This is a genomic window from Blautia sp. MSK17_66 (assembly GCF_020538025.1).
Classification (GTDB): domain Bacteria; phylum Bacillota; class Clostridia; order Lachnospirales; family Lachnospiraceae; genus Blautia_A.
In genome coordinates, this window is record NZ_JAJBNQ010000015.1 from 1 (window position 1) to 57,671 (window position 57,671).

51 protein-coding genes, 5 tRNA genes and 1 riboswitch (1 of these 57 running past the window's edge) are annotated in these 57,671 nt (G+C 43.4%); of the genes, 44 read left to right on the top strand and 12 right to left on the bottom strand.

Annotated elements, in window-relative coordinates; translation table 11 throughout:
• Nucleotides 1-201: 201 nt before the first annotated feature.
• Genes LIR34_RS09200 through LIR34_RS09210 form a run of 3 tightly spaced genes read right to left on the bottom strand, consistent with a single transcriptional unit; the run spans nucleotide 202 to nucleotide 3,537 of the window.
• The gene (locus tag LIR34_RS09200) at nucleotides 202-1,563 is read right to left on the bottom strand and encodes an MATE family efflux transporter (protein ID WP_334297687.1); all 1,362 of its coding nucleotides are present in this window, start codon (nucleotides 1,561-1,563) and stop codon (nucleotides 202-204) included.
• A gap of 38 nt (nucleotides 1,564-1,601) precedes the next feature.
• Nucleotides 1,602-2,585: an RluA family pseudouridine synthase gene (locus LIR34_RS09205; RefSeq protein ID WP_173902586.1), complete on the bottom strand. Its 984-nt coding sequence runs from the start codon at nucleotides 2,583-2,585 to the stop codon at nucleotides 1,602-1,604.
• Between the two features lie 40 nt (nucleotides 2,586-2,625).
• On the bottom strand, nucleotides 2,626-3,537 hold the full coding sequence (locus LIR34_RS09210) for a LysR family transcriptional regulator (protein WP_161285257.1): 912 nt from the start codon (nucleotides 3,535-3,537) through the stop codon (nucleotides 2,626-2,628).
• A gap of 210 nt (nucleotides 3,538-3,747) precedes the next feature.
• Between LIR34_RS09210 and LIR34_RS09215 the strand changes: the two genes are divergently transcribed.
• The 3 genes from LIR34_RS09215 (at nucleotide 3,748) to LIR34_RS09225 (ending at nucleotide 6,764) form a co-directional block, all read left to right on the top strand.
• Nucleotides 3,748-4,632 (top strand): 4Fe-4S dicluster domain-containing protein, encoded by an 885-nt coding sequence (locus tag LIR34_RS09215; RefSeq protein WP_161285256.1) that lies wholly within the window; start codon nucleotides 3,748-3,750, stop codon nucleotides 4,630-4,632.
• A 65-nt stretch (nucleotides 4,633-4,697) separates the two neighbouring features.
• Complete coding sequence (locus LIR34_RS09220; protein WP_173902587.1) at nucleotides 4,698-6,056, top strand: M20 family metallopeptidase; 1,359 nt, start codon at nucleotides 4,698-4,700, stop codon at nucleotides 6,054-6,056.
• Between the two features lie 87 nt (nucleotides 6,057-6,143).
• Entirely contained in the window at nucleotides 6,144-6,764 is a 621-nt protein-coding gene (locus LIR34_RS09225; RefSeq protein WP_161285254.1) for a methylated-DNA--[protein]-cysteine S-methyltransferase, read from the top strand.
• A gap of 52 nt (nucleotides 6,765-6,816) precedes the next feature.
• Here LIR34_RS09225 and LIR34_RS09230 read toward each other — a convergent pair.
• Nucleotides 6,817-6,887: transfer RNA gene (locus LIR34_RS09230), tRNA-Trp, on the bottom strand.
• Nucleotides 6,888-6,958: 71 nt separating this feature from the next.
• Nucleotides 6,959-7,046, bottom strand: a tRNA-Ser gene (locus tag LIR34_RS09235).
• 199 nt (nucleotides 7,047-7,245) lie between these two features.
• On the opposite strand from LIR34_RS09235, the gene LIR34_RS09240 reads away from it, so the two are divergent.
• The 3 genes from LIR34_RS09240 (at nucleotide 7,246) to LIR34_RS09250 (ending at nucleotide 8,474) form a co-directional block, all read left to right on the top strand.
• Complete coding sequence (locus LIR34_RS09240) at nucleotides 7,246-8,178, top strand: serine O-acetyltransferase (RefSeq protein WP_161285253.1); 933 nt, start codon at nucleotides 7,246-7,248, stop codon at nucleotides 8,176-8,178.
• Between the two features lie 147 nt (nucleotides 8,179-8,325).
• Nucleotides 8,326-8,396, top strand: a tRNA-Gly gene (locus LIR34_RS09245).
• Between the two features lie 5 nt (nucleotides 8,397-8,401).
• Nucleotides 8,402-8,474, top strand: a tRNA-Gly gene (locus LIR34_RS09250).
• Nucleotides 8,475-8,516: 42 nt separating this feature from the next.
• Here LIR34_RS09250 and LIR34_RS09255 read toward each other — a convergent pair.
• On the bottom strand, nucleotides 8,517-8,735 hold the full coding sequence (locus LIR34_RS09255) for a DUF378 domain-containing protein (RefSeq protein ID WP_161285252.1): 219 nt from the start codon (nucleotides 8,733-8,735) through the stop codon (nucleotides 8,517-8,519).
• Nucleotides 8,736-8,829: 94 nt separating this feature from the next.
• Nucleotides 8,830-9,936 (bottom strand): DUF5067 domain-containing protein, encoded by a 1,107-nt coding sequence (locus LIR34_RS09260; protein WP_173902588.1) that lies wholly within the window; start codon nucleotides 9,934-9,936, stop codon nucleotides 8,830-8,832.
• Nucleotides 9,937-10,068: 132 nt separating this feature from the next.
• Here LIR34_RS09260 and LIR34_RS09265 point away from each other — a divergent pair, with 132 nt between their 5' ends.
• From LIR34_RS09265 to LIR34_RS09280, 4 genes are read left to right on the top strand one after another with little or no spacing between them, the layout of a single operon-like run.
• A complete protein-coding gene (locus LIR34_RS09265; RefSeq protein ID WP_173902589.1) occupies nucleotides 10,069-10,998 on the top strand; it encodes an alpha/beta fold hydrolase in 930 nt (309 codons plus the stop codon).
• Between the two features lie 58 nt (nucleotides 10,999-11,056).
• Nucleotides 11,057-11,200: a hypothetical protein gene (locus tag LIR34_RS09270; RefSeq protein ID WP_173902590.1), complete on the top strand. Its 144-nt coding sequence runs from the start codon at nucleotides 11,057-11,059 to the stop codon at nucleotides 11,198-11,200.
• Between the two features lie 60 nt (nucleotides 11,201-11,260).
• Entirely contained in the window at nucleotides 11,261-12,853 is a 1,593-nt protein-coding gene (malQ, locus tag LIR34_RS09275) for a 4-alpha-glucanotransferase (RefSeq protein ID WP_161285248.1), read from the top strand.
• The gene (locus LIR34_RS09280) at nucleotides 12,853-13,317 is read left to right on the top strand and encodes a hypothetical protein (RefSeq protein ID WP_173902591.1); all 465 of its coding nucleotides are present in this window, start codon (nucleotides 12,853-12,855) and stop codon (nucleotides 13,315-13,317) included. The genes malQ and LIR34_RS09280 overlap by 1 nt, the downstream gene beginning before the upstream one ends.
• Nucleotides 13,318-13,353: 36 nt before the next feature.
• On the opposite strand, the gene LIR34_RS09285 is transcribed toward LIR34_RS09280, so the two are convergent.
• Nucleotides 13,354-13,896 (bottom strand): VanZ family protein, encoded by a 543-nt coding sequence (locus LIR34_RS09285; RefSeq protein ID WP_173902592.1) that lies wholly within the window; start codon nucleotides 13,894-13,896, stop codon nucleotides 13,354-13,356.
• A 152-nt stretch (nucleotides 13,897-14,048) separates the two neighbouring features.
• Here LIR34_RS09285 and thyA point away from each other — a divergent pair, with 152 nt between their 5' ends.
• A complete protein-coding gene (thyA, locus tag LIR34_RS09290) occupies nucleotides 14,049-14,897 on the top strand; it encodes a thymidylate synthase (RefSeq protein WP_173902630.1) in 849 nt (282 codons plus the stop codon).
• 58 nt (nucleotides 14,898-14,955) lie between these two features.
• Nucleotides 14,956-15,447 carry a dihydrofolate reductase gene (locus LIR34_RS09295; RefSeq protein ID WP_173902593.1) on the top strand — a complete coding sequence of 164 codons (492 nt, stop codon included), beginning with the start codon at nucleotides 14,956-14,958 and terminating at the stop codon, nucleotides 15,445-15,447.
• A gap of 84 nt (nucleotides 15,448-15,531) precedes the next feature.
• Here LIR34_RS09295 and LIR34_RS09300 read toward each other — a convergent pair whose 3' ends face one another.
• Entirely contained in the window at nucleotides 15,532-16,557 is a 1,026-nt protein-coding gene (locus tag LIR34_RS09300; RefSeq protein ID WP_161285243.1) for a branched-chain amino acid aminotransferase, read from the bottom strand.
• 236 nt (nucleotides 16,558-16,793) lie between these two features.
• On the opposite strand from LIR34_RS09300, the gene ispG reads away from it, so the two are divergent.
• Genes ispG through LIR34_RS09325 form a run of 5 tightly spaced genes read left to right on the top strand, consistent with a single transcriptional unit; the run spans nucleotide 16,794 to nucleotide 26,725 of the window.
• On the top strand, nucleotides 16,794-17,849 hold the full coding sequence (ispG, locus tag LIR34_RS09305) for a flavodoxin-dependent (E)-4-hydroxy-3-methylbut-2-enyl-diphosphate synthase (protein ID WP_161285242.1): 1,056 nt from the start codon (nucleotides 16,794-16,796) through the stop codon (nucleotides 17,847-17,849).
• Between the two features lie 16 nt (nucleotides 17,850-17,865).
• A complete protein-coding gene (locus tag LIR34_RS09310; RefSeq protein WP_173902594.1) occupies nucleotides 17,866-22,362 on the top strand; it encodes a PolC-type DNA polymerase III in 4,497 nt (1,498 codons plus the stop codon).
• A 12-nt stretch (nucleotides 22,363-22,374) separates the two neighbouring features.
• Complete coding sequence (locus LIR34_RS09315) at nucleotides 22,375-24,330, top strand: fructose-1,6-bisphosphatase (protein WP_173902595.1); 1,956 nt, start codon at nucleotides 22,375-22,377, stop codon at nucleotides 24,328-24,330.
• Nucleotides 24,331-24,342: 12 nt separating this feature from the next.
• Nucleotides 24,343-25,758, top strand: a complete 1,416-nt coding sequence (locus tag LIR34_RS09320; RefSeq protein ID WP_173902596.1) for an amidophosphoribosyltransferase — start codon at nucleotides 24,343-24,345, stop codon at nucleotides 25,756-25,758.
• 43 nt (nucleotides 25,759-25,801) lie between these two features.
• The gene (locus LIR34_RS09325; protein ID WP_173902597.1) at nucleotides 25,802-26,725 is read left to right on the top strand and encodes a YARHG domain-containing protein; all 924 of its coding nucleotides are present in this window, start codon (nucleotides 25,802-25,804) and stop codon (nucleotides 26,723-26,725) included.
• 103 nt (nucleotides 26,726-26,828) lie between these two features.
• Here LIR34_RS09325 and LIR34_RS09330 read toward each other — a convergent pair whose 3' ends face one another.
• Nucleotides 26,829-27,044, bottom strand: coding sequence for a helix-turn-helix domain-containing protein (locus LIR34_RS09330; RefSeq protein WP_161285237.1), 216 nt, complete (start codon nucleotides 27,042-27,044; stop codon nucleotides 26,829-26,831).
• A 670-nt stretch (nucleotides 27,045-27,714) separates the two neighbouring features.
• On the opposite strand from LIR34_RS09330, the gene LIR34_RS09335 reads away from it, so the two are divergent.
• The 23 genes from LIR34_RS09335 (at nucleotide 27,715) to LIR34_RS09445 (ending at nucleotide 52,651) form a co-directional block, all read left to right on the top strand.
• Nucleotides 27,715-28,662, top strand: a complete 948-nt coding sequence (locus tag LIR34_RS09335) for an L-lactate dehydrogenase (RefSeq protein ID WP_118698730.1) — start codon at nucleotides 27,715-27,717, stop codon at nucleotides 28,660-28,662.
• A gap of 84 nt (nucleotides 28,663-28,746) precedes the next feature.
• Nucleotides 28,747-29,541, top strand: a complete 795-nt coding sequence (locus LIR34_RS09340; protein WP_118698729.1) for a CoB--CoM heterodisulfide reductase iron-sulfur subunit B family protein — start codon at nucleotides 28,747-28,749, stop codon at nucleotides 29,539-29,541.
• The gene (locus tag LIR34_RS09345; RefSeq protein WP_173902598.1) at nucleotides 29,541-29,942 is read left to right on the top strand and encodes a 4Fe-4S dicluster domain-containing protein; all 402 of its coding nucleotides are present in this window, start codon (nucleotides 29,541-29,543) and stop codon (nucleotides 29,940-29,942) included. The genes LIR34_RS09340 and LIR34_RS09345 overlap by 1 nt, the downstream gene beginning before the upstream one ends.
• A gap of 7 nt (nucleotides 29,943-29,949) precedes the next feature.
• Nucleotides 29,950-31,938 (top strand): CoB--CoM heterodisulfide reductase iron-sulfur subunit A family protein, encoded by a 1,989-nt coding sequence (locus tag LIR34_RS09350; RefSeq protein ID WP_173902599.1) that lies wholly within the window; start codon nucleotides 29,950-29,952, stop codon nucleotides 31,936-31,938.
• On the top strand, nucleotides 31,929-32,372 hold the full coding sequence (locus LIR34_RS09355; protein ID WP_117851105.1) for a hydrogenase iron-sulfur subunit: 444 nt from the start codon (nucleotides 31,929-31,931) through the stop codon (nucleotides 32,370-32,372). The genes LIR34_RS09350 and LIR34_RS09355 overlap by 10 nt, the downstream gene beginning before the upstream one ends.
• Nucleotides 32,360-33,334, top strand: a complete 975-nt coding sequence (locus LIR34_RS09360) for a 4Fe-4S dicluster domain-containing protein (protein WP_173902600.1) — start codon at nucleotides 32,360-32,362, stop codon at nucleotides 33,332-33,334. The genes LIR34_RS09355 and LIR34_RS09360 overlap by 13 nt, the downstream gene beginning before the upstream one ends.
• 3 nt (nucleotides 33,335-33,337) lie before the next feature.
• Nucleotides 33,338-34,378 (top strand): 4Fe-4S dicluster domain-containing protein, encoded by a 1,041-nt coding sequence (locus LIR34_RS09365; RefSeq protein ID WP_173902601.1) that lies wholly within the window; start codon nucleotides 33,338-33,340, stop codon nucleotides 34,376-34,378.
• On the top strand, nucleotides 34,378-35,232 hold the full coding sequence (locus LIR34_RS09370) for an FAD/NAD(P)-binding protein (RefSeq protein WP_118698723.1): 855 nt from the start codon (nucleotides 34,378-34,380) through the stop codon (nucleotides 35,230-35,232). The genes LIR34_RS09365 and LIR34_RS09370 overlap by 1 nt, the downstream gene beginning before the upstream one ends.
• Before the next feature lie 38 nt (nucleotides 35,233-35,270).
• On the top strand, nucleotides 35,271-35,945 hold the full coding sequence (locus LIR34_RS09375) for a 2Fe-2S iron-sulfur cluster-binding protein (protein ID WP_161285233.1): 675 nt from the start codon (nucleotides 35,271-35,273) through the stop codon (nucleotides 35,943-35,945).
• A 15-nt stretch (nucleotides 35,946-35,960) separates the two neighbouring features.
• On the top strand, nucleotides 35,961-37,574 hold the full coding sequence (locus LIR34_RS09380; RefSeq protein WP_161285232.1) for an FAD-dependent oxidoreductase: 1,614 nt from the start codon (nucleotides 35,961-35,963) through the stop codon (nucleotides 37,572-37,574).
• Between the two features lie 23 nt (nucleotides 37,575-37,597).
• The gene (locus tag LIR34_RS09385) at nucleotides 37,598-38,440 is read left to right on the top strand and encodes a fumarate hydratase (protein ID WP_173902602.1); all 843 of its coding nucleotides are present in this window, start codon (nucleotides 37,598-37,600) and stop codon (nucleotides 38,438-38,440) included.
• Nucleotides 38,441-38,442: 2 nt separating this feature from the next.
• Nucleotides 38,443-39,009 carry a Fe-S-containing hydro-lyase gene (locus LIR34_RS09390; protein WP_161285231.1) on the top strand — a complete coding sequence of 189 codons (567 nt, stop codon included), beginning with the start codon at nucleotides 38,443-38,445 and terminating at the stop codon, nucleotides 39,007-39,009.
• A 161-nt stretch (nucleotides 39,010-39,170) separates the two neighbouring features.
• Nucleotides 39,171-39,860, top strand: coding sequence for a YoaK family protein (locus LIR34_RS09395; protein WP_173902603.1), 690 nt, complete (start codon nucleotides 39,171-39,173; stop codon nucleotides 39,858-39,860).
• 518 nt (nucleotides 39,861-40,378) lie between these two features.
• Nucleotides 40,379-41,962 (top strand): YifB family Mg chelatase-like AAA ATPase, encoded by a 1,584-nt coding sequence (locus LIR34_RS09400; protein ID WP_330603686.1) that lies wholly within the window; start codon nucleotides 40,379-40,381, stop codon nucleotides 41,960-41,962.
• 35 nt (nucleotides 41,963-41,997) lie between these two features.
• Nucleotides 41,998-42,885, top strand: a complete 888-nt coding sequence (gene dprA / locus LIR34_RS09405; RefSeq protein WP_173902604.1) for a DNA-processing protein DprA — start codon at nucleotides 41,998-42,000, stop codon at nucleotides 42,883-42,885.
• A gap of 69 nt (nucleotides 42,886-42,954) precedes the next feature.
• Nucleotides 42,955-45,027 carry a type I DNA topoisomerase gene (topA, locus tag LIR34_RS09410; RefSeq protein ID WP_161285228.1) on the top strand — a complete coding sequence of 691 codons (2,073 nt, stop codon included), beginning with the start codon at nucleotides 42,955-42,957 and terminating at the stop codon, nucleotides 45,025-45,027.
• Between the two features lie 163 nt (nucleotides 45,028-45,190).
• Nucleotides 45,191-45,976: a GTP-sensing pleiotropic transcriptional regulator CodY gene (gene codY / locus LIR34_RS09415; RefSeq protein WP_161285227.1), complete on the top strand. Its 786-nt coding sequence runs from the start codon at nucleotides 45,191-45,193 to the stop codon at nucleotides 45,974-45,976.
• Between the two features lie 319 nt (nucleotides 45,977-46,295).
• On the top strand, nucleotides 46,296-46,580 hold the full coding sequence (gene groES / locus LIR34_RS09420; RefSeq protein ID WP_173902605.1) for a co-chaperone GroES: 285 nt from the start codon (nucleotides 46,296-46,298) through the stop codon (nucleotides 46,578-46,580).
• A gap of 39 nt (nucleotides 46,581-46,619) precedes the next feature.
• Entirely contained in the window at nucleotides 46,620-48,245 is a 1,626-nt protein-coding gene (gene groL / locus LIR34_RS09425; protein ID WP_161285225.1) for a chaperonin GroEL, read from the top strand.
• Between the two features lie 101 nt (nucleotides 48,246-48,346).
• A complete protein-coding gene (locus LIR34_RS09430; protein WP_173902606.1) occupies nucleotides 48,347-48,850 on the top strand; it encodes a DUF6106 family protein in 504 nt (167 codons plus the stop codon).
• Between the two features lie 70 nt (nucleotides 48,851-48,920).
• Nucleotides 48,921-50,375, top strand: a complete 1,455-nt coding sequence (gene guaB / locus LIR34_RS09435) for an IMP dehydrogenase (protein ID WP_161285223.1) — start codon at nucleotides 48,921-48,923, stop codon at nucleotides 50,373-50,375.
• 191 nt (nucleotides 50,376-50,566) lie between these two features.
• Nucleotides 50,567-50,647: riboswitch (ZMP/ZTP riboswitch) on the top strand.
• An 86-nt stretch (nucleotides 50,648-50,733) separates the two neighbouring features.
• Nucleotides 50,734-51,447, top strand: coding sequence for an IMP cyclohydrolase (locus LIR34_RS09440; protein WP_161285222.1), 714 nt, complete (start codon nucleotides 50,734-50,736; stop codon nucleotides 51,445-51,447).
• Nucleotides 51,448-51,466: 19 nt separating this feature from the next.
• Nucleotides 51,467-52,651, top strand: coding sequence for a phosphoribosylaminoimidazolecarboxamide formyltransferase (locus tag LIR34_RS09445; protein WP_173902607.1), 1,185 nt, complete (start codon nucleotides 51,467-51,469; stop codon nucleotides 52,649-52,651).
• 140 nt (nucleotides 52,652-52,791) lie between these two features.
• Here the strand turns inward: LIR34_RS09445 and LIR34_RS09450 are convergent.
• Nucleotides 52,792-52,864: transfer RNA gene (locus tag LIR34_RS09450), tRNA-Gly, on the bottom strand.
• 445 nt (nucleotides 52,865-53,309) lie between these two features.
• On the opposite strand from LIR34_RS09450, the gene LIR34_RS09455 reads away from it, so the two are divergent.
• Nucleotides 53,310-54,386: a 3D domain-containing protein gene (locus LIR34_RS09455; protein WP_265107718.1), complete on the top strand. Its 1,077-nt coding sequence runs from the start codon at nucleotides 53,310-53,312 to the stop codon at nucleotides 54,384-54,386.
• Nucleotides 54,387-54,448: 62 nt separating this feature from the next.
• Here the strand turns inward: LIR34_RS09455 and LIR34_RS09460 are convergent, their stop codons facing one another.
• The gene (locus LIR34_RS09460; RefSeq protein WP_161285220.1) at nucleotides 54,449-55,633 is read right to left on the bottom strand and encodes an iron-containing alcohol dehydrogenase; all 1,185 of its coding nucleotides are present in this window, start codon (nucleotides 55,631-55,633) and stop codon (nucleotides 54,449-54,451) included.
• A 235-nt stretch (nucleotides 55,634-55,868) separates the two neighbouring features.
• Here LIR34_RS09460 and LIR34_RS09465 point away from each other — a divergent pair, with 235 nt between their 5' ends.
• From LIR34_RS09465 to LIR34_RS09475, 3 genes are all read left to right on the top strand, one after another.
• Nucleotides 55,869-56,771, top strand: a complete 903-nt coding sequence (locus LIR34_RS09465) for an NAD(P)/FAD-dependent oxidoreductase (RefSeq protein WP_173902609.1) — start codon at nucleotides 55,869-55,871, stop codon at nucleotides 56,769-56,771.
• 72 nt (nucleotides 56,772-56,843) lie between these two features.
• A complete protein-coding gene (gene trxA, locus LIR34_RS09470; RefSeq protein WP_173902610.1) occupies nucleotides 56,844-57,146 on the top strand; it encodes a thioredoxin in 303 nt (100 codons plus the stop codon).
• Between the two features lie 24 nt (nucleotides 57,147-57,170).
• Nucleotides 57,171-57,671 carry the start of a B12-binding domain-containing radical SAM protein gene (locus LIR34_RS09475; protein WP_173902611.1) on the top strand. Its footprint extends 1,167 nt past the window's final position, so the window shows 501 of its 1,668 coding nt (coding positions 1-501); its start codon is at nucleotides 57,171-57,173; its stop codon lies beyond the right edge, outside the window.

Below are 57,671 nucleotides of genomic sequence, written 5' to 3' on the forward strand. Positions count from 1 at the left end.
TATGGAGCTGACTGCTACTAATAGGGTGAGGGCTTGACCAACAAGCTTGGTTAAATTGATTCGATTACTTAGTCAACATGTATGTGGTTTTGAAGATACGATATGAAAAACCAGAGCAAAATTTGCTCTGGTTTTTTTATTAAAATTTTCTGTAAACAATGGTTCCCAGAATGACCTGGAAACCATTGTGAAACATTACTTTTATTTGATTTTACGAATATCGATATAATAACTGGCTGCCAGAAGAACAGCAGCTCCTGTCCATGCAGCAATCTCTGCATAAAAAATTCCATTCTGTCCCATAAGTTTTGGGAGAAATAACGCTATACCTACTCGTACAAAAAACTCAACAATACCGCTTATCATAGGAATTATTGTGTTTCCAAGTCCCTGAAGAGCAGATCTGTAAACATAAAGAAAATAAAGAATAAATAAAACACTTGCCATAATCGAAAGATAATGCCATGCAATATTAAGTACCTGTTCCGTCTGTGCTGGATCGCCGGAAATAAAAGCAGTCAGGATACGCTTGCCAAATATAAACATGATTATTGAAATAAAAACAGAAGTAAGAAAAGCAAGTACAGCACTGGCACGAACGCCCCTTTTGATCCGGGTAATTTTTTCGGCTCCAAGATTCTGTCCGACATAAGTCACAATTGCATATCCATAGGAGATAGCAGCCATCTCCAGGATCCCATAAAGCTTATTTGTAGCAGTAAAGCCTGCAACAAAAAGAAAACCATAACCATTAACAACAAACTGTACGACAAGACCACCGACGGAGATGATCACATCCTGAAAAAGAATCGGAGTACCCAGGGTAAGAAGCTTACGGTTGAGTCCAGGTACAGTCTGAAAATCCTCTCTTGTTATATGTACAATATCAATTTTACGGACTGCAAAGAAACAATATATTGCTGAAAAGGCCTGGGCAATAACAGTTGCAAGTGCAGCACCTGCGACGTTCATATGAAATTGTCCGACAAAAATCAGATCCAGAATAATATTGATAATTGCTGCAATTACCATGGCAATCAATGGTGTGCGACTGTTTCCGAGAGAACGAAGGACACTGGCAAAAATATTATAGGCAGCTACAACAGGGATTCCACAGAACACGATCCGCAGATAAAGAAGAGACATTCCTATAATATTATCCGGAGTGTTCAAAAGAGTAAGGATCCAATAAGCTCCTGTCTGACTGATGATAAAAAGAAGTACAGCAGTCATTGCGGTCAGCCTGTAACTATGAGCTACCGTCTGTTTTAGTTTACGCCATTTTTGTGCTCCGTAATCCTGAGCCATAAGAATCGCAAATCCCTGCGTAATGCCGGTAGATACACCAAGAACCATCCACATGATCCATTCTACTGCACCGAGGGCAGCCAAAGCCTGTACACCGGCAATCTGCCCTACAATAACAGTATCTACCATGGTATAAAGCTGCTGACATACATTGCCGAGCATCAGTGGTACTGCAAACAGTAGAATAAGCTTTGATGGAGAGCCGGTGGTCATATCACGAACCTGATCTGACATAAAAAACCTCCAAAATAAAATAATCACTAAAAGTATTTTTACATGAAAAAATACCTCTGTCAAGGTAGAAAAAGTGGATGTAAATAAGATACCAGTTGTTTGAAATCCTCAGGTAATTCTCCGGTCAGTTGGATCTCATTCTGTTCAAATGGCTGTCGGAAGTTTATTTTCCAGGCATGAAGAGCAGTGCGAGTGAATGCAGGCAGTACAGGTGAAGACGTTGTTTCTTTTTTATAATATAAGCTATCGCCCAGAAGTGGATGCCCGAGTGCCTGCATATGGACACGAATCTGATGTGTGCGTCCGCTATCGAGACGGAGAGATATCAATGACCAGTTTACTGTGCTGTAAATCGTACAGTAATGGGTGAGCGCAGGCAGTAGTAAAGAAGCATCTGCCGTACAATTAGCATCAGGATTGAGAACAGCCTGCATTCGCAGCGGATGGTCAGATACTTTTTTTACAGGAAAAGAAATCGTATGCCAGCTATCAGGGGAGTCCTGGGGCAGATAGCCATCCACAACGGCAAGATATTCTTTCTGCAAAATATGTTCTTTACGCTGCACCAAAAGCCGCTGTGCAGCCACCCTGTTTTTGGCAAACAGAACAATGCCCGAGGTCTCCTTGTCGAGCCGTCCGATTGGACGGACACGAACGGAGTCCTTTTTATTCTGGAAATAGGCAGCTACCTGATTGGAAAGGGTATCTGCATAATGTATGCCGGATGGATGAGTAAGTATTCCGGCTGGTTTGCTTACGGCAAGGACATCCTGGTCTTCATACAGAATGTCAAGAGAAGAAAAATCCTCTGAAACAAGCTGGACAAAATCCATTTCGGAAGTTTCCAGGCAGACACGGATCTCGTCACCGGCAAGTACAGGTTCCGTGATGCGGCAGCGGACACCGTTTTTCTGAATGCCATCAGGATAAAATTTGGCACGGCTGATCTGTTTTTTTGTCAGATGTCCCTGAGAACGTAGAAACTGTCCGACGGTAAAAACATCTGAATCCGATGCAACGGTAAGATGAATATATTTTTCCATAAGAAAAGTTCCTTTATCACATAAGTGTGAGATTTGTTTTTTACTCCAGTATTCCCATATTTTCGGGTAGTTTTATGTTTTTATAGGTGTGAAGCAGTTTTTCAAGTGCATAGATCGCAGGAGTCAGAAATTTGTTTTTGTGATAGACAAGCTTGAACTTGCGATTCCATTCTCCATTCTGGTTATAAAAAACACGGATTGTATTATGGTGGATCTCATGTTTCATAAGTCGAAGAGACATGACAGAAAGAACCTGGTCATAAAGCACTGCATTAAGAAGTGTACGGGGACAGTTGGATTCCCAGACTGTCTGGACAGAAATCTGATGTCGGGTGATATATTCCTCAAAGAGCTGTCGAGTTCCGCTTCCCTGCTCACGCATGGCAAAGGATTCTTCGGCAAGATCCTGCACCTGAATATAATTTTTCTGATAAAAAGGATGATCTTTACCTACAGCAAGTACCAGACAGTCATCTATGATCGGGAGAACGCTAAGATCCGAGGAAAGAACCTCACCTTCTACAATTCCCACATCCAGTTCAGAACGAAGAAGCTTTTGTTCAATGTCCTTGGTATTACTCACATAGGAATGAACCCGGACTTCCGGACAGAGTTTTTGAAGCTTCGGAATAAGAAACGGTGTAAGGCAGGTTCCGACCGTGATTGTGGAACCAAGTTTCAAGGTAGAGGACTGCCCCTGGTTTAACATCAGTTCTTCGATCTGCTGAAACTGCCGGATCAGATTTCGTGCCTGTGGAAGCAACAGTCTGCCACGTTCTGTGAGATATAATTTTCTGCCGAGACGTTCAAACAAAAGTCCGTTATAGTGTTTTTCCAGTTCACGGATTGCCTGGCTTATGGTAGGCTGCGATAAATATAAATAAGAAGCAGCGGCGCTCATAGAACCATGGTCAGCTACTGCAACAAAAATAGTCAGATGTCTTATAGTCATTTTGTTTTATTTTGTTTCCTTTTGATATAGATAATACCTATTGTTTCTATAAAATAATATCATTTTTCAAATACATACTCAAGTGGTATATTATGAATGTGAGCCAGCAAAATGAATTTTGACGTAACTGTGAACAATAACATTTTGACTTGTAACTGTGAGGATACTGAACAGTTACGAATAAATAAGAAACAGGATGGGAGATAAGATATGTCAGCATTAACTGTCAGCAAAGAAGATGAAAAAAGAGTAAAAGGAATGGGCTTTTTGAATAACAGAGGAACAGATCTGTTTTCCGCACGTGTACTTACTGTAAATGGCAAGGTAACAGCTGCACAGCATCGCTGTATGGCAGATGCGGCAGAGAAATTTGGAAATGGAAATCTTCTGTATACGACAAGACTTTCTGTGGAGATACAGGGAATTCCTTATGATAAGATTAATGAATTTCAGCAGTTTATTGCAAAAGAAGGTCTGGTGACGGGAGGAACTGGTGCTAAAGTGCGGCCGGTGGTATCCTGCAAGGGAACAACCTGCCAATATGGCCTTCTGGATTCCTATGCACTTTCTGAGGAGATTTATAAGCGCTTTTATGAAGGATACAGAGAGGTTGCACTGCCACATAAATTTAAGATTGCTGTAGGTGGATGTCCGAATAACTGTGTAAAGCCGAATCTGAATGATGTGGGGATTATCGGACAGAGAATTCCGGTGGTTGACACAGATATGTGTAAAGGCTGTAAAAAATGTGCGATAGAGGCGGTATGCCCGAACCATGTGGCAAAAGTTGCAGACGGAAAAATTCAGATTGACGAAGAACAGTGCAGGCATTGTGGACGCTGTATAGGAAAATGTCCTTTCCATACAATTGAAGATGGCACTTATGGATATAAAATCTATATCGGAGGACGCTGGGGCAAAAAAACGGCAAAGGGAAGAGCACTTAACAAAATTTTTACCACAAAAGAAGAAGCTCTCAATGTTATTGAAAAAGCAATTCTATTTTTCAGAGACAATGGTATGAAGGGAGAACGCTTTGCGGAAACGATTGAGAGAATTGGATTTGAAAATGTAGAGAAAGAGTTGATTGAATAAGAAATATCTGCTAGGATAGGGGAAGATAAGTTTTTAGCAAAAACTGAAATAAATGGGAGGCAGTTATGGATATAAAAGAACAGATTCATGAATTATCAGAAGAAATGCTCAATAATCTCGGAAGACTTGTTGCAATTGACTCACAGCTAGGTACTCCGGCAGAGGGAATGCCTTTTGGTGAAGGACCTGCAAAGGCTTTGGAGGAAGGCCTTAAGATTGCTGATGAACTTGGTTTTAAGACCGTAAATCTGGACAATTACTGTGGATATGTAGAGATGGGAGAAGGAGAGGAAATCGTTGGAATTGCCGGACATCTTGATATTGTGCCGGTAGGCGGTGACTGGACATATGATCCTTTTACTCTTACCCGTGATGGAGACCATGTTTATGGACGTGGTACGACAGATGATAAGGGACCGGTCCTGGAGGCACTTTATGCAATGAAACTTCTCCGCGATTCTGGAGTGAAACTGAATAAAAGAGTTCGCCTCATCATGGGCTGCAATGAGGAAACTGGTTCTAAATGTATGGAACATTACAATAAAGTTGCGGAAGAAGTAACCTGTGGATTTACTCCGGATGCAAGTTTTCCGTGTATTCATGGCGAGAAGGGCATGGTAATAATGAAGGCGCATTCAAAGAATACCAGAATTATTTCCATGAATGGCGGATTTGTTTCCAATGCAGTATGTGACACCTGTAATACAGTCATCCCGGCAGAAGAGGGACTGAAGGATAAACTGGAGGCAGTTTTTGCAGAAACCAAACTCCAGGAATATAAAGTGACGGAAGAGAACGGACAGATCAGTATTTATGCAAAGGGAATTCCGGCACATGCAAGTACACCAACGTTGGGAGTTAATGCAGCAGGAGTAATCTGTGAATGTCTTGCAAAAGCCGGATTTGAAGATGATTTTGTGAAATTTTATAATGCACATATAGGTACAGCCTGTGATGGTTCAGGTGTTGGACTTAAATTTGAGGATGAATATGGTGAGCTGACTCTGTGTAATGGAATCGTTAAGACAGAGGATGGACATATTACATGCACGATCGATATCCGTGTTCCGGTTACTCTGAAAGCAGATGAGATCCGTAAGATGTGCGAAGGTCAACTTGAGGATGAGAATGGATGTATTGAACTTCTCGGAATCGGAGATGCACTGTTTTTCCCAAAAGAATCTCCTCTTGTCAATGCACTTTACAAAGCCTATGTGGATGTAACCGGTGACACAGAAAATAAACCAATGGTAATCGGTGGAGGAACCTATGCAAAATCACTTAAGAATATTATTGCATTTGGTCCTGAAATGCCTGGAATCGACTACCGTATCCATGGTGCAGATGAATTTATTCTTGTATCAGGCATGGAACAGGCAGTGCTTGTGTATATAGAAGCAATCAAAAACCTGCTTGCTATCTGACAGCATTAGAATATGATCCCAAATGATACCCGGAGTTTTGCTCCGGGTATTTCGCTTACAAGATTGAGAAAATGGAGATGAGCAGTTATGTTGACACGTGAAGAAGCACTTGAATATGGGATGTCCTTTCAGAATGTATATGAAGACAGACCCTTTCGTGATCCAAACTGGCAGCTGGTGAGAGTGAAGGAAAGCAAAAAAGCATTTCTGTGGATTTATGAGAGAAATGGTTATATTAATCTGAATGTGAAGGTAAGTCCAGAATGGCGCGATTTCTGGCGTGCAGCTTACGATTCCGTCATTGCTGGATACCATCAGAATAAAGAACACTGGAATACGATCATTCTGGATGGAAGCATACCAGATGAAGATATCAGAAGGATGATCGCAGAAAGCTATGATATTATCTCAGACAGCCCGACGAAGCGCATTTATGAAGCAGTCAAAAGGATTCCGAAAGGACATGTGGCAACTTATGGAAAGGTTGCAGAGATGGCCGGTGATGCAAAAATGGCAAGAGCTGTGGGAAATGCTCTTCATAAAAATCCGGATCCGGAGCATATACCCTGTTTTCGTGTCGTAAATGCGAAGGGAGAACTGGCAGGAGAATTTGCTTTTGGGGGAAAGGGTGCACAGGCAAAACTTCTAAAGGCAGATGGCGTGGAAGTGATCGATGGGAAAGTTGATCTGAAAAAATATGGGATCTGAGATAAAAAATAAAGCGTGTAATCCTTATTCAAGGTTTACACGCTTTGTTAAGCAGGGGATGAGAGAATCGAACTCCCACCAAAGGTTTTGGAGACCCCTATCATACCATTTGACCAATCCCCTATATTATTGTAATAATTGCAACTTTATCTGCAACAAAATGAATTATAGCAGATAATATTCTGTTTGTCAAGCGGAGATGGAGGGATTTGAACCCTCGCACCGGTTGCCCGGCCTACCGCATTTCGAGTGCGGACCCTTCAGCCACTTGGGTACATCTCCGGACTCAAAACAAAATGTCCTGACCATGTTCCATTATATAGTCTGAGCAGCGAAAGGTCAATTCTTTTTTGTACAGAAAAAGAATCTTTTATTGACGGAAAAAGAATCCTATAATATGATATAAAGAAAGAAATCCGCAGAGTAGTAATACATCAGGTATTAGCATCTTTGCAGAAATTGCGGAAAGAGGTTTAGATCCATGAACAGAAAAAAAGATGTAATCGTCAGAGCTACAGAAGTTCTGACCCAGAATTATAGAAACGAAGAATTATTTATGCCCCAAAATAACAGGGAGCTTCCAAGCAGGGCAGCAGTAATCGATATGGTCAAGGAACTTCGTTCCATTATTTTTCCAGGATATTTCTGGAATGACTCTGCGGCAAAGATGTTTCCGGAGCATTTTGCGGGATATCGTCTGAATGATCTTTATGACAGACTTAAAGAACAGATAGAAATTGCACTTCTGTATGCGAATCCCCAAATGGAACAGGATGGGGCATCAGAAGAAGCGGATCGTATCTGTGGTGGATTTTTTGAACAGCTTCCTGATGTGCAGCAGCGCCTTTTGAAGGATGTTCAGGCGGGCTTTGATGGAGACCCGGCAGCAAAGAGTAAAGAAGAGATCATTTCTTCTTATCCAGGATTGTTTGCGATTTATGTATATCGTCTGGCACATATTTTATATAAAGAAGAAGTTCCGTATATTCCGAGAATTATGACAGAATATGCACATGGCAAGACTGGCATTGATATTAACCCGGGTGCGACGATCGGAGATTATTTCTTTATCGACCATGGAACCGGTGTTGTCATCGGTGAGACGACAGAGATTGGACGCAATGTGAAGCTTTATCAGGGTGTGACGCTCGGAGCACTTTCCACCAGACAGGGACAGCAGCTTGCAAACATCAAACGTCATCCGACTATTTGTGATAATGTGACAATTTATTCGAATGCTTCTGTACTTGGAGGAGAGACTGTTATTGGTGAGAATACGATCATCGGTGGTAATACATTTATTACAGAATCAATTCCGGCTAATACCAAGGTCAGTGCCAAGAGTCCGGAACTTGTGATCAAGAAGTCCAGAAGTGCTGTTTCCAAAGCAGATGTCTGGGACTGGGAAAATTGAGGATTTATGATATAAAAACAGGAAAAAATATAAAATAAAAAAAATTGAAAAAAGTTAAAAAAACCTGTTGACAAATACTGAGTAATAAGATATACTCAATATCGTTGAAGCGAGCGAAACACAAACGCAACGCAAGCACAGCGATATGCGGGTGTAGTTCAATGGTAGAACACCAGCCTTCCAAGCTGGATACGTGGGTTCGATTCCCATCACCCGCTCTTATGCGATAGTGGCGTAGTTGGTAACGCGCGACCTTGCCAAGGTCGAGACCGCGGGTTCGAGCCCCGTCTATCGCTCTTAAGGACTCTGAGAATTCAGAGCCCTTTTCTTTTTGATCTTCAGCTGACTTTTGTCTGATCTTCAGCTGTCATTCCATAGAAAGAAAACAGATAAAGACCACAGAGTCCTACCAGAGCATAAATGATTCTGGAAATCCAGCTCATGCTTCCAAAAAGGAGGGCCACAAGGTTCAGATTAAAAAATCCGATCAGTCCCCAGTTTAGAGCTCCAATGATAGAAACAGTTAATGCGAAACAGTTCAGAAATTTATTTTCCATAGATGATCATCCTTTCCTTGTTCTTGTGGTTTTAGTATTCCATAAAGTAAAAAAAATATTCGCAGTAGATTTACTGCGAATATTTCATAAAAATTTATTGAACTTTTAAAATCTGAGAAGTAACGGTTCCACCGCCAATAGCATAATTATCGCTCGCCTGAATAGTTACGTCAGATTTATCTTTGAGGGAAAATACCTGACACACATTCACTGTCTGGCCAGGATTTACCTCGGATATGAACTGATCTACAGAAGTATCATCCTCAGCAGGAAGAGTGATTTCCAGTGTCTGTCCATTCTGTATCGCCTGAAGACGAACATCTGTCATAGCACTGGAAGGTGAACTGTTTTTGTTGGTATAATCGTAATAGATCAGGATGCAGGGATTTCCGGCATAATCATTGGTAACACGACAGCTGGTATAATGAATGGCGAATTTGTCAGTAGTCATATCAATAGAACTGTCGGAAGTCGGTGCGGCTGATGAATCAGAAGTTCCGGACTCCGAAAGCGGCTGTGTGATCTCATCCTGCACATTGACAAAGTTAGCAGACATGATCTTAACTGTCTCATCATCCAGAGAGACGATCTTCCATTTGCCGTCAGCCTTGATAAGAGGATAACTGATATCCGTTTCTGTAAACTTATCGGCTACGGAACCTGACTTTTCCTCAAGAAGAGCGGCAAGCTTCTTCTGGGTTTCTTCTGCTGTTGTTGTCTCACCTGAGAATGCGGAAGATGCAATCTGTTGAAAAAATTCAGTGACAGCTTCTTTGTAAATATCGGAACCATCAATATATTTGATATGTGCGGTTACAGTTGCGGTTCCATTCTGGATATTGAATTTCGTCTTACGGATCTCAAAAGTCATCTTCTGATTGATGGCTTTGAAGAAGTTGGTGTAAGCCTCACTTGTGATATCGGCATTGTCCAGGGCAGACATATCATTGCTCTGCAGAAGATTTTTCATACCATCGAAGTTCATCGCCTGAACATTCTCAAGATAGTTTCTGGTTGTGGAGATCGGTTTCTGTCGTTCCATAAAATAGCAGGCCGCTGCACCAGCAACAGCAAGAACGAGTATGATCAGAAAAACGACCAGTCCTGTTTTCTTTTTTTTCTTTCTGGGAACGTTGAGTTCTTCTGCTTCAGAAACAGAAGAGGTATCAACAGTTTCTGGCTTATTTTTATTTTTTCTCATTAGAGCCTCCTTTTTTCTTATTATAGCAGAGGGGAACCTCACTTGACAAGGACAATTACAGGTCATAAAATAACCTTAACATTACAGAGAAAGCAGAGGGGGATTTCTTTTTACGAAGAGGAGGAAGTGCTTATGGTAAAAAAATACGAAGATTTTTTCAGATCGGAGGCAGATGGGCTGGAAATTTCTGCTCTGTGCATCTGTCCGGAACAGAAACCGTACAGAGCAATCATTCAGCTTGTTCATGGAATGTGTGAACATAAGGAACGTTACATACCATTTATGGAATATCTCGCAGAACAGGGATTTGTGACAGTGATCCATGATCACAGAGGACATGGCAAAAGCGTCCGTACCAGAGAGGACCTTGGTTATATGTATGGCAGTGGTGCCAGAGGAATGCTTAAAGACATTGAAAAAGTGAACTGTGATATCCGTAAATATTTTCCGGATCTTCCGCTGATCCTTTTGGGACATAGTATGGGATCGCTGGCTGTGCGGGCCTTTGCAAGTGAGCATGATGACTGCATGGATATGCTGATCGTGTGTGGATCGCCAAGTGAAAACAAGGCAAGGATTCTTGGAGAGATGATTGCTTTGGCAGAGGGAAAGATCCTGGGATATCGTCACAGGAGTCATATCCTGGAAATGCTTTCCTTCGGAGCTTACGTATGGAAATTCAGAAAAGAGGGAAATCCAAATGCCTGGACCTGCTCTGATCCGTCGGTTTATCAGGCATATGCGGATTCGGAATTATGTGGCTTTACTTTTACAGATGATGCCTATCTTGCTTTGTTCGAACTTATGAAAAAAGCATATGATGTACACAAATGGAACTGTAAAAATCCAAGAATGCCGGTTCTTTTTATCAGCGGAGCAGAGGATCCCTGCCTTGGCAATGTGCGTAAATTTGCCAGTGCGGTCCATGCGATGAGACGCGCCGGATATTTGGATGTAAAAGGTAAACTTTATCCGGGAATGCGACATGAGATCCTGAATGAAAAAGAGAAAGAAAAAGTCTGGAGCAATATTGTGACATACATAAAGAAAAAAGGTTTCTGATATCCATGAATAAAAATCTGTTTTTCTGAAACCCTAAAAATAAAAACGGAGATATGATGTGAGGAAAAAACAGGTTTTTATTTTATGTCTGTTGATGCTCTGTCTGGCCATGGAGGGCTGTGGCAGGGAAAGACAACGAGAAGAGGAAGAAGTGTTTGTGAGGAATACAGATACAAACTCTCTTTTTATTTATCTTGACTAAATGGGTATGGTATTGATATAATGTGTTTTGTGAATATTTACCAGATTTGGAGGAGATAAAATGAGAGCAAGCGGCATTTTAATGGGTATATCCAGTATACCGTCAAAATACGGAATCGGGTGTTTTTCGAAGGAAGCCTATGAATTTGTAGATCAGTTGGAGAAAGCAGGACAGCAGTATTGGCAGATACTTCCGTTGGGACCTACTGGATATGGAGATTCTCCTTATCAGTCAGTTTCTACCTTTGCGGGAAATCCTTATTTTATCAGTCTTGAGGATCTGATCGAAGAGAAACTTCTGACCAGAGAGGAATGTGAGTCCTGTGACTGGGGTGGAAGCGAATCTTATGTAGATTATGAAAAGATGTATATGTCAAGGTATAAACTTCTTCGTAAGGCATATGAGAGATCGGATTTTTTGAAGGATAAGGATTATGAGATTTTCCTTAAGGAAGAGAAGAACTGGCTGACAGATTATTGTTTATTCATGGCAATCAAGAATTCCCAGAAGGGAATCTGCTGGATCGACTGGCCGGATGAACTCAAAGACCGTCATTCTAAAGCGGTCAAAGAAGCAGAGAAAGAACTTGAAACAGAGATTAATTTTTATCGTTTTCAGCAGTACTGCTTTACCACTCAGTGGAGAAAGCTTAAGAAATATGCAAACAAAAAGGGCATCAGCATAATTGGTGATGTGCCGATCTATGTAGCGTTAGACAGCTCTGATGCATGGGCGAATCCTGAGATGCTGCAGTTTGATAAGGATCATAATCCGAAATCAGTAGCCGGATGTCCGCCGGATGCATTTTCCGCGACAGGTCAGCTCTGGGGAAATCCACTGTATGATTGGAAGAAATTAAAAGCCTCAGGATATGACTGGTGGGTTCAGCGAATGAAACATTGCCTGGAATTATATGATGTTGTCAGAATCGATCATTTTCGTGGGTTTGATGAATATTATGCGATTCCATATGGAGAAAAAACAGCCCGGAAGGGTGAATGGGAAAAAGGCCCAGGAATGGATCTGTTTAATACACTGAATAAGAAACTTGAGAATCTGCATGTGATCGCAGAGGATCTGGGATTTTTGACAGAAAGTGTTCTGGAAATGCTCAAAGAAAGCGGATATCCGGGAATGAAGGTATTGCAGTTTGCGTTTGATGGAAGTGAAGACAGTGCATATCTTCCGTATAAATATGAACATAACTGCGTGGTCTATACCGGAACCCATGACAATGAGACAACTAAGGGATGGCTGGAAGGCCTTCAGGGACATGACAGAGATTTTGTAAGAGAGTATATTAACTGCTATGAAGCCCCGGTAAATGACTGTGTATGGGGACTGATCCGTATTGCACTTGCAAGTGTGGCAGATCTGGCAGTGATCCCGATCCAGGATTATCTGTGCCTGGGCAATGAAGCACGTATGAATGCCCCGGCAACTCTGGGTGACAACTGGAAGTGGAGACTGACCAGAGGACAGATTTCAGACATGACTCTGTACCATATGAGAGAAGTTACGAGAATCTATGGCCGTCTTTACAGAGAGCCGGTTGCTGAAGAACCGGAAGAAGAGACAGAAATAGAAGAGACAGAAATAGAAGAGCAGATCGATAAGAGTAGTAACTGTAAGACAGGCGAGAGGAGATTATAATGGAAGAAAATAATAAACAACAGCCGGAACAGGATATGCAGGAATCTGTGAATGAGGAAACAAAGGAACAGGGAACTCCGCTTCGCAGTTCCATCATTATGCTTCTGGCAGGAGTTTATCTTTTGTATACAGGGTATAAGCTGTGTCAGGATGTACTGAATGGTACGAACGGCAGCAGTTGGGGATTCTTTGCGGCAGGAGTTGGTTTCCTGATCGTCGGAGTTGTGATGCTGGTTGTTGGATGCAGAGATCTTATAAAGAGAGAGAAGGCAAAACAGGCAGCAGAGGCTGCAAAACCGGAACAGAAGCCGGAAGAAGTACCTGAGCAGAAGAAAACTATGAGTATTGCAGAAAGAGCTCATCTGGCAGATGGACTTGATGAAGAGAATACGGAAGAAAATTCTGAGGAAACTGCAGAAAGCACAGTGTTCGATAAAGAATCTGATCATGAAGATCAGGAATAAACAAATCCGTTACATAAAAAAGAAATGCCGCAGATTTCAATATCTGCGGCGTTTTTTACGCGTGGTTACTTTTTTAACTTTCCTTCTTTTGGGGGCATCAGGATTATGTAATGTTGACCAGCAGAACAACTGGACAAGTATGATTCCGATAAAAGCTCCGCTGCTGTCGATGCAGACGTCGCGAACGGAAGGACCGCGCCCTGCAACAAAGGACTGATGGTATTCATCCAGCCCTGCGAATCCGACACAGATAATTCCGGCGAGCAGAAACAGCCAGAATCCTCTCACACGATAGACATAAAGCGGAAAAGAAACTGCAATAGCCAGAAGGAAATATTCTGTCATATGAGCGGCTTTTCGTACATAAAAATGGATCTGATCGGCTTCATAGTACAATTCGTCGTAACTTTTTTCCTGGTGTAAAACCTCACTTTTGATCTCAACGATCTTGTAACTGATCTTATAGCTTAATTCCCCGGACACCTCCCCGGTCTGGGCTGAAAATGAAAAGATCAGATACATCATAAGAAGCGCCGGCAAAAAAGATAAGGGTTTCAGTAATGTAATCAATATTTTCATGGCATTAATATAGCATGGGCGTTTTGAAATGTAAAGCAAAATGGTGACAAGGACTTGAGGGATATGCTATACTGGTTATCAGAATGGCGAAGAAAACACAAGATGCTGTCAGACAGTGCGAGAATTTTGGCGGCATGAAGGGAGAAGAGCAAATGAGTTTAGCAGATGTTACATTTATCAATATGTGCAGGGATGTGATAGAGAATGGAACCAGCACAGAAGGCGAGAAGGTTCGCCCGGTATGGGAGGATGGAACTCCGGCATATACGATCAAGAGATTTGGCGTTGTCAACCGTTATGATCTGCGCAAAGAATTTCCGGCATTGACACTACGCAAAACGGCTCTCAAGAGTGCTATGGATGAAATCCTCTGGATCTGGCAGAAAAAATCCAACAATATCCATGATCTTCACAGTCATATATGGGACAGCTGGGCAGATGAGAATGGATCGATCGGTAAGGCTTATGGTTATCAGATGCAGGTGAAGCATCAGTACAGAGAAGGAATGATGGATCAGGTGGATCGAGTGCTGTATGATCTTAAGAATAATCCATACAGTCGTCGTATCATGACAAATATTTATGTACATCAGGATCTTCATGAGATGAATCTTTATCCGTGTGCTTATTCCATGACATTTAATGTGACGAAGGAACCAGGAAAGGATAAGCTGACCCTGAATGCAGTTCTGAATCAGCGTTCACAGGATATTCTGGCAGCAAATAACTGGAATGTATGTCAGTATTCCATTCTTTTGATGATGTTTGCACAGGCCTGCGATATGGAAGCCGGTGAACTGGTTCATGTGATCGCGGATTGTCATATTTATGACCGTCATGTACCGGTTATCAAAGAACTGATCAGTCGTACACCATATCCGGCACCGATTGTCAGACTGAATCCGGAGATTAAGAATTTCTATGATTTTACAACGGACGATCTGATCGTAGAAAATTATCAGACCTGGCCTCAGATCAAAAATATTCCGATCGCGATCTGATTTTTCGGAGAAAGCTGATCTGGAAGTATACTATATAAATAAAGAAGGGAACTCAGATATGAATATTATTGTAGCAGCAGATAAGAACTGGGCAATTGGCAAGGACAACAAGCTTCTGGTAAGCATCCCGGCTGACATGAAGATGTTTCGTCAGGAAACAACCGGCAAAGTCGTTGTTATGGGGCGTAAGACTCTGGAAAGCTTTCCAAACGGGCTTCCGCTTAAGAACAGAACAAATATTGTTCTTACCGGAAACAAAGATTACAAGGTAAAGGATGCAGTTATCGTTCATACGATAGAAGAACTTCTGGAAGAAATCAAAAAATACCCGGCTGAACAGGTATACTGTATCGGTGGTGACAGTGTTTATAAACAGCTTCTTCCATATTGTGATACTGCACATGTGACCAAGATTGATTTTGGCTATGAGGCAGACAGCTATTTCCCGAATCTTGATGAGATGCCGGATTGGAAGGTGACTGCAGAGAGCGAGGAGCAGACGTATTTTGATCTGGAATACACATTTGTGAAGTATGAGAGAGTTAAATAACTTAAAGCTGCTGTGAACGGAGCAAACAGTAACAATAAAACAAGGTGTGGAGCTGATTCCACACCTTGTATGCTATGATAAAAATTATTCGATAACTTTGATCCATCCTTCAGGAGCTTCGATGCGTCCCATCTGGATACCGGTCAGAGTTTCGTACAGTTTTTTGGTTGTCGGTCCCATTTCTTCCATTCCGCTTGGGAAACAGATTTCTTTGCCATGGTCAACGATCTTGCCTACAGGGGAGATAACTGCAGCAGTTCCGCAGAGTCCGCATTCTGCAAAATCTTTGACTTCATCCAGGTATACCTCACGTTCTTCAACCTTGAGTCCCAGATAATGTTCTGCAACGTAGATCAGAGAACGACGGGTGATGGATGGAAGAATGCTGCTGGACTTTGGAGTTACAACAGTGCCGTCTTTGGTCACGAAGATGAAGTTGGCACCACCGGTCTCTTCAACCTTTGTTCTGGTTGCAGAGTCAAGGTACATATTTTCATCATATCCCTGGCGATGTGCATCCATGATCGCATGGAGACTCATTGCATAATTAAGGCCGGCTTTGATGTGTCCTGTTCCATGCGGTGCGGCACGGTCGAAATCTGTGACACGGATAGTGATTGGTTTTGCACCGCCTTTAAAGTATGGTCCTACCGGTGTGGTAAGGATACGGAACTGATATTCGTCAGCAGGTTTTACGCCGATTACAGGGTTGCTTCCAAACATATACGGACGTACATACAGGGTAGCTCCTGATCCGTATGGCGGTACATAAGCTTCGTTTGCCTTGATGGTTTTGACAACAGCATCCACAAAACGATCCTCAGGGAATACCGGCATTTCCAGTCTCTTTGCGGAGTTTGCAAGACGTTCTGCGTTGAGATCCGGGCGGAAAGTAACGATATGTCCGTCCTCGGTTGTGTAAGCCTTCATACCTTCGAATACAGTCTGTGCATACTGAAATACGCAGGCACATTCATTCAGTACTACGTTAGGGTCTGTAGTCAGTTCACCCTCATCCCATTTGCCGTCTTTGAATTTAGAAACAAAACGATAATCTGTTGGGATATAACCGAAACCAATGTTGCCCCAGTCAATGTTCTTTTTTTCCATAATATATATTCCTCCATTCGTATGGCTGTCTTTTCCATACATTTTAGCACTTTATTGTGGTGACTTCAATGAAAACTTGTATTTTATAGGCCAGTTCGTTATAATATGAAGCAGAGAAGGAGCACTCGCTTACAGGGCGGCTCTGTTTTTTTGGAAATCCTGGTAATAACAAAAGGGATGGACAGTTGTAGATCAGGTGTATAAGAAAGTCGATACTATAAAATGGAGGGAAACTTATGTACAGGGATCATACCAAAGTAGTACAGATCGGAAACAGAAAGATTGGAGGAGGCAATCCGGTTCTTATCCAGTCTATGACAAACACAAAGACAGAAGATGTGGAGGCAACAGTAAAGCAGATTCTTGAGCTGGAGGCAGCAGGCTGCGAGATCATTCGCTGTGCGGTGCCTACAATGGAGGCCGCACAGGCACTGAAGGAAATCAAGAAACAGATTCATATTCCACTGGTAGCAGATATTCATTTTGATTATCGACTGGCGATCGCTGCGATGGAGAATGGCGCGGACAAGATTCGTATCAATCCGGGAAATATTGGAAGCAGGGAAAGGATCCAGGCGGTGGTCGATGTGGCCAGGGAACGTAATATTCCGATCCGTGTCGGTGTCAACAGTGGCTCCCTTGAGAAAGAACTTGTTGAGAAATATCATGGAGTTACTGCAGAAGGACTTGTGGAGAGTGCGCTGGATAAGGTTCGTATTATAGAAGAGATGGGATATGATAATCTTGTCATCAGTATTAAATCCTCAGATGTTATGATGTGTGCGAGAGCACATGAGCTGATCGCCAGTAAAACAGATCATCCGCTGCATGTAGGAATCACAGAGGCGGGAACCCTGTATTCAGGAAATATTAAATCAGCAGTTGGTCTTGGTATTATTCTGTATCAGGGGATTGGTGACACGATTCGTGTTTCCCTTACAGGAGCACCGCTTGAAGAGATCAAATCAGCAAAAAGAATCCTCAAGACTCTGGGACTGCGTAAAGGCGGCATTGAAGTTGTGTCCTGTCCGACCTGCGGACGTACCCGTATTGATCTGATCGGTCTTGCAAATAAGGTAGAGGCAATGGTGCAGGATATTCCGTTGGATATCAAGGTTGCGGTTATGGGCTGTGTGGTCAATGGACCGGGAGAAGCAAAGGAAGCAGACATCGGAATTGCCGGTGGAGTTGGAGTAGGACTTCTGATCAAAAAAGGAGAGATCGTTAAGAAAGTACCGGAGGATGAGCTTTTGGATACGCTGAGAAACGAATTGCTTCACTGGGAGGCATAAGAAAGAGGCATCAGACATGGAAAAAGAATTCTTTGACGTGTTCCCGGTTCTGAAGCTGAAAGATCAGCTGAAGGAATGGCTGGAAATGGTCACAGTTTCCAAGGTAACCTGCAATCACGCAAAGACCAGATTGTGGGTCTATATCCAGAGCGAGCGGTGGATCCATAAGAAATTTATTTTTGCACTGGAAGATCAGATTGAACGGCAGTGTTTTCCGGGAATAGAAATGCAGGTAACAGTGATCGAGAGATTTCATCTGTCGAAACAGTATTCTCCGGCGAATTTTCTTGAGGTTTACCGTGCCAGTATGGAACTGGAACTAAAAAATTATAATATGCTGGAATACAATCTTTTTAAGCGTGCGCAGATCAGCTTTCCATCAGAAGAGGAAATGAACCTGCTTCTTCCCGATTCTGTGATCGCCCGTGAAAAAAGTGAGATTCTGGTGGAATATCTTCATAAGGTGTTCTGCGAACGCTGCGGAATGAATCTTAAGATCCAGCTGGATTTTCAGGAAATGCAGGAGAGCAAATATCGTAAGAATGCGGCACTTCAGATCCGGCAGGAGGTTGCGAATGTCCTGAAGCATGCAAAACTGACACCGGAGACTGCTGAATCTTCAAAAGATACAGCAGGAGAGGCTGCACAGGGAAAATCCGATGTTTCCGGAATCAAAGACAAAGACAGTAAAAAATCCGGACAGGAGCAGAAAACCAAATCTTTTGAGAAGAAAAAGGGACAGCAGAACGATTATCGAGGAGGCTTCCGTAAGGACAGCAATCCGGATGTCGTATACGGAAGAGACTTTGAGGGAGAAACGATTCCATTGGAGTCGATCACCGGTGAGATGGGAGAGGTTATGATCCGCTGTCGCATCGAGGAGGTAGAGGCACGAGAGATTCGTAATGAAAAGACAATTCTGATTCTTACAGTGACCGATTTTACGGACTCCATTGTGATCAAGATGTTCCTTCGGAATGAGCAGGTCCCGGAAGTGACGGAAACTGTCAAAAAAGGAGCTTTCCTGAAATTTAAGGGAGTTACTACGATCGACCGTTTTGACAGTGAACTGACCATAGGATCAATCTCAGGAATCAAGAAGATTGCCGATTTCAGAAGCATGAGAATGGACACAAGCCCACAGAAGAGAGTGGAACTTCATTGTCACACCAAGATGAGCGATATGGACGGTGTTACCACTGCGAAGGATCTGGTAAAACGTGCCTATGAATGGGGACATAAGGCGATTGCAATCACAGACCATGGTGTGGTACAGGCATTCCCGGAAGCAAATCACTGCTTTGATGCATGGGGAGGTATCGTACCGAAAGATTCAGACTTTAAAGTCCTTTACGGTATGGAAGCCTATCTTGTGGATGACCTCAAAGGGATTGTCACCAACAGCCAGGGACAGTCGATGGATGGGAGCTTTGTCGTATTTGATATAGAAACAACAGGTTTTTCTCCGCTGACCTGCGAAATTATTGAGATTGGTGCAGTACGTGTCGAAAAGGGTGTGATCACGGATCGTTTTTCAACCTTTGTTAATCCGAAAGTTCCAATCCCGTACAGGATAGAACAGCTGACAAGCATCAACGATTCCATGGTCATGGATGCACCGGATATTAAGACCGTTCTGCCACAGTTCCTAAAGTTCTGTGAAGGCGCTGTTATGGTTGCTCACAATGCCGATTTTGACATGAGTTTTATCATTGAAAACTGCAAAAGACAGGGACTGCCCGAGGAATATACCTATGTAGATACTGTCGGAATGGCAAGATTTCTTCTTCCGGCACTGAACCGTTTTAAACTGGATACGGTTGCGAAAGCGGTAGGGGTTTCGCTGGATCATCACCACAGAGCGGTGGACGATGCGGCATGTACGGCAGAAATTTTTGTCCGTTTTGTGGAGATGCTGAGGGAGCGGGACATTTCAGATGTGGATACACTGAATAAACAGGGAAATGTTTCTGTCAATACGATCAAGAAGCTTCCTACGTACCATGCAATCATCCTTGCAAGAAATGAGACTGGAAGAATTAATCTGTACAAGCTGGTCAGCCAGTCACATCTGAAATATTACAGGAGAAGACCGAGAGTTCCAAAGAGTCTTTTTCTGGAGCACAGAGAGGGACTTCTGATAGGAAGTGCCTGCGAGGCCGGGGAGCTTTACCAGGCATTGCTTCGAAATGCACCGGAAGCGGAAATCGCCAGACTGGTCAATTTTTATGATTATCTGGAAATCCAGCCGCTTGGAAATAATGCATTTATGCTTGCAGATGAAAAAAACGACCGCGTAAATTCCAATGAGGATCTGATCGAGCTGAATAAGAAAATCGTCAAACTTGGAGATCAGTTCCGAAAGCCGGTTGTTGCGACCTGTGACGTGCATTTTATGGATCCGGAGGATGAGATTTACCGCCGTATCATCATGGCAGGGAATGGATTTTCGGATGCAGACAACCAGGCTCCTCTTTATCTTCGAACGACAGAGGAGATGCTGGAAGAATTTTCCTATCTGGGCAGTGAGAAGGCAGAGGAAGTTGTTATTACAAATACCAATAAGATTGCAGATATGATAGAGAAAATTTCTCCGATCCATCCGGATAAATATCCGCCTGTTATTGAAAACTCAGATCAGGACCTCAAAGACATCTGTTTTAACAAGGCACATGAAATGTATGGAGAAAATCTTCCGGCGATCGTGGAGGAGAGGCTGAACAGAGAACTGAACTCTATTATTTCCAACGGTTATGCCGTTATGTATATCATCGCACAGAAACTGGTGTGGAAATCCAATGAAGATGGTTATCTGGTAGGCTCCCGTGGTTCGGTAGGATCTTCTCTGGCTGCAACAATGTCCGGTATCACGGAAGTTAATCCGCTGCCGCCGCATTATCTGTGTCCGGAGTGCAAATACAGTGATTTTGATTCGCCGGAGGTGAAGAAGTTTGGCGGTATGGCGGGATGCGATATGCCGGATAAGATCTGTCCGAAGTGCGGCGCCAGGATGAACAAAGAGGGATTTGATATTCCGTTTGAAACCTTCCTTGGATTCAAAGGTGATAAGGAGCCGGATATCGACCTGAACTTTTCGGGAGAATATCAGGCAAATGCACATCGCTATACAGAGGTTATCTTTGGAAAGGGACAGACATTTAAAGCAGGGACGATCGGTACGCTGGCAGAGAAGACTGCGTTCGGTTATGTGAAGAATTATTATGAAGAACGAGGTCAGCACAAGCGTTATTGTGAGATCAACCGAATTGTGAAAGGCTGTACGGGAATTCGAAGAACGACCGGTCAGCATCCGGGAGGAATCATTGTTCTTCCGGTGGGTGAGGAGATTGAGAAATTCACACCGGTACAGCATCCGGCAAACGATGAAAACAGTGATATCATCACAACACATTTTGATTACCATTCCATTGACGGAAACCTTCTGAAACTTGATATTCTCGGACACGATGATCCGACAATGATCCGTATGCTGGAGGATCTTACAGGCTTAAGTGCCCGTGATGTACCTCTTGACAGCAAGGAAGTTATGTCACTTTTTGCTGGTACGGATGCATTGGGGATCAAGCCGGAGAATATCGGAGGATGTAAACTGGGATGTCTTGGAATTCCTGAATTCGGTACGGATTTTGCCATGCAGATGCTTATTGATACAAAGCCGCAGTATTTCTCGGATCTTGTCCGAATCGCAGGTCTGTCCCATGGTACGGACGTGTGGCTCGGCAACGCACAGACACTGATCGAAGAAGGTAAGGCAACGATTTCTACAGCAATCTGTACGCGAGATGATATTATGATCTATCTTATCAGCATGGGAGTGGAGAGCAGTCTTGCATTTACCATTATGGAGAGTGTCCGTAAGGGAAAGGGACTTCGTGATGAATGGGAAGCTACTATGAGGGAACACAAGGTTCCTGAGTGGTACATCTGGTCCTGTAAAAAGATCAAGTATATGTTTCCAAAGGCACATGCGGCGGCCTATGTTATGATGGCATGGAGGATCGCCTGGTTTAAGGTATTTAAGCCACTGGCATATTATGCCGCATTTTTCAGTATCCGTGCGACGGCTTTTTCTTATGAGACCATGTGCATGGGCAGGGAACGTCTGGATTATTACCTCGCAGAGATCCGCAAGAAAGGTGATGAGGCTTCCAAAAAGGAACAGGACTCGATCCGTGACATGAGAATTGTACAGGAGATGTATGCAAGAGGAATTGAATTTCTCCCTATTGACCTTTATAAAGCAAAAGCAAATCGTTTTCAGATCATTGACGGCAAACTGATGCCGGCACTGAACTGTATTGACGGAATGGGAGATAAGGCGGCTGAAGCGGTTGTGGATGCTGCAAAAAATGGGAAATTTTTGTCGAAAGATGATTTTCGTGACAGAACCAAAGTAAGTAAGACGGTGATCGATCTGATGGATGATCTGGGGATTTTTGGAGATATTCCGCAGTCCAATCAGTTTTCGCTGTTTGACAGTGCACTTATTTAAAAGGAGAAGAGGATGAAAAAAGAAGAGTTAAGGTATCTGCAGAGACTGGCAGAACTGTATCCGACTATTGGAAAGGCTTCTACAGAGATCATCAACCTGCAGTCAATTTTGAATCTTCCAAAAGGAACCGAACATTTCATGTCGGACATCCATGGGGAATATGAGGCATTTGCCCATGTGCTCCGCAACGGTTCAGGGGCGGTCCGTAAGAAAATTGATGATGTGTTCGGACATACCCTGAGCAATAATGATAAACGTGCTTTGGCTACACTTATTTATTATCCAAAAGAAAAAATGCGTCTTGTCAAAAAGACAGAAGAAGATATGCAAAACTGGTACAAAATCACATTGTATCGACTGATCGAGGTCTGCAAAACCACCGCTTCCAAATATACCCGGTCTAAAGTCCGCAAGGCATTGCCGGCAGATTATGCCTATGTGATAGAGGAACTGATCACAGAAAAAGCAGAGGTGCTGGATAAAGAAGCGTATTATGATTCCATCGTGGACACGATCATAGAAATCGGACGTGCAGAGAATTTTATTATTGCATTGGCAGAACTGATCCAGCGTCTGGTAGTGGATCATCTGCATATTCTGGGGGACATTTTTGACAGGGGACCGGGTCCTCATTTTATCATGGATCGTCTGATGGAATATCATTCTCTGGATATACAGTGGGGCAATCATGATGCAGTCTGGATGGGCGCTGCGGTAGGGCAGAAGGTCTGCATTGCGACGGTTCTCAGAAACAGCATTCGTTATGGGAATATGGATATTCTGGAAGATGCCTATGGAATCAATCTTCTGCCGCTTGCTACGTTTGCACTGGAAGTCTACAAAGATGATCCGTGTGAAGTATTTGAGATGAAGGGAACTTCGAACTATAATGCGGTAGAAAAAGAACTCGGCAGAAAGATGCATAAGGCAATCTCGATCATTCAGTTTAAGCTGGAAGGACAGCTTATCCGTCGCCATAAAGAGTTTCATATGGAAAATCGCTGCCTGCTCCACAGGATTGATCCGGAAAAGGGAACGATCACACTTCCAGACGGCAAAGAATATCCGCTTCTGGATACGAAGTTTCCGACCATCGACTGGAAGAAACCGTATGAACTGACTTCAGGTGAAAAGGATGTGATGGAGCGGCTGGAGGCTGCGTTCCGTAACTGTGAGAAACTGCAGAAGCATATGCGGCTTCTTCTTGATAAGGGTGGACTTTATAAGACCTTTAACGGAAATCTTCTGTTCCATGGCTGCATACCTTTGAATGAGGACGGAAGTCTCAAGGAAGTTCAGATTTATGGTAAAACCTATAAGGGAAAAGAACTCTACGATGTCCTGGAAGCTTATGTAAGAAGAGCTTTCTTTTCAGTAGATGGAGAAGAACAGCGTAAGGGAAGTGATATTCTCTGGTTTATCTGGGCAAGCCCAAATTCACCGCTGTTTGGCAAAGATAAGATGACAACCTTTGAACGGTATTTTATTGCTGATAAAGAAACGCATAAAGAAATCAAAGGGGCTTACTACCATCTTCTGGAAAATGAAGAAGTTGTAGACAGCCTTCTCAGGGAGTTTGGTCTGGATCCTGCGCAGGGACATATTGTTAACGGACATGTTCCGGTGCATCAGGGTGAAGGAGAAAGTCCTGTGAAATGCGGCGGAAAAGTCATCGTTATTGATGGCGGTTTCTGTAAGGCTTATCATAAAGTTACCGGAATTGCAGGATATACGCTGATCTACAATTCCTACGGACTGATCCTCTGTGCGCATGAATCTTTTACATCCACAGAAGATGCTGTTTCCAAAGAAAGTGATATTGTTTCCAATCGTGTATCGGTTCATTATACAACAAAGAGAAGATTGGTAGGTGATACAGATACCGGAAGGGCACTCAAGGAAAGAATCAGTGAACTGGTACAGCTTTTGGAAGCATATCGAAGAGGAATTATTAAAGAGAAAAAATAAGGAGAAACGAACATGGGTGGAATTTTTGGAGTAGCTTCAAAAAACAGCTGCGTGCTGGATCTGTTTTTTGGAATTGATTATCATTCTCATCTGGGAACCAGACGAGGAGGAATGGCAGTTTATGACAAACAGAAGGGCTTTGACCGTGCAATACATAACATAGAAAACTCACCATTCCGTACAAAATTCGACAAAGATGTTTCAGAATTACAGGGAAATCTTGGAATCGGCTGTATTTCGGATAACGAACCACAGCCACTGCTTGTGCGCTCTCATCTTGGAAATTTTGCGATCACGACAGTCGGCAAGATTAATAATATGGAAGAACTGATCGAGCAGAGCTTCAAAAACGGATGTACACATTTTCTTGAAATGAGCGGCGGAAATGTGAATCCTACAGAAATAGTAGCTTCTCTGATCAACAGCAAAAATTCAATAGCAGAGGGAATCCGCTATGCACAGGAAATGATCGATGGATCCATGACCATGCTGCTTCTGACGCCAAACGGCCTGATCGCAGCCAGAGACCGTCTGGGACGAACACCGCTGATCATCGGATGCAAGGAAGATGCACGTTGTGTTTCTTTTGAAAGCCATGCGTATATTAATCTTGGATATGAGGATGAAAAAGCACTGGGACCAGGAGAAATTGTTTTTGTGACTCCGGAGGGCATTGAGACTCTTCAGAAACCAGGAGAAAAGATGCGTATCTGTTCTTTCCTCTGGGTATACTATGGTTATCCGACTTCTACCTATGAAGGTGTTAATGTAGAAGAGATGCGTTATAAATGCGGAGACATGCTGGCACAAAGAGATGCAGGACAGATCAATCCGGATATTGTGGCCGGTGTTCCGGATTCTGGAATTGCTCATGCGATCGGATATGCAAATCGTTCCGGAGTAGCATTTGCACGTCCATTTATCAAATATACACCAACCTGGCCGCGTTCTTTTATGCCTACACAGCAGAGCCAGAGAAATCTGATAGCCAGAATGAAACTTATCCCTGTACATAAGCTTATCAAGGATAAGAGCCTTCTGATGATCGATGATTCCATTGTCCGCGGTACGCAGCTTCGCGAAACAACAGAATTCCTTTATAGCAATGGAGCAAAAGAAGTACATATCCGTCCTGCCTGCCCGCCGCTGCTCTATGGATGTAAATACCTGAATTTCTCTCGTTCCAAGTCAGAGATGGATCTGATCACAAGAAGGATCATTGCAAAGAGAGAGGGCGAAAACGTGGATGCAAAGGTCCTTGCAGATTATGCGGATCCGGATTCCACTAATTACAAAGAAATGCTGGAAGAAATCCGAAAGGAACTGAACTTTACTACTTTGAAATATCACCGTCTGGATGATCTGACAGCATCTATTGATATTGAACCGTGTAAACTTTGTACATACTGTTGGAGCGGAAAAGAATAATCGCGGTCAAAGCTGAAACGGTCGTGAAATTGAGGTGATACAGATGAGAAGAAAACAGAGACTCAGAGTACTTCTGAAGATTTTGATCTCACTTTTTATTATATTTAGTGCAGCAGCACTTCTGCTGGCCGGAATCAGAAAAAGCAGGATTGAAGCAAGGGAAAGACAGGCGGCAATGGAAGCGCTGAAAAATGCGCCGACAAAAACACCGACAATAACGGTTTCTGTGACACCTTCTCCGACACCAAGACCGACGGCAACACCGACTCCTGTACCTACAGTTGTGGCTGCCTTTGATCCGGATAATTTCTGGGATTACTGGTACAGTACAGATGGAACAGCGACGATCAATGTATATGATATAAGCCTGGACAGGATTTCCTTCAGTTTTTATCAGACAGACCGTGCGCAGACCCAGTCTGTTTCAGCTGATATTACTGCAGAAGTTGCAGGAAATGCAGCAGCATTCTCTTTTTCGGATTCTGCGGGAAATCAGGCATCGGGAAATATCGTCTTTGATAACGGACAATTTTATGTAAAAATTGCGACAGGCGAGCCGGTCAGCTCTGTATATCCGAATGTGAACTGCATCATGAGCCGGGAACAGATATATCTTCAGCCGGATCCGACGGCAACGCCTGTGCCGGAGAATACGGAACAGACCAGTACACAGACCGGAGAATACTTTTTCCCGGACAGTGCAGACCGTTATCTGACAGATGAAGAGATCGCTGCCTACAGTGCAGATCATCTGGAACTGGCCAAGAATGAAATTTACGCCCGCCACGGACGACAATTTGTTACAGAGTATATTTCGGACTATTTCAACAGCAAGTCCTGGTATCAGGGAACGGTAGATCCAGAGACCTTTGACGCTCAGCAGGATTCTGTTTTTAACGAATATGAAATGGCAAACATTGCAAAAATAGCAGAGTGGGAAGAAAGAAAATACGGTGAAGAAAATTAAATAAAGAACACCCGTCAGATACACGAAGAGAATGTCAGAAAAATTCTTTTTACGTAATATCCGGCGGGTGTTTTTTCTTTATAGTATTTTATACTATGCAAAACTATCGAATAGGTTCTTTGTTGTCGGTTCGTCCTACAAGATAATCGATGGTAGTATCATAATAATCAGCAAGACGGATCAGCATTTCAATCGGGATCCCGCGGGAACCGGTTTCGTAATGAGAATAGGAACGCTGGCTGATATGAAGGACTTCGCCAAGCTGTTTCTGGGACAGGTCAGAATCAATTCGGAGATCCTGAATACGTTGATATTTCATGAGAACACCTCCTTAGTTTCTATAAGTATAAAGCAGACCGAAATGTGCTGGTGAATTTGGAGCAAAATGGACTCTGTAAGTTGTGCCGGATGCAATGCAGAGGTTGTATTGCCATCCACTACGCAGTCGAGAAGCTGAAGAACATTATAAAATTATACGCTCTTTAATTCTATTAACGCAGCAATAGATTTGGATTCTGAGAAAGCCTCTCCGATAGCTATTTTTTTCCGGAGAGACTTTCAACAAAACAATCGAAAATTATCCTGAAATTTTGTACAATATGTAGAACCACTTAAAAATGATAAAAAAATTCAAAAATATGTTGTTAAAAGATTGTCATTGTGGTATTTTAAATGGAGCGGAGAAAACAATATTTTATGCGGAAACAAAGAGGGAAAAGTCCTTTGTTGAAAAAATTTGTGAAAAAACACAATGTGACATGACTTAACCCAGGAAAACAGAGTGGGATTACGTCCGTGTTCCTGGGTTAGGCCATGTCGCAAGGCAGAAAATAGAGTTTAAACCGCTTTTTTTCTAAATGTGATTGTTAAAAAATAAACAAAAAACAAAGAGCATCACACAGGGAAAACTACTAAATCCCACGGAAAAAACAAACAAATTCCAGGGGAAAGACGGTATAATCCCACAAACCCCATGAAAGGAGTTTATTATGAGCAGCAAAATTACTATTATCGGAGCTGGAAGCGTTGGATCTACAATTGCCTATACACTGGCACATGATGAGATTGCTTCTGAGATTGTTCTGATTGACATCAACAAAGAAAAGGTGGAAGGAGAGGTTATGGACATTGAGCAGGGAACCTGCTTCAGAAGTCCCGTATCTCTGACCGCAGGAGATTATGCAGATGCAAAAGACTCCGACATTGTAATCATCACATCCGGAATTGCCCGTAAACCTGGGCAGACCCGAATTGAACTTACTCAGACAAATGTTAATATTCTGAAGAGCATTACTCCTCAGATTGTAAAAGAAGCTCCAAATGCAAAGTATATCATCGTAAGTAATCCGGTAGATATTATGACTTATGTATTTACCAAGATTTCCGGTCTTTCGGAGAATCAGATCATGGGATCCGGAACCATCCTTGACACAGCCAGACTTCGCTATGGACTTTCCGAGCACTTTAAAGTTGCACAGAGAAATATCCATGCTTATGTATTTGGTGAGCATGGTGACACTTCCTTTATTCCATGGACAAGTGCTTACATTTCCGGTCTGAGCACAGATGAATATTACGAAGAAATGAAAGCGTATGGCAAGGAAATAGAACCATTAGACAAAGAAGCTATGCTGGAATATGTACAGAAATCCGGCGGACAGGTTATTGCAAAGAAAGGTGCGACCTTCTATGCAGTATCTGCAACTGTTTGTCAGCTGGTTGGTCTGATTCTGGCTGCCTCTGATTCTCTTGCAACTGTATCCTCTATGCTTCATGGAGAGTATGGAATCGAAGATGTATGCCTTAGCACCCTTACTCTTGTAGGACCAAATGGAATTCAGGGAAAAGTCCAGATGCGTATGAACAATGAGGAAGTAGCACTTCTTAAGAAGAGTGCAGAAGCATTAAAAGAAGTAATCGCACAGATCGAGCTTTAATAATACCAGCAAAGATACCCCGACTTCTTTTTTAAAAACGATAAGTCGGGTTCCACTTTGCCTGAGCAAGAAAGGAAAAGAAGCATGAAGTACAGTTATTATCCAGGATGTACCCTGAAGAATAAAGCAAAAGATCTGGATGAATATGCCAGAGCTTCTGCAAAAGCACTGGGCTTCGAAATGGAAGAGATCAAAGACTGGCAGTGCTGCGGCGGAGTATATCCCCTTGGCAGCGACGAGATTGCCACCAAGCTTTCTTCCGTCCGTGCTTTAAATGATGCAAAAGAAAAAGGACAGGATCTGATCACAGTCTGTTCAGCCTGTCATCATGTGCTTAAACGTGTGAACGATGACATGAAAAATGTGGAAGATATTTGCACAAGAGCAAACAATTATCTGAAACTGGATGCCCCGTATGAAGGAGAGACAAATGTCCTTCATTATCTGGAGGTTCTTCGTGATGAAGTAGGATTTGATGAAATCAAGAAGAAAGTTGTCAATCCGTTAAAGGGTAAAAAAATCGGTGCTTATTATGGATGCCTTCTTTTAAGACCGGGAAAGATCATGGCATTTGATAATCCGGAAAACCCGACTATCATGGAAGAGTTCATCCGTGCTCTTGGAGCAGAACCGGTTATTTATCCATACCGCAATGAGTGCTGCGGCGGTTATATTTCCCTGAAGGAAAAAGATATGGCACAGAACATGTGTGAAAAGATCATGGACAGTGCAAAAGGGTTCGAAGCAGACATGCTGATCACAGCCTGTCCTCTTTGTATGTATAATCTTAGAAAGAACGGAAATGGTGCTCTTCCTGTTTACTATTTTACAGAACTTCTTGCAGAAGCTCTTGGAGTAAAAGAGGAGGTGGCGAAGTAATGGTTTATACATATGGAAATGCCCAGAATGCAGCTGAAAGAATCAAAGAGATTTCAGGAGTAAATCCCCTGAAATGTATGAAATGCGGTAAATGCTCCGCAACCTGTCCTGCATTTAATGAAATGGATATTAAACCTCACCAGTTTGTAACTTATGTACAGAATGGCGATATAGACGCACTTGCACAGTCCAAATCCTTATGGAAATGTCTTTCCTGTTTTGCCTGTGTAGAGCGCTGTCCAAGAGATGTAAAACCAGGAAAACTGATTGATGCTGCCAGACAGCTGGTTGTCCGTGAACGAGGCCAGAACTACCTGGAGGCAGACGAGATTCCGGAACTGATCGATGAGGAAACACCTCAGCAGCTCCTGGTAAGTGCATTCAGAAGATACAGGAGGTGAGAGAAAAGTGCAGAGAATAGGTGTATTTGTATGTCATTGTGGTACCAACATTGCAGCCACAGTTGATGTAAAAAAAGTAGTGGAAATGGCTGCAAAGGAGCCAGGCGTCGTTCATGCTGAAGACTATCAGTATATGTGTTCTGAAGCTGGACAGGCAAAAATTATCAATGCCATCCATGAAAAAAATCTGACAGGAATCGTTGTATGTTCCTGTTCCCCGCGTATGCATGAAGCTACCTTCCGCAAGGCAGCAGCAAAGGCGGGATTAAACCCATATATGGTAGAGATTGCTAATATTCGTGAGCATTGTTCCTGGATCCACAAGGATATGGAGGAAGCTACCTTAAAGGCAGTGATCCTTGCAAGAGCAGCAATCGCAAAAGTAAATTTAGATGCTCCTCTTCAGCCGGGAGAGAGTCTTGTAACAAAACGTGCACTTGTAATCGGCGGTGGTATCGCAGGAATCCAGTCTGCACTTGATATTGCAGAAGCCGGCTATGAGGTTGATATTGTTGAGAAACTTCCAAGTATTGGCGGAAGAATGTCACAGCTTGATAAGACATTCCCAACACTTGACTGTTCTGCATGTATTCTTACTCCCAAAATGGTAGAGGCTGCAGCACATGAGAGAATCAATATTTATACATATAGTGAAGTTGAAAAGGTAAGCGGATTTGTGGGTGACTTCACAGTTGATATCCGTAAGAAAGCAAGAAGTGTGGATATGAGTAAATGTACCGGCTGCGGTGTTTGCTCTGAGAAATGTCCATCTAAGAAAAATGCAAATGAATTTAACCGCGGACTGAATAACAGAAGTGCTATTTATATTCCGTTTGCCCAGGCAATTCCAAATGTTCCGGTTATTGACCGTGAGAATTGTATTAAATTCAAAACCGGAAAATGCGGTGCCTGTTCCAAGGTTTGTGCAGCAGGTGCAATCGACTATGAGCAGAAGGATGAGATTGTTACACAGAAATACGGCGCAATTGTAGTTGCAACCGGTTTCGATGTAATCCCTCTTGATAAATATGATGAGTATGCATACAGCCAGAGTAAGGATGTTATCACATCCCTTGAGCTTGAGCGTATCATGAATGCGGCAGGACCTACAAAGGGTCATCTTGAGAGACTTTCTGATGGAAAAGCTCCTAAGAATATTGTATTCGTACAGTGTGTCGGAAGTCGTTGCTCTGATGAGAGGGGAAAGAGCTACTGCTCCAAGATCTGTTGTATGTATACTGCAAAGCATGCAATGCTGATCCGCGATAAATATCCGGATACAAATGTAACCGTATTCTATATTGATGTCCGTACTCCGGGTAAGAACTTCGATGAGTTTTATAGAAGAGCTGTTGAAGATTACGGTGTTAATTATGTAAAAGGTCAGGTTGGAAAGGTTATTCCGCAGCCGGATGGAACTCTTATGGTTCAGGCTTCTGATCTCCTTGAAAACAAACAGATTCATATGGAAGCAGACATGGTAGTTCTTGCAGCGGCTATTGAGCCAAATAAGGATGTGAGAAAAATTGCAACCATGCTTACCGCAAGCATTGATACCAACAATTTCCTTACAGAAGCACATGCAAAGCTTCGTCCGGTAGAGTCTCCTACAGCTGGTATTTTCCTTTCCGGTGTATGCCAGGGACCGAAGGATATTCCGGAAACAGTAGCACAGGCTGGTGCAGCAGCAGTAAAGGCAATCGGCCTTCTTGCAAAAGATAAGCTGACAACTAATCCATGTACTGCTCATTCTGACGAGCTTCTTTGCAACGGATGCTCTCAGTGTGCAAATGTGTGTCCATATGGTGCTATTTCCTATGAGGAAAAACAGGTAAATGACCACGGAATCCGTGAAACAAGAAGAATTGCAGTAGTAAACAATGCTCTTTGCCAGGGCTGCGGTGCATGTACCGTAACCTGTCCATCAGGAGCAATGGATCTGCAGGGATTCTCCAACAGACAGATTTTAGCGGAGGTAGATGCAATATGTCGATAGAAGCAAAAGAAGAATTTAGACCCAAGATCGTGGCATTCTGCTGTAACTGGTGCAGCTACGCAGGTGCAGACCTTGCAGGAAGCAGCCGTCTTTCCTACCCGGCTGATGTAAAGATTATTCGTGTGCCATGCTCTTGCCGTGTAAATCCAATGTTCATCCTCCGTGCCTTTGAAAAGGGTGCTGACGGAGTGATCATGTGTGGCTGTCATCCGGGAGACTGTCATTACACAACAGGAAATTATTATGCAAGAAGACGTATGACCCTTCTTTTCTCCATGCTGGATTTCATTGGTGTAGAAAACGGACGTACCCGTGTAGAGTGGGTATCTGCCGCTGAAGGTGTAAAATTCTCCCAGACCATGAATGAGTTTGTGGAAAAAATTTATTCTTTGGGTAAAAACGTCAGATTGGAGGATTTAAGATGCAGGAACTGATCACCCGTGCAAAAGAACTGCTGGCTGATGGAACCGTAGTGCGTGTTCTTGGCTGGAAAGCTGGAGACCTGTCTTACAATCCGGAAGCAGCATATTTTGAAACAGCAGAAAGCCTGGATGAATTTGTTTACAATGGCTTCTGCGGACAGAACTTAAGTAAAATGATGATCGAGGCTTCCAAATTAGAGGGAAAAACCCTTGTCTGTCTGAAGCCTTGTGATACCTATAGCTTTAACCAGCTGATCAAAGAACATCGCGTGGATCGTGAAAAGGCCTATATTATTGGTGTTGGATGCAAAGGAAAGCTGAATGTGGAGAAGCTTCGAGAAATGGGAATCAAGGGAATCAAAAGTATTTCCGGAGCAGAGCTTACAGATGCCTGTGAGGAGCTTCATATTTCCACAATCTATGGTGACAAGACCATAGCCTACAAGGAGGCAATGCTGGAGCGCTGCCATGTATGCAAGGGAAAAGAGCATATGATCTATGATGAGATCATCGGCGAGTCCAAGGATACAAAGGATGCAGACCGTTTTGCAGAAGTTGAGAAAATTGAGAAAATGAGCCCGGAAGAGCGTTTTGCATTTTTTCAGAAGGAGCTCAGTAAATGTATCCGCTGCAACGCATGCCGCAATGCATGTCCGGCCTGTAGCTGCCGTAAATGTGTGTTCGACAGCACCAAGTTTGACAGTGCCCAGAAGGCAAACGTGGATTCCTTTGAAGAAAAAATGTTCCACATTATCCGTGCATTCCACGTTGCAGGAAGATGTACAGACTGTGGCGAGTGCAGCCGTGTTTGTCCGCAGGGGATTCCGCTTCACCTGTTTAATCGTAAATTTATCAAAGATATTGATACCTTCTACGGCGAATATCAGGCAGGAGCAGATGACCAGTCAAAAGGCCCGCTGACCAGCTTTACATTTGATGATGTAGAGCCAGGTGTAGTGGCAGAAAGGGGATAATGTATGTATAAGATTGAAAAAGAAAATCTGGAAGCATTATTCCGGAAAATCGCAGAAAGCCAGGATCTGATCCTTCCGATCAAAAAGGCAGGACAGACCAACTTCGGCCTTTGGAATGAAGGAGAAGAGGCTGATCTTGATACACTGAAAACCGTAAAATCCGGTAAAGATGCCTTTTTCCCACAGAGCGAAACTCTTTATACCTGCGTTCGTGATGGAAAGAAGCTGACTGTTGAACCGGAAGAGCTTAGAAGCAGTCCTTTCGTTGTATTTGGCATGAAAGCCTGCGATGTAAAGGGTATGGAAGTGTTGGATAAGGTTTTCCTTGCAGATCCTATTGACACTTTTTATGCTGCAAGAAGAGACCATGGAACTATCGTTGCAATGGCATGCCATGAACCGGAGGAGTCCTGTTTCTGTAAGGTTTTTGAAACAGATGCAGCAGATCCTGCAGCTGATGTGGCTGTCTGGATGGTAGAAGGAACACTTTACTGGAAAGCAATCAGTGAAAAAGGTCAGTCTCTTACAGAAGCAGTTAAAGACCTTCTTACAGATGCAGATGCCTCTGATGAAGCAAAGGTTTCTGCTGAAAAAGAAGCAATCCATAATATTGTAGAGCAGCTTCCATATACACATCTTTCTCTGGAAGGATGGGATGGAAATGCAACCGATGAGAAGTTTAATTCTCCTGTATGGGAGACTTTATATAAACCATGCCTGGCATGCGGAACCTGTACTTTTGTATGCCCTACCTGCCAGTGCTATGACATCAAGGATTACGACACAGGACACGGTGTAAAACGTTATCGTTGCTGGGATTCCTGTATGTATTCTGACTTCACAATGATGGCTCATGGAAATAACCGTACCAGCCAGATGCAGAGATTCCGTCAGAGATTCATGCATAAGCTTGTCTATTTCCCGGCTAACAATAATGGCATGTATTCCTGCGTGGGATGCGGCCGTTGCGTGGAAAAATGCCCGTCATCACTGAATATTGTGAAGGTGATCAAGGCTTTTGAAAAGCATGGAGGTGAAAAGTAATGAGCGAATGTACCTGTCATAAAAACTACACACTGGATACGTTGATCCCACAGGTTGGCGTGATCACAGACATTCATGAGGAGACTCCGGATGTAAAAACCTTCTGCGTAACTGCACCGGACGGAGGCAAGCTTTTCGAGCATATGCCAGGTCAGTGTGCAATGGTTTGTGCACCAGGAGTAAGTGAGGGTATGTTTTCCATTACCTCTTCTCCTACAAACAAAGAATATCAGGAATTTAGTATCAAAAGATGCGGAGATCTGACCTCTTATCTGCACAGCCTTCAGGTTGGTGATGAGATCACAGTACGAGGACCATACGGAAACCATTTCCCGGTAGAAGATAAGCTGAAAGGCAAAAATCTTCTGTTTATTGCCGGAGGTATTGGTCTTGCACCGCTTCGTTCCGTAATTAATTACGTGCTGGACAACCGGGATGACTATGGTACTGTAGATATTCTTTACGGTTCTCGTTCTGCAGACGATCTTGTAAAATTAAAAGAGATCCAGGAAGTCTGGATGAATGCAAAAGATGTAAATGTATACCTGACCATTGACCGTGAGCAGGAAGGCTGGGACGGACATGTTGGCTTCGTACCTACATACCTGAAAGAAATCGGTTTTGATACAAATAAAGTAGCCCTTGTCTGCGGACCGCCAATCATGATCAAGTTCGTACTTCAGGGACTGGAAGAGCTTGGATTTACAAGAACTCAGGTTTATACAACATTGGAGCTTCGTATGAAATGCGGTGTTGGTAAATGCGGACGCTGCAATATTGGATCTAAGTACGTATGTAAGGATGGTCCGGTATTCAGAATGGACGAAATTGACCAGTTACCGGATGAGTACTAAGCAAATAATTGACAATCAGAAGAAAGGAACAACCCAACATGGAAAATATGGTAAACGTATATTTCTTCGGTAAAAAATACACTGTACCTGCAGACCTGACCATTATGACAGCTATGGAATATGCAGGCTACACATTAAAAAGAGGCTGCGGCTGCCGTCATGGATTCTGCGGTGCCTGCGCAACCATTTACAGAATCAAAGGGGATAACGAACTGAAAACCTGTCTTGCCTGTCAGACACAGGTACAGGAAGGCATGTATGTGGCAAGCATCCCATTCTTCCCTACTGACAAGAGAATTTACAACATGGAAGAGCTTCAGCCGAACCAGCAGGTAATGATGGAACTTTATCCTGAAATTTACAGCTGTATTGGATGTAATGCATGTACAAAAGCATGTACCCAGGACTTAAATGTAATGCAGTATATTGCATATGCACAGAGAGGCGAGCTTGAGAAATGTGCTGAGGAATCCTTTGACTGTGTAAGCTGCGGATGCTGTTCCGTAAGATGCCCGGCTGGTATTTCCCATCCAATGGTTGGTCTTCTGGCAAGACGTCTCACAGGTAAATACATTGCCCCGAAGAGCGAACACCTTGCAAAACGTGTGGAAGAGATTCACGAGGGTAAATATGATGACCTGATCGAGCAGATCATGCAGAAACCGATCACTGACATGCAGGAACTTTACAACAACAGAGAAATTGAGAAATAAGGAGGGCGTAAAAAAATGTATGCACCATATCCAGAAAATATGATGGAATCCATCAAAAAGGTAGAGGCTACAAGAGCAGAGCGTATGGCAACAGAGCCAAAACGTCTGACCGCTGATGAGAAAGACACTCTTCTTAAGAAATTCCATCCGGATTATAACCCAGATGCATTTGCCGAAATCAAGGTAGGACCAAACAAAGGTCAGAAAGCACCACTTGAACTGGCAGAAATGCTTCATTCCGAAAGCCGTTTGCTGAACGAAAAAATTGACCTTAATAAAATCGATTATGATGTAGATGTACTTGTAATCGGCGGCGGCGGTGCAGGCTCCTCCTGTGCCATCGAAGCCCACAATGCAGGTGCTGATGTTATGATCGTCACAAAGCTTCGTATTGGTGATGCCAACACCATGATGGCAGAGGGTGGAATCCAGGCAGCAGACAAAGAAAACGATTCTCCCGTACAGCACTATCTGGACTGCTTCGGCGGCGGACATTTTGCCGCAAAGCCTGAACTGGTAAAGAGACTTGTAATGGAAGCTCCTGATGCCATCAAATGGCTGAATGACCTTGGCGTTGAATTTGATAAAGAAGAAGACGGAACCATGATCACAACACATGGCGGCGGTACTTCCAGAAAGAGAATGCATGCTGCAAAGGACTATTCCGGATCCGAGATCATGCGTACCATCAGAGATGAGGTTATCAACCTTGGTATTCCTGTAGTTGAGTTCACTTCTGCTGTTGAGCTTCTGAAGGATGAAAAGGGACAGGTAGCAGGTGCTGTTCTTCTTAACATGGAAACAGGAGATTACTCTGTTGCAAGAGCAAAGACTGTAGTAATCGCAACAGGTGGTGCAGGAAGAATGCATTATCAGGGATTCCCGACATCTAACCACTACGGTGCAACTGCAGATGGTCTTGTGCTTGGATACAGAGCAGGTGCTTCTCTTCTTTATCAGGATTCCATTCAGTATCATCCAACCGGTGCAATCTATCCGTCACAGATCCTTGGTGCACTGGTAACTGAGAAGGTTCGTTCCGTTGGTGCACAGCTTGTAAACGTAAACGGAGAAGCTTATATCCATCCACTTGAAACACGTGATGTAAACGCTTCTGGTGTTATCCGTGAATGTGAAGAAGGCCGTGGCGTGGAAGTTCCGGGCGGATTAAAAGGTGTATGGCTTGATACTCCAATGATCGAGATTCTTGGAGGCGAAGGCACCATCGAAAAGAGAATTCCGGCTATGTTCCGTATGTACATGAACTATGGCATTGATATGCGAAAAGTGCCGATCGTGATCTATCCAACACTTCATTATCAGAATGGTGGTCTGGAAATCGACGGAGACGGATTTACAAAGGAAATTCCAAACCTCTTAGTTGCGGGAGAAGCAGCAGGCGGAATCCACGGAAGAAACAGACTGATGGGTAACTCTCTTCTGGATGTAATCGTATTTGGAAGAAATGCCGGTAAAAAAGCAGCTGCAAAATGCAAAGACGTAGAACTTGGAGAAATGAATCTGAATCACGTTTATGCATATGAAGAAGAACTGAAAGAAGCAGATGTACATACTGATAAGGTATCTCCATTACTGCTTCCGAAATACGCTCGTCACGAACAGCGATAAGAAAAAGAAGGGAGCTTACCAAAATGCGTGAAGTAGAAGTAAGCAGACTTACAGATGTCATTGAAAAACTCTGTATCGAAGCAAATGAACATCTTCCGGAAGATGTAAAATGCGCCATCAAAACATGCCGTGCATGCGAAGACGGAGAAATCGCCAAGGGCGTCCTTGACAATATTATTGAGAACTTTGATATTGCCGATAAGGAGAATGTGCCGATCTGCCAGGATACCGGAATGGCATGTGTATTTCTGGAAATCGGACAGGATGTACACTTTGTAGGCGGAGATTTCACTGATGCCATCAATGAAGGGGTACGTCGTGGATACGACAAAGGATATTTAAGAAAATCTGTAGTAAGGGATCCTGTACGTCGCGGAAATACAGGAGATAACACACCGGCTATGATCTATACAGAGATCGTTCCGGGAGATCAGGTTAAGATCACAGTAGGTCCAAAAGGCTTCGGAAGTGAGAATATGAGTATGATCCGTATGTTTAAGCCGTCTGCAGGACTTCAGGGAATCAAGGATTTCATTTTGGAAGTAGTAGAGACCGCTGGTCCTAATCCATGTCCTCCTATGGTAGTCGGAGTCGGAATCGGCGGAACCTTTGACAAATGTGCTCTTCTTGCAAAGAAAGCACTGATGCGTCCTCTGGATTCCCACAACCCGGATCCATTTTACGCAGATCTTGAGAACGAAATGCTTGAGAAGGTGAATAAGCTTGGAATCGGACCTCAGGGCTTTGGCGGAAAGACCACTGCCATCGGTCTGAATATTGAAACAATGCCTACACACATTGCGGGAATGCCGTGTGCAGTTAATATCAACTGTCATGTAACCCGTCACAAAATGGAGGTGATCTGATCATGGAAAAAAGAAAAATTACACTGCCTCTGACAAAAGAACTGGCAAAGACTCTTCATGCAGGAGATCAGGTTCTTCTTACAGGAACTATCTACACCTCCCGTGATGCAGGTCATAAGCGTATGTGTGAAGCTCTTGCAAGGGGAGAGAAGATTCCGTTTGACCCAACAGATGCAACAATCTATTATGTAGGACCGACTCCTGCAAAACCAGGAGCAGTAATCGGTTCCGCAGGGCCTACAACCAGCGGACGTATGGATGCCTATGCACCGACTATGATGTCAGTAGGAGCACGCGGTATGATCGGAAAAGGAGCACGCCTTCCAGAAGTTGTAGAAGCCATGAAGAAATATGACGGCGTTTACTTCGGAGCGATCGGCGGTGCCGGAGCTCTTCTTGCCAAATGTATCAAGAAAGCTGAGCTGATTGCATATGAGGATCTTGGCGCAGAAGCACTTCGTAAGCTTTATGTAGAGGATATGCCGCTTGTTGTTATTATTGACAGCGAGGGAAATAACCTTTATGAAGAAGGACGTAAGGAATATCTGAAAGAGCATAAACCAGAGTAATCATCGGTGTTTTAAATTTGACATATAAGAACGATATAGCCTGTATATCAAATTGAGTGTTTACAGGATTTATAGTTTATAACTTTGAAGGTGCAGCGGACTTGACAGAGTTAAAATCGCATATGCAGAACAAAGACGAAAGATAAAGGAAGGAACTTGCTATGGACCATCATAAGAAGGTACAGACCTCAGAAGCTTTCATAAACAGTGCATTTCTTGCAGTGTCAGGAGGATTTCAGGATGCCTATACCTACTTCACACGCGACGGCGTTTTTTCCAACGCTCAGACCGGAAACGTGGTACTGATGAGTGAGCGGTTTATGAACGGCGAAGTGAAAGCAGGATTACATTATCTGGTTCCTCTGACCGCATTTTTCCTTGGAGTACTGCTGGCAGAGCGTATTCAGAATAAATTTCGCTATGCCAGACGCTTTCACTGGCGCCAGGGAATCCTTCTGGTAGAAATTATCCTGTTGTTTCTGGTAGGCTTTGTACCGGGAAATATGAATGTACTGGCTACCACCATGGTATCCTTCTCCTGTGCCTTGCAGGTACAGACCTTCCGAAAGGTAGAAGGAAACTCTTATGCCAGTACCATGTGCATCGGGAATCTCCGAAGCGGTACAGCAGCTTTTTCAGCCTACATACGCGAAAGAAAGCCGCGCCTGCTTCACCAGGCACTGTGCTATTATGCCATTATCTTTCTGTTTGCCATAGGAGCAGGAATCGGAGGACGACTCTCTGTGGCATACGGTGAAAAAGCTATCTGGGTATCCAGTATTTTGCTTCTTATCAGCTTTCTGATTATGTTTATTGAGGAGATTGAAGAAGCAGAGCATCATTGGCAATAAAAATATATATCAGCAGATATTAAAAACGGAATCTCTGAAAAGGGATTCCGTTTTTTGTTGGCTCAGCAAAAATACAGATATAGATTTATTTGATCGGTGTCTTGTTGTCAATGCGTTCTACAAGGTAATCGATTGTAGTATCATAATAATCTGCAAGCCGGATGAGCATTTCGATTGGGAATGTGAAATATGCAGTTGAGCTTTGGCTGGCAATAGATTATAATAAGATCAGAGCAAAAATCTTTCTTTAAAAGCCTGCATATAAAAGGCAGGTTTTTCTTTTTTTCTGAAAATCTTATTATATTCCAGCAAAATATTATAACAGAAACAATTCTGCAAAGTACGAAAGACAGAATTGTTGAAGAAAACACTAACATATGTTGAAGAAAACAGTTCAGTAACTGTTCACAGGTAATATTCCGCGAGGTGTTTTGACATGAATATGGCAAAATCCCGAGACATACGGGGCAAAATGCCATCACCGAAGGTGATTTGGAATGCATTTTGACCAAGTTACTGTGAACGGAGTGAACAGTAACGAATATCAGGCAGATCGGGGGCCGGAAGAAGAAAGGAGAAAAATGTTTGCAAGTGTACTATCAGCAGCAATTTTGGGAATGGAGGTACATCCCATTCAGGTGGAGGCAGATGTCAGTGATGGGCTGCCTTCCTTTACTATGGTCGGTTTTCCTTCAGCGCAGGTAAAAGAAGCACAGGACAGGGTAAGAACAGCACTGAAAAATAATGGAATTGCGCTTCCGCCAAAGAGGATCACTGTCAATTTTGCTCCGGCAGATATCAAAAAGGAAGGAGCAGGCTTTGATCTTCCGCTTGCGGCGGCGGTTCTTGCTGCCTCAGGGATATTAAGACCGGAACAGCTTACGGCAGTCATGATGGCCGGAGAGATCAGCCTGAACGGAAATATTCATGCAATCTCAGGAATTCTGCCAATGATAATACGGGCAAGGGAAGAAAAATGTCGTTTCTGCGTTGTCCCGGCAGAAAATCTGAAAGAGGCAAGACTGATTCCGGATATGAAAGTGATCGGTGTGAGAAATCTCAATGAAATGATCCAATATCTGAGAAATCCGGAAGACTACTGTATGGAGGATATCGAAAGTACAGTGGAAGAAAATACGGAAAAAACAGATTTCTGTGAGATCAAAGGGCAGGAAAGTCTTCGAAGAGCGGTAGAGATTGCAGTCAGTGGATTTCACAATCTGCTTATGATCGGACCACCGGGAGCAGGAAAAACCATGATAGCAAAAAGAATACCCGGGATCATGCCGTCACTGAGTTTTGAGGAAGGACTGGAACTGACCAAAATCTACAGTATTGCGGGGCTTTTGTCTCCGGGTGATCCTCTTGTGAGAAAACGGCCATTTCGAAGTCCGCATCATACCTGTTCTGCACAGGCATTGGCCGGCGGCGGACGAAATCCCAGACCGGGAGAGGTCACGCTGGCACACAGAGGCGTGCTTTTTCTTGATGAGATGCCGGAGTTTTCAAGGCGGAGCCTGGAGATTTTGCGACAGCCTCTGGAAGATAAAGTGATCCGAATCTCAAGAGTATATGGAACCTATGATTTTCCGGCAGATTTTATTTTGTGTGCGGCAATGAATCCCTGTCCCTGCGGGCATTATCCTGATATGAATCGCTGTCATTGCACCCCGGCACAGGTTTCACAGTATCTTGGAAGAATCAGCCAGCCACTGCTTGACAGACTGGACCTCTGTGCGGATGTGACACCGGTATCTTTTGAAGGGCTGAGCAGCAGCCGGATCGGAGAATCGACGAATAAGATTCAGGAACGTGTTACACGGGTTCAGGAAATACAGAGAAGCCGATACAGGAATGAAGGAATCCAGTTCAATGGAGAACTCAAAGGAAGCCAGATAGAACGATTCTGTAAACTGGACGCCCAGGGAAGGGGTCTTCTTAAGATGGCATTTGAGCATATGCCATTCAGTGCACGGGCATATCACCGTATTCTGAAGGTGGCAAGAACAATTGCAGATATGGATGATTCAGGAACTATACAGAAGCATCATATAGGGGAGGCACTTTCCTATCGTGCGTTTGACAAAAAATACTGGAACTAAAGTGTCATAAAACAGGAAAGAATGAGGTATTTTATATGGAAGAAAAACCAGAAGAAAAAATCCTCCGGATTAGTTCCAAAAGTGCAGAATATCCGGAAAAATTAAATAATTACCCCAAAATGCCGGAAATACTTTTTGTAAAAGGAAGACTGCCCGACAGGAAAAAACCAAGTATAGCAATCGTTGGAGCACGGGCGTGCAGCACATACGGAAGAATCCAGGCATTTCGATATGCAAAGGTCCTCAGCAGCGCAGGAGTGCAGATCATCAGCGGCATGGCCTACGGGATTGATGCAGAAGCACACAAGGGAGCACTGGAGGGAGGAACAGCAACCTACGCAGTTCTTGCAGGTGGCGTGGATATCTGTTATCCGGCGGGAAATAAAGCCCTGTATGAACGTATCCTGAGGGAAGGAGGAGGAATCATAAGTGAACAGCCTCCGGGTATGAGAGCAAGAAATTATTTTTTTCCGGCAAGGAACCGGATCATAAGTGGACTTGCGGATATGGTGCTCATCGTAGAGGCAAGAGAAAAAAGTGGTTCGCTTATCACAGCACAGTGGGCATTGGATCAGGGAAAAACAGTTTATGCGATTCCGGGACCTGTAAATGAGGAACTGAGTATAGGATGCCACAAACTGATATATGATGGGGCAGGAATCGCGTACAGTCCGGAAATTCTTCTCAGAGAACTGGGGATGAATTATGAAAATAAGGTAAAATCCGACTCAAAAAATGACTTAGGACTTGCAAGCGATTTGAAATTGGTGTATAGTTGTCTCGATTTACGACCAAAATCTACGGATTTTTTAATTCAGAAAACAGGCCTTCCGCCGAGGCAGATCGGAAGCCTTTTGCTGGAGTTAAAGCTGTCAGGTCTGATCCGGGAGATCGGCAGACATTATTATATAAAAGAGACTTAAAACCGACATAAGACGTCGACTCTTGAAGCAACAGATCCCGGAGAGTTTAGCAAAAGTAGGAGAGGTAGCATGGCGAAATATCTGGTGATAGTAGAGTCACCTGCAAAAGTAAAAACTATTAAAAAATTTCTTGGAAGTAATTATGATGTACAGGCATCAAACGGACATGTGAGGGATTTCCCGAAAAGTCAGTTCGGAATCGATGTGGAAAATGATTTTGAACCTAAATATATTACGATCCGTGGGAAAGGAGAACTCCTTGCTTCACTTCGTAAGGCTGCAAAGAAAGCAGATAAGATTTATCTTGCAACGGACCCTGACCGTGAAGGAGAGGCGATTTCCTGGCATTTGATGCAGGCATTGAAGGAAAATCCGGACAAAATGCGCAGGATTTCTTTTAATGAGATCACCAAGACAGCCGTGAAGAATTCTATCAAGCAGCCACGGGATCTGGATATGAATCTGGTAGATGCACAGCAGGCCAGAAGAATGCTGGATCGAATGGTAGGATACAGCATCAGTCCGCTTCTCTGGGCAAAGGTCAAGAGAGGTTTGAGTGCGGGGCGTGTTCAGTCTGTAGCACTTCGGATCATCTGCGACCGCGAGGATGAGATCAATGCATTTATTCCGGAAGAATACTGGAGTCTGGACGGAGAATTCCGTGTCAAAGGGGAGAAGAAACCGCTCAAGGCTAAATTTTACGGAACCGACAAAAAAATGCCAATCCATAATAAGAAAGAAATGGATGAGCTTCTTGAAAAACTGGAAAATGCAGAATATGAGATCACAGAAGTCAAAAAGGGAGAGCGTATCAAGAATGCACCGCTTCCGTTCACAACCAGTACTCTGCAGCAGGAAGCTGCCAAGACTCTGAATTTCTCTACACAGAAGACTATGCGTCTGGCACAGCAGTTATATGAGGGTGTTGATATTAAGGGAAATGGTACGGTAGGTATCATCACTTATCTCCGTACAGATTCTACACGAATCTCCCATGAAGCGGACGAAGCTGCAAGAGAATATATCGGACAGCAGTATGGGGAGGAATATGTATCCAAAACAGAGAAATCTGTCAAGAAAGAGCAGAAGATCCAGGATGCACACGAGGCAATCCGTCCGACAGACATTACCAGACTGCCGGCTATGATCAAGGAATCTCTTTCCAGAGATCAGTTCCGCCTGTATCAGCTGATATGGAAGCGTTTTACAGCCAGCAGAATGGCAGCGGCGAAATATGAGACAACTTCTGTAAAAATCGGTGCAGGAGAATATACCTTTACGGTGGCAGCCTCCAAGGTAGTCTTTGATGGTTTCTTATCTGTATATACACAGGAGGAAGATAATCAGAAAGGAAATGTTCTGAGCCAGTCTCTGGAAAAGGGCATGAAACTTACTCTGGAAGAACTGAAGCCGGAACAGCATTTTACACAGCCGCCGGCACATTACACAGAGGCTTCTCTTGTAAAGGCACTGGAAGAACAGGGAATCGGCCGTCCAAGTACTTATGCACCTACGATCACAACGATCATCAGCCGACGTTATGTTTCCAAAGAACAGAAGAACCTTTATGTTACAGAACTTGGAGAAGTGGTAAACAACATTATGAAGCAGGCTTTTCCGAGCATTGTAGATGTGCGCTTCACAGCGATGATGGAAGGACTTCTGGACTGTGTGGAGGCAGGAACTGTTCAGTGGAAGACAGTTGTCAGAAACTTCTACCCGGATCTTAAGAAAGATGTAGACGCAGCAGAGAAAGAGCTTGAGAAGGTTGATATTCAGGATGAGGTTACGGATGAAATCTGTGATGTCTGCGGCAGAAACATGGTCATCAAGTATGGACCACATGGAAGATTTCTTGCTTGCCCGGGATTTCCGGAATGCAGAAATACCAAGCCTTATTATGAGAAGATTGGTGTGGCCTGCCCGAAATGCGGTAAGGATGTTGTCCTTAAGAAAACGCAGAAAGGACGTAAATATTATGGATGCATCGACAATCCGGAATGTGATTTTATGTCCTGGCAGAAACCGTCAAATAAGAAATGTCCGGTCTGCGGAAGTTATATGGTTGAGAAAGGAAATAAACTTGTCTGCAGTCAGGAAACCTGTGGCTATGTAGAGCAGAAAGAAAAAGAAGAAGACTGAGCGCACAGAAAATGATAACTGTGAAAATGAAACAGTTATGAATTTTCTGAAAATGCAGATAAAAGTGAAAAAAATATAAAAATATCTTGCTTTTTCGTGATAAAGCGTGTACTATTGTGTTATAAAGATGGTCACATCGAATAAATCATTGAAGGAGGCCAAGATGAGCGTTCAGTTGTTAGATAAAACAAGAAAAATCAACAAACTTCTGCACAACAGTAGTTCCAGTAAGGTAGTGTTTAATGATATCTGCCAGGTTTTGATGGAGACATTAAGCTCTAACATACTGGTGCTGAGCAAGAAGGGTAAAGTCCTGGGAATCAGTTTATGTCCGGGCGTCAAGGAAATAACTGAACTGATTGAAGATAACGTTGGCGGACATGTAGATGAATTGTTGAATGAGCGTTTTTTGGGAGTTTTATCAACCAAAGAAAACGTAAATCTTCAGACATTAGGTTTTGAACATGTTGACAGCAGCTGCCAGGGAATCATCAATCCGATTGATATTGCAGGAGAACGTCTGGGAACTGTTTTTATGTATCGTGACAATAAGCCATATGACATTGAGGATATCATTGTCAGTGAATATGGCACAACGGTCGTAGGACTGGAGATGATGCGTGCAGTACACGAGGAGAATGCAGAGGAGGACCGTAAGCAGCAGGTTGTTAAGTCAGCCTTTAATACCCTGTCATTCTCAGAACTGGAGGCAATCATCCATATCTTTGATGAACTGGATGGAGAAGAAGGAATCCTGGTTGCGAGCAAGATCGCAGACCGTGTGGGAATCACCAGATCCGTAATTGTAAATGCCCTGCGTAAGTTTGAGAGTGCAGGTGTTATCGAATCCCGTTCTTCCGGTATGAAAGGAACCTATATCAAGGTTCTCAATGAAGTGATCTTTGATGAACTGGAAGAGATCAAAGCCCAGAGAAATAAGAAATCATGATCAGAAACTGATCAGAAATAAAGTCAGAGAAGCTCTTTGTCACTGAGTAAAGATTCAGTGGGAAAGAGCTTTTCTGATGTAATGGTGTCAGAATAGGTGCATTCACCTGTATAAAAAATTAATGAAAAACAGTAAAATAAGAAAACTAAAGAAAATATAAGAAAAAAAGAGATAATATTTGAAAATATAAAAATTAACAACTGTAAAAAGAGTTGCAGAAAATAGCGTAATTCAATAATATAAGGACAGTGATTAGCACTCAGACGAAATGAGTGCTAGCAATCGAAAGCAAGGCAACAATAAAGGAGGAAAATAGATCATGAAATTAGTACCTTTAGGTGACAGAGTTGTATTAAAACAGTTAGAAGCAGAAGAAACAACAAAATCCGGTATTGTACTTCCGGGTCAGGCACAGGAAAAACCACAGCAGGCAGAAGTTATCGCTGTAGGACCTGGCGGAGTTGTTGATGGTAAAGAAGTAAAGATGGAAGTGGAAACAGGTAATAAGGTTATCTATTCCAAATATGCAGGAACAGAAGTAAAGCTTGACGGCGAAGAATACATCATCGTAAAACAGAATGATATTCTTGCAATCGTTGAATAATATTTTTTTAATTGACATTATTTCAGGAGGACAGTTATCATGGCAAAAGAAATTAAATTTGGTTCAGAAGCAAGAGCTGCACTTGAAGCTGGTGTAAACAAACTTGCAGATACAGTAAGAGTAACAATCGGTCCAAAAGGAAGAAACGTTGTACTTGACAAATCTTTCGGTGCTCCGCTCATCACAAACGATGGTGTTACAATCGCAAAAGAAATCGAACTGGAAGACAGATTTGAAAACATGGGTGCACAGCTTATCAAAGAAGTTGCATCCAAGACAAATGATGTAGCAGGTGATGGTACTACAACAGCTACTGTTCTTGCACAGGCAATGGTTCATGAGGGAATGAAGAACCTGGCAGCAGGTGCTAACCCGATCATCCTCAGAAAAGGAATGAGAAAAGCAACAGATACAGCTGTAGAAGCAATCAAAGAGATGAGCCAGAAAATCAGCGGCAAAGCACAGATCGCAAACGTAGCAGCAATCTCTGCAAGTGATGAAGAAGTTGGTCAGCTTGTTGCAGATGCAATGGAAAAAGTTTCCAACGATGGTGTTATCACTGTAGAAGAATCCAAGACAATGCATACAGAGCTTGATCTGGTAGAAGGTATGCAGTTTGACCGTGGATATATTTCTGCTTATATGTCTACAGACATGGAAAAAATGGAAGCAGTTCTGGAAGATCCGTATATCCTGATCACAGACAAGAAAATCAGCAATATTCAGGAAGTACTTCCGTTACTGGAGCAGGTTGTTCAGGCAGGTGCAAAACTTCTTATTATTGCAGAAGATGTAGAAGGTGAAGCTCTGACAACTCTGATCGTAAATAAATTAAGAGGAACTTTCCAGGTAGTAGCTGTCAAAGCTCCGGGATATGGTGACAGAAGAAAAGAAATGCTGCAGGATATCGCTATCCTGACAGGCGGACAGGTAATTTCCGATGAACTGGGCCTGGATCTTAAAGAAGCTACCATGGCACAGCTTGGTCGTGCAAAATCTGTTAAGGTTGCAAAAGAAAATACAGTTATTGTTGACGGACTTGGTGACAAGAAGGCAATTGCTGACCGTGTTGCTCAGATCCGTGGACAGATCGCAGAGACAAAATCTGAATTTGACAAAGAAAAATTACAGGAAAGACTTGCAAAACTGGCTGGCGGCGTAGCTGTTATCCGTGTTGGTGCTGCAACTGAAACTGAGATGAAAGAAGCAAAACTTCGTCTGGAGGATGCTCTTGCAGCTACAAGAGCAGCTGTAGAAGAGGGAATCATCGCAGGCGGCGGATCTGCTTACATCCATGCTTCCAAGAAGGTTGCTGAACTGGTTGCAACTCTGGAAGGTGATGAGAAGACAGGTGCAAATGTTATCCTTAAAGCACTGGAGGCTCCATTATTCCATATTTCTGCAAATGCAGGACTGGAAGGCTCTGTTATCATCAACAAGGTAAGAGAATCTGAGCCAGGCGTTGGATTTGATGCACTGAATGAATGCTATGTAGATATGGTAGGAGCAGGTATCCTTGACCCGGTTAAGGTTACAAGAAGTGCTCTGCAGAACGCTACAAGCGTTGCATCTACTCTGCTTACTACAGAATCTGTAGTAGCAACAATTAAAGAAGATACTCCGGCTATGCCGGCAGGCGCACCAGGAATGGGCGGAATGATGTAATCAAAAGTTTTTAAAGATCGGACCAGCGTCATAGACGCTGGTCTTTTTTTGTGATAGAATAATTACAGATTCATAAAACAAATAAGGAGAGAAAGACGCAGATGAGTGATTTATATTCAGAATTTCTGGTAAAGAAAGAACCAACTACAAAAGATGCGGTGATCAAGTATGGAATGATCATACTGACTGCAGTGGCAGCAGCGGCAGGACTTATGTTCAGTTTCGTGTTTCTTCTGGCAGCGGTTGTGCTTGGAGTCGCATGTTATTTCATTGTGCCGAGGACAGATCTTGAATATGAGTATCTTTTTGTGAACGGTGAAATGGACATCGACATGGTTATGGCCAAGTCCAAACGTAAAAAAGCAATAACAGTGAACATCAAGGAGGCAGATCTTGTGGCGCCAGTGGATTCTCACCGTCTGGATTACTACAACAGCAGCAGTAAAATGAAAACCCTGGATTACTCTTCAGGAAATTCTGGTCACAAGCGTTTTGCAGTCATCACCAGAGACAAGGGAGAGAATTGCAGGATCATCATTGAGCCAGATGAACAAATGCAGCAGGCTATCAAAAATTCAGCACCGAGCAAAGTTTTTTTGGATTGACACTGCAAATTATTTTTGTTAAACTAGGGAACAAAATCAAAATAACATAATATACAAGGGAGGAAATGCAATGGGTACTATCATTGGTGAAGGAATTACATTCGATGATGTTCTTTTAGTTCCGGCATACTCAAAGGTAATTCCGAATCAGGTAGATGTCACAACGTATTTAACAAAGAAGGTAAAACTGAACATTCCTATGATGAGCGCAGGAATGGATACAGTTACCGAGCACAGGATGGCGATCGCTATGGCCAGACAGGGCGGTATCGGTATTATTCACAAGAATATGTCCATCGAGGCACAGGCAGACGAGGTAGACAAGGTAAAACGTTCTGAGAACGGTGTTATCACAGATCCATTCTTTTTATCCGCAGAAAATACTCTTGAAGATGCAAACAACCTGATGGCGAAATTCCGTATTTCCGGTGTTCCGATCACAGAGGGAAGAAAGCTGGTAGGTATCATTACCAACCGTGATCTTAAATTCGAAACAGACTTTTCAAAGAAAATCAGAGAGTGCATGACATCTGAAGGACTGATCACAGCCAAAGAAGGAATCACTCTTGAAGAAGCAAAGAAGATTCTGGCTAAATCCCGTAAAGAAAAATTACCCATTGTAGATGATGATTTCAACTTAAAAGGTCTGATCACGATCAAGGATATTGAGAAACAGATCAAATATCCTCTTGCAGCCAAAGACGCACAGGGACGTCTTCTCTGCGGTGCGGCAGTTGGTATCACAGCCAATGTCCTTGCACGTGTAGATGCACTGGTTAAGGCAAATGTAGACGTTATTGTTATCGACTCCGCACATGGACATTCTGAGAATATCCTTCGCGCAGTACGTCAGATCAAGGACGTATATCCGGATCTTCAGGTGATCGCAGGAAACGTTGCTACAGGAGAAGCTACCAAGGCTCTGATCGATGCCGGTGTAGATGCTGTCAAGGTTGGTATCGGACCTGGATCTATCTGTACAACACGTGTCGTTGCAGGTATCGGTGTTCCGCAGGTTACAGCTGTTATGGACTGCTATGAAGTTGCAAACCGCTATGGTATTCCGATCATCGCAGATGGCGGAATCAAATATTCCGGAGATATCACTAAGGCAATCGCAGCTGGTGCCAATGTCTGCATGATGGGAAGTATCTTTGCAGGATGCGATGAGAGCCCGGGAACATTTGAACTGTATCAGGGACGTAAATACAAAGTATACCGTGGTATGGGATCCATCGCAGCCATGGAAAACGGCAGCAAGGACCGCTACTTCCAGCAGGATGCCAAGAAACTGGTTCCGGAAGGAGTAGAGGGACGTGTAGCATACAAGGGACATGTAGAGGATACCGTATTCCAGTTAATGGGCGGTCTTCGTTCCGGTATGGGATACTGCGGAGCAGAAACAATTGAGAAGCTTAAGACAACAGGAAGATTTATTAAGATTTCTGCTGCATCACTTAAGGAATCTCATCCGCATGATATCCATATTACAAAGGAAGCTCCGAACTACAGCGTAGATGAATAAATTTGTTCTTGCGTAATTGGATAAATTAGTATATTATGTAATTGTTCGCAGGTAGTATTCCGCGAGGTGTTTTGCCATGAATGTGGCAAAATCCCGAGACATACAGGGCAAAATGCCATCACCGAAGGTGATTGGGAATGCATTTTGACCAGGTTACTGTGAACGGAGTGAACAGTATATTATGATGATTATAACGACTGCATGACTGGCGGAAGTAGGAGTACCTACAGGGAGTGCAGTAAGTAAACGTGCCGACCGCCTGGGCAGCCTGTGGAAGCAGACTACCCAGGCGGTTTTTTCGATTTAAAATCGAGGTGGCGACATCCGATTCTATTAATTACCAAAAGGAGAAGTGATCATGGAAAGAATTTCACTGGAAAATGAACTGAAAAACAATTCCTACCCGGGAAGAGGAATTATTATTGGACGTTCCGCAGACGGAACCAAGGCAGTAACAGCTTATTTTATCATGGGAAGAAGTGAAAACAGCAGGAATCGAGTATTTGTTGAGGATGGAGAGGGAATTCGCACACAGGCATTTGATCCATCCAAACTGACAGATCCGAGCCTGATCATTTATGCTCCGGTACGTGTACTGGGAAATAAGACAATTGTGACAAACGGTGATCAGACAGATACAATCTACGAGGGAATGGACAAACAGCTTACCTTCGAGCAGTCCTTAAGAACACGTGAATTCGAGCCGGACGGACCGAACTATACACCAAGAATTTCCGGTGTTATGCATATTGAGAATGGTGAATACAGCTATGCAATGTCAATTCTCAAGAGCAACAACGGAAATCCAGATGCATGTCTCCGTTATACTTATGCATACGAGAAAGCAATTCCGGGAGAGGGCCGTTTCATTCATACCTACAAATGCGACGGTAATCCGCTTCCAAGCTTTGAGGGAGAACCGAAGCTTGTGGATATTCCAAATGATATGGAGGCCTTTACAGAGCTTCTGTGGAACAGCCTGAACGAAGAGAATAAAGTTTCTCTGTTTGTACGTTATATTGACATTGCAACAGGAAATTATGAAACAAAGATCGTAAACAAGAATAAGTAAGAGACGGAGGAAGAATAAGATGAACGAATTACAGTTAAAATACGGATGTAACCCAAACCAGAAACCTTCCAGAATTTACATGGAGGACGGAAGTGAGCTTCCGATTAAGGTTCATTCCGGAAAACCAGGATATATCAACTTCCTGGATGCATTTAACGGCTGGCAGCTTGTGCGCGACCTCAAAAAAGCAACAGGACTTCCGGCAGCCACTTCCTTCAAGCATGTTTCACCGGCAGGTGCGGCAGTAGGACTTCCGCTTGATGAGACACTGGCAAAGATCTACTGGGTAGATGATATGAACTGGAAAGAGTTTTCTCCGCTTGCCTGTGCGTATGCAAGAGCCAGAGGTGCAGACCGTATGTCCTCTTTTGGAGATTTTATTTCTCTTTCTGATGTCTGCGATAAAGACACAGCAATGCTGATCAAGAGAGAGGTTTCTGATGGTGTCATTGCACCGGGATACACAGAGGAAGCACTGGAAATTCTTGGACAGAAGAAAAAAGGTAATTACAATGTGATCGAGATCGATCCGGATTATGTACCGGCTCCACTGGAGCACAAACAGGTATATGGAGTGACCTTTGAACAGGGTCGCCAGGAACTGGCAATCAATGATGAACTGATCTCCAACATTGTGACTGAGAATAAAGAACTCACAGAAGAAGCAAAGAGAGATCTTAAGGTTTCTCTGATCATTCTGAAATATACACAGTCCAACTCTGTATGCTTTGTCAAAGACGGACAGGCAATCGGCGTCGGAGCAGGACAGCAGTCCCGTGTACACTGCACCAGACTTGCAGGACAGAAGGCTGATAACTGGTTCCTTCGTCAGAGTCCTCAGGTTTTGAATCTTCCGTTCAAAGATACTATCAGCAGAGCAGAGCGTGACAACGCAATCGATGTTTACATTGGCGAAGAATACATGGATGTTCTGGCAGATGGAGCATGGGAGAATGTATTTACTGAGAAACCGGCAGTATTCACAAAAGAAGAAAAGCGTGCATGGCTGGATCAGATGACAGATGTAACACTTGGATCAGACGCATTCTTCCCGTTCAGTGATAATATTGAACGAGCACATAAGAGCGGTGTGAAATTTATTGCACAGCCGGGTGGCTCTGTAAGAGATGATGCAGTGATCGAAACCTGCAACAAATATGGAATGGTGATGGCATTTACAGGAATCAGACTGTTCCATCACTAAGAAAATAAAATATAAGATAAAAAGAGAGAGAAAGCTTCTGAACAAACAAAAGAGGAGCTTTCTCTTTTTGACTTTATCGGATTATGATGAAAATATTCTTATAACAAAAAAAGAACCAGGAACGATTCCTGATTCTTAAGAGCGATAGACGGGGCTCGAACCCGCGGTCTCGACCTTGGCAAGGTCGCGCGTTACCAACTACGCCACTATCGCATATGTCTTGTTTGGAAGTTTTAATTGTTTTCCTCAGCGACAAGACATACTATACCAGATAGATTTGTATTTGTCAAATGTTTTTTTGAAAAAAATTCAAAAATTTGAAAAAAAGTTTTTCAGTGCTATTTTGGACGCTTTGTTAAAAAAGAGTGAAAACTTTGTGTAAATTTGAAATCGCACATGTCATGTGCTACAATACTCACAGAAATAGAATTGTGCTATATGGATCAAACAGGACAGTGATGCTCAAAGTTGGAAATATAGTAAACTGTTCACAGGTAATATCCCGCGAGGTGTTTTGCCATGAATATGGCAAAATCCCGAGACATACGGGGCAAAATGCCATCACCGAAGGTGATTTGGAATGCATTTTGACCAAGTTACTGCGAACGGAGTGAACAGTAACAAATATAGTAAACTGACAGAAAGAGGTGAAAGATTCGTGAAGAAGAGAACGACGGCCCTTTTGCTGGGGAGTGTGCTGTTATGTCATGCATCCCTGGTTTATGGCGAAGTTCCGGATTATGATACAGTGCTGGAAACGGCACAGAAGGAAAATAAGTCTGTCCAGACATTTGAGACAGATGATGGTAAGGGGAATACGGTTCAGGTAACAGCAGATAAGAAAACACTTTATGTGACAGCCAGAATAGCAGGTATTTATTCCATGCCCTCTGACAGTAGTGCGGAGCTTATGGCAGCAGCACTGGGAGACCAGGTAGAACAGACGGCGATCTGTGACAATGGCTGGAGTAAGGTGGAGGCAGAGTCTGAAGGAGAAAAGGTCATAGGATATATGCAGACGCAGGCACTGAACAGCGAAAATCAGATTCTGTCTGTAGATGAGGAAGAAGTGGAAGTAACATCTGACAGCAGCATTCTGGATTATCCGGGAAAGAAAGATGGAGAAGTTGTCGGCGAAGTGCTGGAACTGGATCAGGTAAAGCGTACAGGAACCGTAAATGGTGTCTGGAGCAGGATCAAATATCAGAATGCAGACGGAACGGAAAAAGAGGGATATATCCCGACCAGCTGCCTGGATGTTGCAGATGCTCAGGAAAGTACAGATACCTCGGCATCCATAGATAAGAAAAAAGATGCAGGAACCCTTCACAAAAGCAGCGGTAAAGGAGTCTTTGCAGATGCACTGGAGACAGATGAGAGTGTTACCGAGCAGAATGGAGTACAGATCGGAACACCGGTGGCAGCATCCTCTGATGCTAAACTCAAAGACCTTGGTGTATTCAAGATCACACATTACTGTCCGTGCAGTATTTGTTGTGGACCGTATGCAAATGGAATCACTTCTACGGGTGTAACAGCGGTGACAAACCACACGATCGCAGTAGACCCGTCACAGATACCATATGGTAGCAAGGTTGTGATCAATGGACAGGTTTATGTTGCAGAGGACTGTGGTGGTGCGATCAAGACAAACTGTATTGATATTTATGTGGCAACGCATGCAGAGGGTGAGTCCAAGGGTGTTTATTACACAGAGGTTTATCTTATCCAGTAAAATACAAAATCTCCGGCTGAAACAGCAAAAGCTGTATCCTGCCGGAGATTTTTGTAAGAGTTTTATCTTGCCATGGAATAAATCTTTTCCATGTCTTTCATGTTTAACTGTTTAAATACACCAATGGTACGGGTATCTTCAAAGCTGCATTTAAAAGCAAGCTCATGAATCTGCTGGTCATTAAGATCAAGACCAAGTTCATGCAGGCTGGTAGGCATCTGGATAGAACGGAAAAAGTTTTCCATTGCTTCGATTCCGGCCAGGGCGGTTTTGTTGAAATCAAGATCACATGGGATTTCAAATACATTTGTTGCAAACTGTGCAAAACGTTCCGGATTTACGTCGTATACATATCGTGCCCAGCTTCCCCAGATAGCCGCAAGACCGGCACCGTGGGTGACATCGTAAAGACCACCAAGTTCATGTTCAAGCTGATGACAGGACCAGTCACCGCCGCCGGTGCCGCATCCGGTCAGACCGTTATGAGAAAGACTTCCGGCCCACATGATCTCTGCGCGGGCGTTGTAGTTGCCTGGCTCCTTCATAAGGATGCGTGCGTTATAGATCACTGTCTGCATCAGAGATTCACTCATGCTGTCGGTAATCTCCATAGTTTCGATATTGACAAAATAGCGTTCCATGGTGTGCATGAGAATGTCGACACATCCGCTCTCGGTCTGATACTGAGGAAGACTGTAGGTCAGCCTTGGATTCATCAGAGCGAATTTAGGACGGCAGAGATCACTTCTGGTGCTTCCACGTTTGAGCCAGCCCTCTTCGTTGGTGATAACACAGGAACCGCTCATTTCACTTCCGGAAGCTGCAATGGTAGGAATCACACCAATCGGAAGACAGGCAGTCGGAGTCTCTGTCTTGAGGAAGAAATTCCAGACATCTGTCCATGGATTCGCAACACCATAACCGATTGCTTTACCGGAATCGATAACACTTCCGCCACCAACGGCAAGAATAAAATCTACATTCTCTTTCCGGCAGAGTTCAATGCCTTCGCGTACTTTGGAAAGACGGGGATTTGGAACAACACCGCCCAGAGTGACAAAGTCAATATCAGCATCGGTAAGACATTTTTTGATTTCATCAAGAAGTCCGGAAGAGATGGCACTGTGACCGCCGTAATGGATCAGAACTTTATGGCAGCCTTCTTCTTTCAGGATATCACCAATCTGTAAATGAGAATCTTTGCCAAAAATAACCCTTGTGGGGGCAAAATATTCGAAGCTTCGCATAATGATAGTTACTCCTTATATAAATTTAATAAATATCGTATCTGCAGATATCAGCTCAGGATCATGCACCCGGGTTTCGCGTGCATTCAGTCTGACCAAGACATCATAAGATAAATATAACATAATTGTAAAAATAAATACATAAAAAATTTGGGGTTTTTCAAGGAATAGAAAACATTCTGGACATTTCCTTTCCGGTGTAATATTATAAAATAATAAAAAGGCAGGTGATAAAATGGAAAATATAGTAATCATCGGTGCAGGTCCCGCCGGAATTTCAGCTGCTCTGTATGCGGCGAGAGGAAATCTGAATCCTCTTGTGATAAATAACGGTATCGGAGCACTGGAAAAGGCGGAGAAGATCGAGAATTATTATGGCCTGGAACAGCCAGTTTCGGGCAGGGAGCTTTATGAGAGAGGACTTGCTCAGGCAGAAGCCCTGGGTGTCCGTATCATAGAGGCAGAGGTGCTGGGAATCAGCGGTTTTGATACTTTTACAGTAAAGACCACAGCCGGAGATTTTGATACGGTCAGCGTGATTCTGGCGACAGGAGGGAAGCGAACTGCTCCGAAGATTCCAGGTCTCAGGGAATTTGAGGGGAGAGGTGTCAGCTATTGTGCTGTCTGTGATGCCTTCTTTTACAGAGGCAAGGAAGTTGCTGTTGTCGGAAATGGTGATTTTGCTCTTCATGAGGCAGAACAGCTTCGGAATGTCACACAGGATGTGACAATCTATACAGATGGAAAGAAACCGGAATTTTCCAGAGAACATCCTATCTCAGTTAATACGATGAAGATTCAGGCAATTGAAGGCGAGGATAAGGTTTCCGGTCTTCTGATGCAGAGTGATGCGTCTGTACAGGAAGCAGAAACACAGGTAAAGTCGTTTTATCCGGCAGATGGAGTTTTTATAGCACTTGGTACTGCCGGAAGTACGGAGATTGCCAGACAGATGGGGGCGGAGATCACCGATAAGGGCAACATTAAGATAAATAAAGAGATGGAAACGACCATTCCAGGACTTTTTGCGGCGGGAGACTGTACGGGAGGGCTTCTTCAGGTATCAAAAGCGGTTTATGAAGGCAGTATGGCCGCCATCAGTGCAGGGAAGTATGTCCGCAGCAAAAAATCTTCATAAAAAACAGGTAAACGGAAATCATATATCTGAGCGTACTGTCAAAGGACAGAGCTTATAACAGGAGGAATCATTATGGCAAAAGTAATTACAGCAGCGAATTTTGAACAGGAAGTTCTTAAGGCGGAGAAACCAGTGTTGTTGGATTTCTGGGCAACCTGGTGCGGACCATGTATGCGTCAGGGTCCGATCGTTGAGGAACTGGCAGAAGAGGGATACTGTGTAGGCAAGATCGACGTTGACCAGGAACCGGAGCTGGCGCAGAAATTCCGTATTATGAGTATTCCGACACTTCTGATCTTCCGAAATGGTCAGGAAGCAGAGAGACTGGTCGGACTGACTCCAAAAGAAACAATTAAGGAGCTTCTGGATAAATAAGGTCCAGAAAGGTTTATAAGATTTATGAAAATATTACTGGCAGCATGTAATGCAAAATATATTCATTCAAATCTTGCTGTATATGATCTCAGGGCATATGCGTCTGCTTATCAGGAGCATATTCTTCTGAGAGAATATACGATCAATCAGACGAAAGATGAGATTTTGAAGGATATTTATCTGACTGGAGCGGATGTAGTCTGCTTCTCCTGCTATATATGGAATATTTCTTTTGTAAAGGATCTTCTCTGTGATCTGCACAAAATACTTCCGGAAACAAAATTCTGGGCTGGAGGACCGGAGGTTTCCTTTGATGCGGAGGCTTTCCTCAGAAAAACACCACAGATGACCGGAGTTATGACAGGAGAAGGTGAAAAAACATTTCTGGAGCTGGTGCATTATTACGTGGACGGGGAGGGATCTCTGACCGAGATTCCGGGAATTGTCTATCGTGACGGAGAAGAAATCCACAATAATGGCTGGAGAGAATTGACAGATTTAAGCGAAATTCCTTTTGTATATGAG

Bases quoted from the DNA above. Each gene is read 5' to 3' on its own strand.
- LIR34_RS09215 (WP_161285256.1), top strand. From the start codon at position 3,748: ATGTCAGCATTAACTGTCAGCAAAGAAGATGAAAAAAGAGTAAAAGGA.
- LIR34_RS09330 (WP_161285237.1), bottom strand. From the start codon at position 27,044: ATGAAATATCAACGTATTCAGGATCTCCGAATTGATTCTGACCTGTCC.
- groL (WP_161285225.1), top strand. From the start codon at position 46,620: ATGGCAAAAGAAATTAAATTTGGTTCAGAAGCAAGAGCTGCACTTGAA.
- LIR34_RS09295 (WP_173902593.1), top strand. From the start codon at position 14,956: ATGAATATTATTGTAGCAGCAGATAAGAACTGGGCAATTGGCAAGGAC.
- LIR34_RS09315 (WP_173902595.1), top strand. From the start codon at position 22,375: ATGAAAAAAGAAGAGTTAAGGTATCTGCAGAGACTGGCAGAACTGTAT.
- thyA (WP_173902630.1), top strand. From the start codon at position 14,049: ATGAGTTTAGCAGATGTTACATTTATCAATATGTGCAGGGATGTGATA.
- codY (WP_161285227.1), top strand. From the start codon at position 45,191: ATGAGCGTTCAGTTGTTAGATAAAACAAGAAAAATCAACAAACTTCTG.
- LIR34_RS09360 (WP_173902600.1), top strand. From the start codon at position 32,360: ATGCAGGAACTGATCACCCGTGCAAAAGAACTGCTGGCTGATGGAACC.
- LIR34_RS09380 (WP_161285232.1), top strand. From the start codon at position 35,961: ATGTATGCACCATATCCAGAAAATATGATGGAATCCATCAAAAAGGTA.
- trxA (WP_173902610.1), top strand. From the start codon at position 56,844: ATGGCAAAAGTAATTACAGCAGCGAATTTTGAACAGGAAGTTCTTAAG.
- LIR34_RS09285 (WP_173902592.1), bottom strand. From the start codon at position 13,896: ATGAAAATATTGATTACATTACTGAAACCCTTATCTTTTTTGCCGGCG.
- LIR34_RS09220 (WP_173902587.1), top strand. From the start codon at position 4,698: ATGGATATAAAAGAACAGATTCATGAATTATCAGAAGAAATGCTCAAT.
- LIR34_RS09310 (WP_173902594.1), top strand. From the start codon at position 17,866: ATGGAAAAAGAATTCTTTGACGTGTTCCCGGTTCTGAAGCTGAAAGAT.
- LIR34_RS09370 (WP_118698723.1), top strand. From the start codon at position 34,378: ATGAGCGAATGTACCTGTCATAAAAACTACACACTGGATACGTTGATC.
- LIR34_RS09395 (WP_173902603.1), top strand. From the start codon at position 39,171: ATGGACCATCATAAGAAGGTACAGACCTCAGAAGCTTTCATAAACAGT.
- LIR34_RS09355 (WP_117851105.1), top strand. From the start codon at position 31,929: ATGTCGATAGAAGCAAAAGAAGAATTTAGACCCAAGATCGTGGCATTC.
- groES (WP_173902605.1), top strand. From the start codon at position 46,296: ATGAAATTAGTACCTTTAGGTGACAGAGTTGTATTAAAACAGTTAGAA.
- LIR34_RS09335 (WP_118698730.1), top strand. From the start codon at position 27,715: ATGAGCAGCAAAATTACTATTATCGGAGCTGGAAGCGTTGGATCTACA.
- LIR34_RS09325 (WP_173902597.1), top strand. From the start codon at position 25,802: ATGAGAAGAAAACAGAGACTCAGAGTACTTCTGAAGATTTTGATCTCA.
- LIR34_RS09445 (WP_173902607.1), top strand. From the start codon at position 51,467: ATGAACGAATTACAGTTAAAATACGGATGTAACCCAAACCAGAAACCT.
- LIR34_RS09260 (WP_173902588.1), bottom strand. From the start codon at position 9,936: ATGAGAAAAAATAAAAATAAGCCAGAAACTGTTGATACCTCTTCTGTT.
- LIR34_RS09240 (WP_161285253.1), top strand. From the start codon at position 7,246: ATGAACAGAAAAAAAGATGTAATCGTCAGAGCTACAGAAGTTCTGACC.
- LIR34_RS09255 (WP_161285252.1), bottom strand. From the start codon at position 8,735: ATGGAAAATAAATTTCTGAACTGTTTCGCATTAACTGTTTCTATCATT.
- LIR34_RS09205 (WP_173902586.1), bottom strand. From the start codon at position 2,585: ATGGAAAAATATATTCATCTTACCGTTGCATCGGATTCAGATGTTTTT.
- LIR34_RS09280 (WP_173902591.1), top strand. From the start codon at position 12,853: ATGGAAGAAAATAATAAACAACAGCCGGAACAGGATATGCAGGAATCT.
- LIR34_RS09365 (WP_173902601.1), top strand. From the start codon at position 33,338: ATGTATAAGATTGAAAAAGAAAATCTGGAAGCATTATTCCGGAAAATC.
- LIR34_RS09300 (WP_161285243.1), bottom strand. From the start codon at position 16,557: ATGGAAAAAAAGAACATTGACTGGGGCAACATTGGTTTCGGTTATATC.
- LIR34_RS09375 (WP_161285233.1), top strand. From the start codon at position 35,271: ATGGAAAATATGGTAAACGTATATTTCTTCGGTAAAAAATACACTGTA.
- LIR34_RS09430 (WP_173902606.1), top strand. From the start codon at position 48,347: ATGAGTGATTTATATTCAGAATTTCTGGTAAAGAAAGAACCAACTACA.
- LIR34_RS09320 (WP_173902596.1), top strand. From the start codon at position 24,343: ATGGGTGGAATTTTTGGAGTAGCTTCAAAAAACAGCTGCGTGCTGGAT.
- LIR34_RS09390 (WP_161285231.1), top strand. From the start codon at position 38,443: ATGGAAAAAAGAAAAATTACACTGCCTCTGACAAAAGAACTGGCAAAG.
- guaB (WP_161285223.1), top strand. From the start codon at position 48,921: ATGGGTACTATCATTGGTGAAGGAATTACATTCGATGATGTTCTTTTA.
- LIR34_RS09465 (WP_173902609.1), top strand. From the start codon at position 55,869: ATGGAAAATATAGTAATCATCGGTGCAGGTCCCGCCGGAATTTCAGCT.
- malQ (WP_161285248.1), top strand. From the start codon at position 11,261: ATGAGAGCAAGCGGCATTTTAATGGGTATATCCAGTATACCGTCAAAA.
- LIR34_RS09265 (WP_173902589.1), top strand. From the start codon at position 10,069: ATGGTAAAAAAATACGAAGATTTTTTCAGATCGGAGGCAGATGGGCTG.
- LIR34_RS09225 (WP_161285254.1), top strand. From the start codon at position 6,144: ATGTTGACACGTGAAGAAGCACTTGAATATGGGATGTCCTTTCAGAAT.
- LIR34_RS09440 (WP_161285222.1), top strand. From the start codon at position 50,734: ATGGAAAGAATTTCACTGGAAAATGAACTGAAAAACAATTCCTACCCG.
- ispG (WP_161285242.1), top strand. From the start codon at position 16,794: ATGTACAGGGATCATACCAAAGTAGTACAGATCGGAAACAGAAAGATT.
- LIR34_RS09210 (WP_161285257.1), bottom strand. From the start codon at position 3,537: ATGACTATAAGACATCTGACTATTTTTGTTGCAGTAGCTGACCATGGT.
- topA (WP_161285228.1), top strand. From the start codon at position 42,955: ATGGCGAAATATCTGGTGATAGTAGAGTCACCTGCAAAAGTAAAAACT.
- LIR34_RS09385 (WP_173902602.1), top strand. From the start codon at position 37,598: ATGCGTGAAGTAGAAGTAAGCAGACTTACAGATGTCATTGAAAAACTC.
- LIR34_RS09460 (WP_161285220.1), bottom strand. From the start codon at position 55,633: ATGCGAAGCTTCGAATATTTTGCCCCCACAAGGGTTATTTTTGGCAAA.
- LIR34_RS09340 (WP_118698729.1), top strand. From the start codon at position 28,747: ATGAAGTACAGTTATTATCCAGGATGTACCCTGAAGAATAAAGCAAAA.
- dprA (WP_173902604.1), top strand. From the start codon at position 41,998: ATGGAAGAAAAACCAGAAGAAAAAATCCTCCGGATTAGTTCCAAAAGT.
- LIR34_RS09345 (WP_173902598.1), top strand. From the start codon at position 29,541: ATGGTTTATACATATGGAAATGCCCAGAATGCAGCTGAAAGAATCAAA.